49 protein-coding genes and 3 pseudogenes (2 of these 52 only partly in view) are annotated in these 56,511 nt (G+C 72.0%); 24 read left to right on the forward strand and 28 right to left on the reverse strand.

What is annotated here, in order from left to right; genetic code table 11:
- The 3 genes from AB0N16_RS06785 to AB0N16_RS06795 all read right to left on the reverse strand — a co-directional run.
- A protein-coding gene (locus tag AB0N16_RS06785) for an HlyD family efflux transporter periplasmic adaptor subunit (RefSeq protein ID WP_365793771.1) crosses the window boundary here: on the reverse strand, nt 1–68 show its start. Its footprint begins 739 nt before the window's first position; only the first 68 of its 807 coding nucleotides appear in the window; it begins with the start codon at nt 66–68; the stop codon falls past the left edge of the window.
- Nucleotides 69–190: 122 nt separating this feature from the next.
- Nucleotides 191–406: a type A2 lantipeptide gene (locus tag AB0N16_RS06790; RefSeq protein ID WP_351696982.1), complete on the reverse strand. Its 216-nt coding sequence runs from the start codon at nt 404–406 to the stop codon at nt 191–193.
- Nucleotides 407–888: 482 nt separating this feature from the next.
- On the reverse strand, nt 889–1,302 hold the full coding sequence (locus AB0N16_RS06795) for a thioesterase (protein ID WP_365793773.1): 414 nt from the start codon (nt 1,300–1,302) through the stop codon (nt 889–891).
- A 208-nt stretch (nt 1,303–1,510) separates the two neighbouring features.
- Between AB0N16_RS06795 and AB0N16_RS06800 the strand changes: the two genes are divergently transcribed.
- Nucleotides 1,511–2,947, forward strand: coding sequence for a S1 family peptidase (locus AB0N16_RS06800; protein WP_365793775.1), 1,437 nt, complete (start codon nt 1,511–1,513; stop codon nt 2,945–2,947).
- Nucleotides 2,948–3,037: 90 nt separating this feature from the next.
- Here the strand turns inward: AB0N16_RS06800 and AB0N16_RS06805 are convergent, their stop codons facing one another.
- A complete protein-coding gene (locus tag AB0N16_RS06805) occupies nt 3,038–5,200 on the reverse strand; it encodes a GAF domain-containing SpoIIE family protein phosphatase (protein ID WP_365794063.1) in 2,163 nt (720 codons plus the stop codon).
- A 325-nt stretch (nt 5,201–5,525) separates the two neighbouring features.
- Between AB0N16_RS06805 and AB0N16_RS06810 the strand changes: the two genes are divergently transcribed.
- On the forward strand, nt 5,526–6,134 hold the full coding sequence (locus tag AB0N16_RS06810; RefSeq protein WP_365793777.1) for a response regulator transcription factor: 609 nt from the start codon (nt 5,526–5,528) through the stop codon (nt 6,132–6,134).
- Between the two features lie 7 nt (nt 6,135–6,141).
- Here the strand turns inward: AB0N16_RS06810 and AB0N16_RS06815 are convergent, their stop codons facing one another.
- The 4 genes from AB0N16_RS06815 to lanKC all read right to left on the reverse strand — a co-directional run bounded on the left by AB0N16_RS06815 (nt 6,142) and on the right by lanKC (nt 12,749).
- Nucleotides 6,142–8,004, reverse strand: coding sequence for an ABC transporter ATP-binding protein (locus tag AB0N16_RS06815; protein ID WP_365793779.1), 1,863 nt, complete (start codon nt 8,002–8,004; stop codon nt 6,142–6,144).
- A gap of 127 nt (nt 8,005–8,131) precedes the next feature.
- The gene (locus tag AB0N16_RS06820) at nt 8,132–9,883 is read right to left on the reverse strand and encodes an ABC transporter ATP-binding protein (RefSeq protein ID WP_365793781.1); all 1,752 of its coding nucleotides are present in this window, start codon (nt 9,881–9,883) and stop codon (nt 8,132–8,134) included.
- A gap of 100 nt (nt 9,884–9,983) precedes the next feature.
- A complete protein-coding gene (locus tag AB0N16_RS06825) occupies nt 9,984–10,100 on the reverse strand; it encodes a SapB/AmfS family lanthipeptide (RefSeq protein ID WP_351696969.1) in 117 nt (38 codons plus the stop codon).
- 69 nt (nt 10,101–10,169) lie between these two features.
- On the reverse strand, nt 10,170–12,749 hold the full coding sequence (lanKC, locus tag AB0N16_RS06830; RefSeq protein WP_365793783.1) for a class III lanthionine synthetase LanKC: 2,580 nt from the start codon (nt 12,747–12,749) through the stop codon (nt 10,170–10,172).
- A gap of 197 nt (nt 12,750–12,946) precedes the next feature.
- Here lanKC and AB0N16_RS06835 point away from each other — a divergent pair, with 197 nt between their 5' ends.
- From AB0N16_RS06835 to AB0N16_RS06860, 6 genes are all read left to right on the forward strand, one after another.
- Nucleotides 12,947–15,391 carry a SpoIIE family protein phosphatase gene (locus AB0N16_RS06835; protein ID WP_365793785.1) on the forward strand — a complete coding sequence of 815 codons (2,445 nt, stop codon included), beginning with the start codon at nt 12,947–12,949 and terminating at the stop codon, nt 15,389–15,391.
- 69 nt (nt 15,392–15,460) lie between these two features.
- Nucleotides 15,461–15,736 (forward strand): hypothetical protein, encoded by a 276-nt coding sequence (locus AB0N16_RS06840; RefSeq protein WP_365793787.1) that lies wholly within the window; start codon nt 15,461–15,463, stop codon nt 15,734–15,736.
- Between the two features lie 162 nt (nt 15,737–15,898).
- The gene (locus tag AB0N16_RS06845) at nt 15,899–16,966 is read left to right on the forward strand and encodes a glucose-1-phosphate thymidylyltransferase (RefSeq protein WP_365793789.1); all 1,068 of its coding nucleotides are present in this window, start codon (nt 15,899–15,901) and stop codon (nt 16,964–16,966) included.
- Nucleotides 16,963–17,961, forward strand: coding sequence for a dTDP-glucose 4,6-dehydratase (gene rfbB, locus AB0N16_RS06850; protein WP_365793791.1), 999 nt, complete (start codon nt 16,963–16,965; stop codon nt 17,959–17,961). The genes AB0N16_RS06845 and rfbB overlap by 4 nt, the downstream gene beginning before the upstream one ends.
- A complete protein-coding gene (gene rfbD, locus AB0N16_RS06855) occupies nt 17,961–18,842 on the forward strand; it encodes a dTDP-4-dehydrorhamnose reductase (RefSeq protein WP_365793793.1) in 882 nt (293 codons plus the stop codon). The genes rfbB and rfbD overlap by 1 nt, the downstream gene beginning before the upstream one ends.
- 195 nt (nt 18,843–19,037) lie before the next feature.
- Nucleotides 19,038–19,850 (forward strand): class I SAM-dependent methyltransferase, encoded by an 813-nt coding sequence (locus tag AB0N16_RS06860; RefSeq protein ID WP_365793795.1) that lies wholly within the window; start codon nt 19,038–19,040, stop codon nt 19,848–19,850.
- A 54-nt stretch (nt 19,851–19,904) separates the two neighbouring features.
- Here the strand turns inward: AB0N16_RS06860 and rfbC are convergent, their stop codons facing one another.
- From rfbC to AB0N16_RS06890, 6 genes and pseudogenes are all read right to left on the reverse strand, one after another.
- Nucleotides 19,905–20,498 carry a dTDP-4-dehydrorhamnose 3,5-epimerase gene (rfbC, locus tag AB0N16_RS06865; protein WP_365793797.1) on the reverse strand — a complete coding sequence of 198 codons (594 nt, stop codon included), beginning with the start codon at nt 20,496–20,498 and terminating at the stop codon, nt 19,905–19,907.
- A 5-nt stretch (nt 20,499–20,503) separates the two neighbouring features.
- Complete coding sequence (locus tag AB0N16_RS06870; protein WP_365793799.1) at nt 20,504–22,525, reverse strand: glycosyltransferase family A protein; 2,022 nt, start codon at nt 22,523–22,525, stop codon at nt 20,504–20,506.
- 149 nt (nt 22,526–22,674) lie between these two features.
- Nucleotides 22,675–23,259: an isochorismatase family protein gene (locus AB0N16_RS06875; protein ID WP_365794065.1), complete on the reverse strand. Its 585-nt coding sequence runs from the start codon at nt 23,257–23,259 to the stop codon at nt 22,675–22,677.
- An 8-nt stretch (nt 23,260–23,267) separates the two neighbouring features.
- A complete protein-coding gene (locus AB0N16_RS06880) occupies nt 23,268–23,537 on the reverse strand; it encodes a hypothetical protein (protein ID WP_365794075.1) in 270 nt (89 codons plus the stop codon).
- A 1-nt stretch (nt 23,538) separates the two neighbouring features.
- Nucleotides 23,539–23,739 (reverse strand): annotated as a pseudogene (locus AB0N16_RS06885) (MFS transporter); the annotation flags it as partial.
- Nucleotides 23,736–24,173, reverse strand: coding sequence for a MarR family transcriptional regulator (locus tag AB0N16_RS06890; RefSeq protein WP_365793801.1), 438 nt, complete (start codon nt 24,171–24,173; stop codon nt 23,736–23,738). The gene AB0N16_RS06890 and the pseudogene AB0N16_RS06885, both read right to left, overlap by 4 nt.
- A 90-nt stretch (nt 24,174–24,263) precedes the next feature.
- Between AB0N16_RS06890 and AB0N16_RS06895 the strand changes: the two genes are divergently transcribed.
- Nucleotides 24,264–24,776, forward strand: a complete 513-nt coding sequence (locus AB0N16_RS06895; RefSeq protein ID WP_365793803.1) for a metallophosphoesterase — start codon at nt 24,264–24,266, stop codon at nt 24,774–24,776.
- A 349-nt stretch (nt 24,777–25,125) separates the two neighbouring features.
- Here the strand turns inward: AB0N16_RS06895 and AB0N16_RS06900 are convergent, their stop codons facing one another.
- Nucleotides 25,126–26,232 (reverse strand): XdhC/CoxI family protein, encoded by a 1,107-nt coding sequence (locus AB0N16_RS06900; RefSeq protein WP_365793805.1) that lies wholly within the window; start codon nt 26,230–26,232, stop codon nt 25,126–25,128.
- 423 nt (nt 26,233–26,655) lie between these two features.
- Between AB0N16_RS06900 and AB0N16_RS06905 the strand changes: the two genes are divergently transcribed.
- Nucleotides 26,656–28,893, forward strand: coding sequence for a translation factor GTPase family protein (locus AB0N16_RS06905; RefSeq protein WP_365793807.1), 2,238 nt, complete (start codon nt 26,656–26,658; stop codon nt 28,891–28,893).
- Nucleotides 28,894–28,976: 83 nt separating this feature from the next.
- Nucleotides 28,977–30,827, forward strand: coding sequence for a cellulase family glycosylhydrolase (locus tag AB0N16_RS06910; protein WP_365793809.1), 1,851 nt, complete (start codon nt 28,977–28,979; stop codon nt 30,825–30,827).
- Between the two features lie 59 nt (nt 30,828–30,886).
- Here AB0N16_RS06910 and AB0N16_RS06915 read toward each other — a convergent pair whose 3' ends face one another.
- Complete coding sequence (locus tag AB0N16_RS06915) at nt 30,887–32,134, reverse strand: YncE family protein (protein WP_365793811.1); 1,248 nt, start codon at nt 32,132–32,134, stop codon at nt 30,887–30,889.
- Nucleotides 32,135–32,311: 177 nt separating this feature from the next.
- Between AB0N16_RS06915 and AB0N16_RS06920 the strand changes: the two genes are divergently transcribed.
- Both AB0N16_RS06920 and AB0N16_RS06925 read left to right on the forward strand, forming a co-directional pair.
- Nucleotides 32,312–32,977, forward strand: coding sequence for a TetR/AcrR family transcriptional regulator (locus AB0N16_RS06920; protein ID WP_365793813.1), 666 nt, complete (start codon nt 32,312–32,314; stop codon nt 32,975–32,977).
- Between the two features lie 277 nt (nt 32,978–33,254).
- The gene (locus AB0N16_RS06925; RefSeq protein WP_365793815.1) at nt 33,255–35,234 is read left to right on the forward strand and encodes a ricin-type beta-trefoil lectin domain protein; all 1,980 of its coding nucleotides are present in this window, start codon (nt 33,255–33,257) and stop codon (nt 35,232–35,234) included.
- A gap of 130 nt (nt 35,235–35,364) precedes the next feature.
- Here AB0N16_RS06925 and AB0N16_RS06930 read toward each other — a convergent pair whose 3' ends face one another.
- Both AB0N16_RS06930 and ctaD read right to left on the reverse strand, forming a co-directional pair.
- Nucleotides 35,365–35,700 (reverse strand): hypothetical protein, encoded by a 336-nt coding sequence (locus tag AB0N16_RS06930; protein ID WP_365793817.1) that lies wholly within the window; start codon nt 35,698–35,700, stop codon nt 35,365–35,367.
- Complete coding sequence (ctaD, locus tag AB0N16_RS06935; protein ID WP_365793819.1) at nt 35,697–37,292, reverse strand: cytochrome c oxidase subunit I; 1,596 nt, start codon at nt 37,290–37,292, stop codon at nt 35,697–35,699. The genes AB0N16_RS06930 and ctaD overlap by 4 nt, the downstream gene beginning before the upstream one ends.
- A gap of 105 nt (nt 37,293–37,397) precedes the next feature.
- Here ctaD and AB0N16_RS06940 point away from each other — a divergent pair, with 105 nt between their 5' ends.
- Both AB0N16_RS06940 and AB0N16_RS06945 read left to right on the forward strand, forming a co-directional pair.
- A complete protein-coding gene (locus AB0N16_RS06940) occupies nt 37,398–37,940 on the forward strand; it encodes a sigma-70 family RNA polymerase sigma factor (RefSeq protein WP_365793821.1) in 543 nt (180 codons plus the stop codon).
- Nucleotides 37,933–38,910 carry a CU044_5270 family protein gene (locus AB0N16_RS06945; RefSeq protein WP_365793823.1) on the forward strand — a complete coding sequence of 326 codons (978 nt, stop codon included), beginning with the start codon at nt 37,933–37,935 and terminating at the stop codon, nt 38,908–38,910. Before AB0N16_RS06940 ends, AB0N16_RS06945 begins: the two co-directional genes overlap by 8 nt.
- Here the strand turns inward: AB0N16_RS06945 and AB0N16_RS06950 are convergent.
- Nucleotides 38,911–39,042 (reverse strand): annotated as a pseudogene (locus AB0N16_RS06950) (bifunctional 5,10-methylene-tetrahydrofolate dehydrogenase/5,10-methylene-tetrahydrofolate cyclohydrolase); the annotation flags it as partial. It abuts the gene before it with no gap.
- Between the two features lie 189 nt (nt 39,043–39,231).
- Entirely contained in the window at nt 39,232–39,597 is a 366-nt protein-coding gene (locus tag AB0N16_RS06955) for a nuclear transport factor 2 family protein (protein WP_365793825.1), read from the reverse strand.
- A gap of 172 nt (nt 39,598–39,769) precedes the next feature.
- Between AB0N16_RS06955 and AB0N16_RS06960 the strand changes: the two genes are divergently transcribed.
- Nucleotides 39,770–40,066 (forward strand): hypothetical protein, encoded by a 297-nt coding sequence (locus tag AB0N16_RS06960; protein WP_365793827.1) that lies wholly within the window; start codon nt 39,770–39,772, stop codon nt 40,064–40,066.
- Nucleotides 40,067–40,149: 83 nt separating this feature from the next.
- Here the strand turns inward: AB0N16_RS06960 and AB0N16_RS06965 are convergent.
- A pseudogene (locus tag AB0N16_RS06965) lies at nt 40,150–40,632 on the reverse strand (ABC transporter ATP-binding protein); the annotation flags it as partial.
- 133 nt (nt 40,633–40,765) lie between these two features.
- Here AB0N16_RS06965 and AB0N16_RS06970 point away from each other — a divergent pair.
- Nucleotides 40,766–41,854, forward strand: coding sequence for an S-(hydroxymethyl)mycothiol dehydrogenase (locus AB0N16_RS06970; RefSeq protein WP_365793829.1), 1,089 nt, complete (start codon nt 40,766–40,768; stop codon nt 41,852–41,854).
- A complete protein-coding gene (locus AB0N16_RS06975) occupies nt 41,854–42,483 on the forward strand; it encodes an MBL fold metallo-hydrolase (RefSeq protein WP_365793831.1) in 630 nt (209 codons plus the stop codon). The genes AB0N16_RS06970 and AB0N16_RS06975 overlap by 1 nt, the downstream gene beginning before the upstream one ends.
- Before the next feature lie 112 nt (nt 42,484–42,595).
- On the opposite strand, the gene AB0N16_RS06980 is transcribed toward AB0N16_RS06975, so the two are convergent.
- On the reverse strand, nt 42,596–43,123 hold the full coding sequence (locus AB0N16_RS06980) for a hypothetical protein (protein ID WP_365793833.1): 528 nt from the start codon (nt 43,121–43,123) through the stop codon (nt 42,596–42,598).
- Between the two features lie 50 nt (nt 43,124–43,173).
- Between AB0N16_RS06980 and AB0N16_RS06985 the strand changes: the two genes are divergently transcribed.
- Nucleotides 43,174–43,995 carry an SDR family NAD(P)-dependent oxidoreductase gene (locus AB0N16_RS06985; RefSeq protein ID WP_365793835.1) on the forward strand — a complete coding sequence of 274 codons (822 nt, stop codon included), beginning with the start codon at nt 43,174–43,176 and terminating at the stop codon, nt 43,993–43,995.
- On the opposite strand, the gene AB0N16_RS06990 is transcribed toward AB0N16_RS06985, so the two are convergent.
- The gene (locus AB0N16_RS06990) at nt 43,981–45,375 is read right to left on the reverse strand and encodes a pyridoxal-dependent decarboxylase (protein ID WP_365793837.1); all 1,395 of its coding nucleotides are present in this window, start codon (nt 45,373–45,375) and stop codon (nt 43,981–43,983) included. The genes AB0N16_RS06985 and AB0N16_RS06990 overlap by 15 nt on opposite strands.
- A 141-nt stretch (nt 45,376–45,516) precedes the next feature.
- Between AB0N16_RS06990 and AB0N16_RS06995 the strand changes: the two genes are divergently transcribed.
- Nucleotides 45,517–46,212: a L,D-transpeptidase family protein gene (locus AB0N16_RS06995; protein WP_365793839.1), complete on the forward strand. Its 696-nt coding sequence runs from the start codon at nt 45,517–45,519 to the stop codon at nt 46,210–46,212.
- A gap of 41 nt (nt 46,213–46,253) precedes the next feature.
- Here the strand turns inward: AB0N16_RS06995 and AB0N16_RS07000 are convergent, their stop codons facing one another.
- Nucleotides 46,254–47,456 carry a Gfo/Idh/MocA family oxidoreductase gene (locus tag AB0N16_RS07000; protein ID WP_365793841.1) on the reverse strand — a complete coding sequence of 401 codons (1,203 nt, stop codon included), beginning with the start codon at nt 47,454–47,456 and terminating at the stop codon, nt 46,254–46,256.
- A 141-nt stretch (nt 47,457–47,597) separates the two neighbouring features.
- Here AB0N16_RS07000 and AB0N16_RS07005 point away from each other — a divergent pair, with 141 nt between their 5' ends.
- Complete coding sequence (locus tag AB0N16_RS07005; protein WP_365793843.1) at nt 47,598–48,746, forward strand: ROK family transcriptional regulator; 1,149 nt, start codon at nt 47,598–47,600, stop codon at nt 48,744–48,746.
- A gap of 141 nt (nt 48,747–48,887) precedes the next feature.
- Nucleotides 48,888–49,076, forward strand: a complete 189-nt coding sequence (locus AB0N16_RS07010; protein ID WP_352219089.1) for a hypothetical protein — start codon at nt 48,888–48,890, stop codon at nt 49,074–49,076.
- Between the two features lie 80 nt (nt 49,077–49,156).
- Here the strand turns inward: AB0N16_RS07010 and AB0N16_RS07015 are convergent, their stop codons facing one another.
- Entirely contained in the window at nt 49,157–50,530 is a 1,374-nt protein-coding gene (locus AB0N16_RS07015) for a S1 family peptidase (RefSeq protein ID WP_365793845.1), read from the reverse strand.
- 191 nt (nt 50,531–50,721) lie between these two features.
- Between AB0N16_RS07015 and AB0N16_RS07020 the strand changes: the two genes are divergently transcribed.
- Nucleotides 50,722–51,894: an aminotransferase class I/II-fold pyridoxal phosphate-dependent enzyme gene (locus AB0N16_RS07020; RefSeq protein ID WP_365793847.1), complete on the forward strand. Its 1,173-nt coding sequence runs from the start codon at nt 50,722–50,724 to the stop codon at nt 51,892–51,894.
- Nucleotides 51,895–51,930: 36 nt separating this feature from the next.
- Complete coding sequence (locus AB0N16_RS07025) at nt 51,931–52,326, forward strand: PPOX class F420-dependent oxidoreductase (protein WP_365793849.1); 396 nt, start codon at nt 51,931–51,933, stop codon at nt 52,324–52,326.
- Nucleotides 52,327–52,468: 142 nt separating this feature from the next.
- Here the strand turns inward: AB0N16_RS07025 and AB0N16_RS07030 are convergent, their stop codons facing one another.
- From AB0N16_RS07030 to AB0N16_RS07040, 3 genes are all read right to left on the reverse strand, one after another.
- Complete coding sequence (locus AB0N16_RS07030) at nt 52,469–55,234, reverse strand: hypothetical protein (protein ID WP_365793851.1); 2,766 nt, start codon at nt 55,232–55,234, stop codon at nt 52,469–52,471.
- Nucleotides 55,235–55,479: 245 nt separating this feature from the next.
- Complete coding sequence (locus tag AB0N16_RS07035) at nt 55,480–55,917, reverse strand: hypothetical protein (RefSeq protein WP_365793853.1); 438 nt, start codon at nt 55,915–55,917, stop codon at nt 55,480–55,482.
- Nucleotides 55,918–56,106: 189 nt separating this feature from the next.
- Nucleotides 56,107–56,511, reverse strand: partial view of a TetR family transcriptional regulator gene (locus AB0N16_RS07040; protein WP_365793855.1) — the 3' portion only. It continues 339 nt past the right edge of the window; the window shows 405 of its 744 coding nt (coding positions 340–744); its start codon lies off the right edge, out of view — the gene reads right to left on this strand; it ends in the stop codon at nt 56,107–56,109.

Here is a 56,511-nt window from a genome sequence, read left to right on the forward strand (position 1 = left end):
AAACGCACCGGAAGATCGAGCTCCTCCGGCGACTGGAGCTTGGCGAGGGCCTGTTGGCGGAACTGCACGGAACTTCCCTCACCTGTGGGAGAGACGCTGGTGAAAGGGGTGTTTCAGAGGGACGCCTCAAAACACCCGAGAGCCCCGGTGCCGGGGTACGGCTCCGGGACTCAGCGGCAACGAGGTGCGATCAGAGACCGGCGACCAGGTTGGTGACCGGCTGGGTGTTCAGGCCGGTGACACCCTCGACGGTGCCGACAACCGTGTTGACCAGGCCGGAAACCGGGGCAACGCCGTCCACCAGGCCGGTGACGGTGCCGAGGGCGTTCAGGGCCAGACCGCCGGAGACGTTGTCGAGCTCGGCGTCGGAGATCTCGACGGTCTCAACCTGGGGGGTGGAGTTCATGTGGGAACTTCCCTTCATATGGATATTCACAAGGGGGAGAGCGGCCCCCCAACGGCCCTATGGGGACAGTACGGATGGCCGCGACCGCAGGCGCCGGGCGCCCGTCTCCGGGAGCCGTCGGCGACCCTGCGGTGCGATGGATCAAAGCACGCCCGCGGTCCGTGCCTCCAATCAACCATGCGTCTCACCTGGGAACTTGAGCCTCAGGGGGGCTTATCCGTGCAGGCGTGGGCACGTCTTGTCGGCGACTCCTTCACACACCGCACGCCTTCGCCCCGGCCGCACGGCTTGCCCCTCGGGCGGCGAATCCGGCACTCCGCGCCAAAGCCACGGCTGGGGGCGCGCAGTTGTGCAGATCCGCCGCTCCCCGTGGGCTGCTTGGGTAGTGGATGTGCAGATTCCCTGAAGCAAGGATTCCGGTACGTGATCGCGACGGACCGTCAATGAACGATTGCTGACCGTGTCCGTCCGGGGTGCGGATTTCATCCCACGAGTGCGTGGACCGCGCGCGCCCGGGCCGCGAGCGCCCCCGACCGTTCGTCGCTCATCGTGATGTCGGCGAACGCCGCCAGGCGCCCGAGTCCGCTCGGCACCGCTTCGATCAGGACAGCCGAACCGCTCACCGGGCGCCCGAACGGCATCGACCGCCGCCCCGTCGTCATCGGCACGAAGCCGCCACGGGCCGCCGAGACCGCGATCGCGGTCGCCGTGTCGGCCGCCGCCGTCAGCGCCTTTTCCGAAGGCCCGCCGCGCTCCCGGGGCAACCCGTTTGACCAGGGCGGACACGCCAACCCCCGGTCCCCGCCCACCGCCTCGACGGACAGCCCGGGATCGAGCACCCAGGGGGCGAAGCCGGCGGAGACGATCTTGTCGGCTTCGGCGGCGGTCATCGTCATATGGGGGATTTGTTCCCGGGTCCGCGGCACGGCGCCCACCACCGCCCCGAGACCCGCGTGGCGTGGCCGATTCGCCCTCGGTCAAAGGAAGTTAAGAAACGGAACTGAACGCACCACGTGACCCGCCCGTACCTATGGCCATCCAGGCGCCGCTCACGAACGACTGCCCGAACACGGCAGACACTCCGTCCCTTGGAGGTCGAGAAGTTTGAGTCACAAGCGAATTCCGAAGCGCAAGGCCGCTATCGCGGTGGGCGGTGTCGCCGCGCTCGGAGCTGCGGCGTTTCTGCTGCCGATGGCCAACGCGTCTCAGGACAACGCCTCCGGCGCCACCGCCACCGCTCCCAAGACGCTCAAGTCGGCGAGCGACGCCTCGGATCTGTCCGCGCAGCTCCAGGACCTGCTCGGCCAGGCCTTCGCCGGGTCGTACTACGACAGCGGCAAGCAGCAGCTCGTCGTCAACGTCATCAACGGCGACAACAACATAGTCGTCCAGGCGGAGAAGGCCGGCGCGGTCGTCCGTCAGGTGCAGAACAGCAACTCCGAATTGGCGGCGGTCGCCAGCACCCTGAAGACCAAGGCGACCATCCCGGGCACCGCCTGGGCCGTCGACCCGAAGACCAACAAGGTCGTGGTCACCGCCGACAGCACCGTCACCGGCACCAAGTGGGACACACTGGAGTCCACGGTGCAGCGCCTCGGCTCGGACATGGCGACCCTCAAGAAGTCGTCGGGCACCTTCAAGCCCCTGGTCTCCGGCGGCGACGCGATCTTCTCCCAGGTCGCCGACGGCACCGTCCGCTGCTCCCTCGGCTTCAACGTCACCGCCTCGGACGGCAGCCCCGCCTTCCTGACGGCCGGGCACTGCGGTGTGGCCGCCAAGGACTGGTCCGACTCCGAGACCGGCGAGCCGATCGCCACCGTGGACCAGGCCACCTTCCCCGGCGAGGGCGACTTCTCGCTCGTCAAGTACAACGACCCCGCCACCCAGGCGCCGAGCGAGGTCAACGTCGGCAACGGCCAGACCGTCGCCATCAACCAGGCCGTCGACGCCACCGTCGGCGAGACCGTGTTCCGGATGGGTTCCACCACCGGGCTGCACGACGGGCAGGTCACCGGCCTCGACGCCACCGTCAACTTCCAGAGCGAGACCGACCCCAACGGTGTCGACACCGTCACCGGCCTCATCCAGACCAACGTCTGCGCCGAGGCCGGCGACAGCGGCGGCTCGCTGTTCACCCAGGACGGCGGCGCGGTCGGTATGACCTCCGGCGGCAGCGGCGACTGCACCTCCGGCGGCGAGACCTTCTTCCAGCCGGTGACCACCGCCCTCCAGGCGACCGGCGCGACCCTCGGCGACGCGGGCGCGGGCGCCGGTGACGCCGGGGCCACGGCCGACCCGTCCGCCACGGCCGGTGACGAGAACGGTGCCGGTGACCAGGCCGGCGGCGACCAGATCGGCGGCGCCGCCGACCCGTCCGCGACGGCCGGCGACCAGAGCGGCACCGGCGACGAGACCGGCACGGGCGACGAGACGGGCACCGGCGACGAGACCGGGACCGGTGACCAGTCCGGGACCGGTGACCAGTCCGGGACCGGTGTGAACGACGGCTCGTCGGTCGACGACGGTTCGTCGTCCCACTGACCCACCGCCCGCCCTGCCAGCGGTTGCGGCCGGTGGTGGACGGTCCGGCCCTCCGGCGGGAGGGCCGGACCGCATCGCACCCCGCGGCCGTCAGCCGACGGGACATGCTCTGAGCAAGAGCACCGCAACGTCGTCGACACGCTCCTGCGCCGCCGCACTGTGCCGCACGAGCGTGTCGGCGAGCTTGTCCAGCGGCTGGTCGCCGTTCTCCGCGAGCAGTTCGCCCAGATCGACCAGCGCGTCCTCGATGTCCACACCGGGTGACTCGACCAGCCCGTCGGTGTACAGGGCGAGCACCGAGCCCGGCGCCAGCGGCACCTCGGTGGTCGGGTACGTCGCCTCCGCGTCGATGCCGAGCAACGGGCCACCGGCCAGGTCGAGCACCCGCACCCGCCCGTCCGGACGTCTCAGCAACGGCGGCGGATGCCCGGCCCGGGCCATCACCGCCCGCCCCCGCTCCGGATCCAGCCGCAGATACAGGCAGCTCGCGAACAGATCCGACCCGGAGTCGATGAGAAGCCGGTTGGTGCTCCGCATCACCTCCTCCGGCGCCTGCCCGACGGTGGTGAAGGCCCGTACCCCGGTACGGATCTGGCCCATCAGCCCGGCCGCCGTCACGTTGTGCCCCTGGACGTCCCCGATCACCGCCGCCGCCAGCGGCCGGGTGGGCACCAGGTCGTAGAAGTCGCCGCCGATCTCCATGCCGTGCATGGCCGGCAGATAGCGCGCGGCCGCCTCGATGCCGGGCGGCGGGGTCAGCGAGTGCGGCAGCAGGGCCGCCTGCAGACCATGTGCCAGCTGGTTCTTCGCGTCGTAGAGCAGGGCCCGCTCCAGCGCCTGCGCGATGAGCCCGCCGAGACTGGTCAGCACGGCGCGCTCGTCCGCGGGGAAGCCATGCGGCTCGGCGTAGGCCAGGACACAGGTGCCCACCGGCCGGCCCGACGCGATCAGCGGCAGGTACGCCCAGGCGGCGAACCCGTCCGGGGCCTCGATCCGGCCCGGATACAACCGCTCCAGCTGCTGCTTCGACTCGAAGAACGCGGGCACGCCGGTGTTCAGGACATGGGTGCCGGGCGTCCGTTCGGCCAACGGCAGGCCGTCGAAGCGCTCCACGGTCCGTGGATCGTCGTACCCGCGCTGCCCGAGGACGTGCAGCCGCCCGCCCCGGGACCCGAGGACGACCAGCGCCTGGCTGCCGACGGCCGGGGCCACCTCGTCGGCCACCAGCTGCACCACGTCCTGCACACCGACGGCCTCCGTCAGCGCCCCGGCCAGGCTCAGCACCTGCGAGATGGTGACCAGCCGGGAGCCGGGCGCCGCGTCGGCGCGCGGCAGCGCGCCCACCATCTCGGCGACCGCCCGCGCCCGGCTGATCCGGGTGGTCAGCCCGGTCGTGCTCGGATACATCCGGAACGACAGCCAGTCGCCCGGCGGCTTCAGCGCCACGAACGACGTCACATGCTGGCTGATCAGAGCCGCCCGGTAGCGGTCCTCGTACATCGGGTCGTTCAGCCAGGGCACCGACACCCACGGCTGGGTGCCGAGCAGGTCACCGACCTGGACGCCGAGCAGCTCGGCCGCCGCCGCGTTGGCGAAGGCGACCCGCCCGTGCAGATCGAGCGAGAGCAGCCCGTACGGCAGCCGCGCCACCATCCGCGCCGCCTCCACCGTGCCCAGCGTGCCCGCATCCCCGGACGGGGGCGCCGCCAGCAGATCCGGCTCGGCCCGCAGCGCACGGTGCACTCGGCCGGCCCGCTCCAGTCGCTTCGCCAGCCGGTCGGCGGCCGAGGTCAGCTCCGCCCGTTCCCGGTCGGACAGCACCGTCGGATGCGAACCGGGCCAGGTCACGTACAGCGCCCCGTACACGGTGTCCGCGCTCGCCACGGGCACCGCGGCGAGCGCGAACGGATAGGGCAGCACCACCGCGATCCGCGGATACCTGCGCGCCATGTCCTCCTCGCCGCCCACCCACACCAGGCGCCGCTCGCGCACCGCCTCCGCCACCGGGATCGGCGTGCTCAGCCCGACCCGCTCCCAGGGCGCCACGAAGGCCCGCGGCAGTCCCGCCGTCACCGCCATCTCCAGGACCGGCTCGTCGGCGGCGAGCAGATAGATCGCGCCGGAGTGCGCCTGGACCTCCTCCATCAACGAGGCCAGCGCGAACGACAGCAGCAGCGGCGGCCGGCCGGACCGGGTCGCGGCGGCCGCTGTCTCCTCCAGGCCCGGCGTGACCGGCGCGGGAGGAGCCCCCATCCTGTCGGACACGCCCGACCACCTCCTCGTCCGGCCGCAGTCGCGTCCTCGGGGTCAAGACTCCCTCCTGGCGGCGACGGGCGCACGGCGAGAGCACCCCGGCCCCGCACCGGGGCCCCCGCACCGGGCCGCATCCGCCTACCCCGTTCGCCTCGGCACATTCCCCCGCAGCCGAAGCGCGCGGCAGCGTACGGGCGCCGGGCGTGCGCCCCCGCGCGCCTTGATGGCCGGAACTCCGCGCCCATGAACGGTCGCGGACGCCAAGAATGGGGCACGCGTTCAACACCATGAACCGAAGAGCCGAGGTACGGCTGAGGGGGCGGCGGTGATCCGGGTACTTCTGGTGCACGACGCGTGTCTGGTGAGGTCGGTCCTGGCGGAGTGGTTACGCCGGGAACCGGGGCTCCGAGTGGACGACACGCCCTGGCACAGCGCACGGGGGCGGGTCCGGGCGGTACGGCCGGACGTGTGTGCGGCCGACCTCGACAGCTCCGGCACCCACGGCGTGCCACCGCTGGGCGACCTGCGCCCGGTGGAGCCCGGCACCACCCCGCCGCGGCTGGTGGTGCTTGCCGGTGCGAACAGACCCGGATTGCTGAAACGGGCCGCCGACGCGGGGGCGCTCGGCTACGTGGACAAGGAGGGCGCGCCGGAACGACTGGTGGAGGCGATCCGGCGCGCATCCGAGGGGGAACGTTTCGTCGACGACTCGCTGGGCTTCGGATTCCTCAAGGCCGCCGAGATCCCGCTCACCAGACGCGAGTTGAGCGTGCTGGAGCTGGCGGCCGGCGGGGCGTCCATCGCGGAGATAGCCGGGAGCCTGCACCTGTCCCACGGGACGGTCCGCAACTACATGGCGGCGATCACCCGCAAGACCGGTGCCCGCAACCGCGTCGACGCGATCCGGATCTCCCAGGGCGAGGGGTGGCTGTGAACCCTGTTCAGCGGGGCGTGGGTGGTCGGGCCGGCGCCACCAGGTCCTGGTAGAGGGCGCAGGTGCGCAACAGCTCCTCGTGGGTGCCGTACGCGGTGCGCGGGCCGTCCATCACCAGGATCCGCTCGGCGCGGCTGGCGGAGGAGATCCGGTGCGCGACCACCACCAGGCTGCCGCCGGGCCGTCGGGCGAAGGCGTGCTCGGCACGGGCCTCGGCCTCCGGGTCGAGATGGCAGGTGGCCTCGTCGAGCAGGGCGAGCGGCGCGGGGGAGAGATAGGCGCGGGTGAGCGCGATGAGCTGCCGCTCGCCCGCCGACAGCTCCGCCGGATGCACCGGCGCGTCCGGGCCGCCGCACCGCTCCAGGAGCGGGGTGAGCCCGACCGCCTCGGCGGCGGCCAGCAGCTCCGGTTCCGGGACGGGGTCCGGGCGCAGCAGCCCGAGGTTCTCGGCGAGGGTGCCCGTGTGGACGTATGCCTCCTGGGGGATCAGCACCCGCAGCGCGGCGGCCCGGGCCCCCGGCACGCGGTGCCCGCACACCCATATCTCACCGTGGGCCGGGGCCAGCAGCCCGGCGGCCACCGCCGTGAGCGTCGACTTGCCGATCCCGCTCGGCCCCACGACGGCGAGGTGACCACCACGCGGGACACACAGACCCAGCCTGTCGAGCACGGGGGTGCTCGCCGGCCCGTAGGCAAAGGTCACCGCGGAGAGGACGAGCGCCGGGGCACCGGCGCCCGGGGACCCGACGGCCTCGGCGGACGTACCGCCGTCCGGAGCGGCAGGGACTGCGACGGAGGTGGTGTCCGGGGTGCCGGTGCTTTTGGCGGAGCCGGCGGGCTCGGCGGATGCGCGGGCGTCCTGAGTAGCCGGGGCCTCGGTGGATGTGCCGGAGTCCGGGGCGCAGGTGGCCTCGGCGGACGTGCTGGAGTCCGCGGTACCGGTGGCCCTGGCGGGTACGCCGGCGTCCGGGGGCGGGTGGAGTCTGCGCAGCACTACCGTCAGGCGGGATCCGCTGGTGCCCAGGCCGTGCACGAGGTTCTGCAGGGCGGGCAGCAGGGACTGGGTGACGTAGGCGAGCGCGCCCACCAGGGCCCCCGCGGTCACGCCGTGGGCGAGCAGCCAGGGGGCGCCGGCGAGCAGCAGCACCAGGGGCAGCTGGCCGCCGACCGCCAGGGCCGCCACCCGTACGACACTCCAGCGGGCCAGCGCCCGGGCGGCCCGGAACTCGCCGTCGACGTGCTCCCCGACGCGCTCGGCCACGTACTCCTCGGCGCCCGCGGCCGTGACGTCCCGCAGTCCCGGGCACACCTCGCCCAGCTCTGCCGCGAGGGCCTCGTCGGCGACCAGGAAGGCTTCCTGCCGGCGGGCCAGCAGGCGCAGGGTGGCCGCGAACAGTCCCAGGCCCGCGAGGAGCGGGGGCACCACGACCAGCAGCAGCGGCGGCGCGAGGGCGCACAGCCCGGCGAGGGCTCCGGCGACCGTGAACACGAACGAACGGGACACCATCACCAGCCCGGCGAGGGTGTCCCGCGCGATCTCCACCTGCTGGGTCAGCCCGGACAGCGCCCCCCGGTCCCCCTCCCGCACCCCGCGCGCCACCACCGTCGCCACCAGCCGGTCCCGCACCGGCTCCACCAGGTCGGCGACCACCCCGTACACCCGGCGCGTCCCGAACGCCCCGACGCCGACGCCGAGCGCGGCCGCCGAGAGCCACCGCAGCCCGGTCCGGGCGTCCCCGGCCAGGAACCCGGCGTCCACCGCGCGGGCCAGGGCGTACCCGAGGAGGAAGGTCTGCCCGGCCTCCAGCACCGACCAGAACGCGAGGCGCGCCAGTACCGGCCGACGCACCTGAAGCAGCCGCCCGATCACCGCGCGGCCTCCTCGGTCCCGTGCGCCCGAACTCGGCCGGGCGCCCCGGGCGAGCGGCCGGTCACCGGGCCGGTTCCTCGGGCAGTCGGGCCCCGAACACCGCCGGGCGCCCGGACCAGCGAGCTGGTCACCGCGCGGCCTCCTCGGGCAGTCGCGTTGCGAACACCGCCCGGTACTCCGGGTCCCGCCACAGCTCCGCATGCGTCCCCGCCGCCCGCACCCGCCCCCCGTCCAGCCAGGCCACCGTGTCCGCGCGGGCCGCCGTCGCCGCACGGTGGGCGACGATCAGCCGGGTCGGTCCGGGGCCCGGTGCCAGCAGGGACTCGGTGATGTGGTGTTCGGTGACCGTGTCCAGGCTGGAGAGGGCGTCGTCGAGGATCAGCAGCCGCCCGGGGTGTGCGAAGGCCCGGGCGAGGCCCAGGCGCTGGGCCTCGCCGCCGGAGCGGGGCGAGTCGGTGAGACGGGTCGCACAGCCGTCGGGCAGCCGGCGGATGTAGGCCTCGGCCCGGGCCCGGCGGGCAGCGGTGCGGACCTCGGCGGGGGAGGGGGTGGTGAGGCCGAAGGCGATGGTGTCCTCGACGGTCGTGCCGAGGAGAGCCGGGCGGGCGAAGGCGCAGGTGACGGCCCGGCGCAGCTCGTCGTGGGGGAGGGCGGGCAGTGGAACGCGGTCGAGCAGGACCTCTCCGGCGTCCGGGTCGGCGAGCCGGCCCGCGAGAGCGGCCAGCAGGGACTTGCCGGTGCCCGAGCGGCCGACGACCGCGAGGACGGTGCCGCCGGGGACGGTCAGATCGACGCCGTCGAGGACGGCGCGGCCGCCCCGGTGGGCGGTGATCCCGCGCAGTTCCAGGAGGCCGGGGCCCGGCGGGAGCGAGCGGGTGCCGTACGCGGGCGCGGGGAACGCGGTCACCTCGGCGAGGCGCCGCGCGGACGCGCGGGCCCGGGTGAGGGCGGCGAGCTGTCCGACCAGTACGCCGACACCCGTCGCGAGGACCGCGTAGCGGGAGGCGGCGAGGACCTCGCCGACCGAGATCCGGTGCCGGGAGAGCAGGAAGCCCGCCACCGCCACGACGGCGAGCTGGAGCAGCGGGCCCACGGTGACCGCCTGGGCGGCCGCCCGGCCCTGCACCCGCCACATCCGGTGCCCCGCACGACCGAGTGCGGGCAGCGGGCGCAGGATACGGGCCGTCTCCCGGTCCTGGAGGCCGGCCGCCGCGATGGTCCGCCGGCCGTCGACCGCCTCCGCCAGCGCGCTCGCGATCCGGCCCTGCTCCCGCTGGTACTCGGCCACGCACGCCGAGGTGTCCCGGGTGAACGCCCGCAGCAGCAGGGCGAGTACGGGCGCCCCGGCCAGGAACACGGCCGCCAGCCACGGGTCGACGACGCCGAGCGCGACCACGCCCCCGACCGGACCGGCGAGCGCGGCCAGCAGCGCGGCGAAGGCGGCGGGCCCGGTACCGGCCTGCGCGGCGTTCCCGACCAGCCGAGCCACCAGGTCCCCGGCGCCGAACCGGGTCAGCGCGCGCGGCCCGAGGGCCAGCACATGCGCCGTCACCCGGCTGCGCAGCCCGGCCGTGGCGTGGGCGTCGACGGTTCCGGCGAGCACGCTCGCACAGGCGTCGAGCAGGGCGAGCAGCAGCACCAGGGCGGCGGCCCGGGCCACCCAGCCCGCCGCCGGAGCGCCCGCCAGCAGCAGGTCCAGGGCGCGGCCCAGCGCGGCGGGCAGCAGCAGCCCCGCCGCCGTGCCGGTCGTACTCAGCACGCACAGGACGGCGCAGCGCACCCCGGCGTGGCGCAGGGCGGTGCGCGAGAGGTCGTGGGGATGTGAGTCTGAAAGGTCCTGGGGATGTGAGTCTGAAAGGTCCTGGGGAGGTGCTGTCATCTGCCGCGGGCCTCGCCTCGGGGGACGGCTTCGGGCGAAGGCCCCGGACGGGCCCTCTCCCGCAGGAGAGGGCCGCCCGGAGCCGGGTTCGCGGTGCCGGTCAGAGACAGAGCAGAACGCTCGCCGCCGACACGCACGACAGGAGGCTCACCGTGCTGGCGCCGCCGCCGTCGTGACGCTCTTCGGACTCCAGGGTCTGCAGGTCGAGAAGGGCCATAACGTGTCCTTTCCGGGGACCGAGCGGTCCCCCCGGTGTTGTCGGGGACGGGGTTGTGCCACGGCGCCGTCAGTGTGCGGAGCCGCGTGCGGGGGCCGCCGGTGGCGGCGGGAGGAACGGCAGGTGGGCGGAGCGGTCACCGTCGAGGGCGGCCGTCAGCGCCAGCAGACAGCCGGCGGTCCCGGTGCCGAGGTCCATGGAGAGCCGCATCATCTGGTGCCCGGGGAAGGCGAGCTGGCCCTGGTAGGCCATCGCGAACCAGCCGAGCCCGTCGACCTGGGCGGCGAGCCGCTCCGGGTCGGCGCCGGTGCGGGCGAGGTGCAGGATCATCCCGGCGCGGCCCTGGAAGAGGCCGGGCTGGGCGTAGAAGCGTGAGGTGGCGGCGGTCAGGACGGCCGCGCGGGCCCGCTCGAAGACGCCGGTCGCGTCGGTGCCGTGGGCGAGCCAGTCGTCGAGGACCAGCCCGATCCCCGCGCTGCCGTCGCCGAGGTAGGGCAGCGTGCGCCAGCCCTCGTCGACCTCCAGGCCGCCGCCCTTCTGCACCACACAGCGGTCCAGGTCCCGGCGCAGCGCCTCGCCGGCCGCGGCCAACAGGCGCGGTTCGCCGGTCCGTTCGTACCGCCGCAGCAGGAACAGGGCGGGCCCGGTCGCGCCCCGCAGCAGCCCGGCGCGGCGCCCGGGCGCGTCCGGGACCGGTTCGGCGAGCCGTCGTACGAGGATCTCGGCGGCCTCCGCGGCCCGCTCGCGCAGTTCCGGCTCCCCGGCCGAGTCGGCGAGGGCGTCGAGGACCAGGCCCAGACCGGCCAGGCCGCCGTGCAGGTCGGAGGAGAGGTTGCGCCAGTTCTCCCGGAGGATGCCTGCCATGAGGTCCAGGGCGCGCTGCCGGTGGCCGAGCCCCTCCAGGACATGGGCGACGCCCGCGAGACCGTCGTACAGGCCGAGCGGGGTGCCGGGCGGCGGCGGTGCGGTGTGGTCGAGCAGCCAGCGCTCGCCCTCGTCGTAGCGCTCGGCGCCGGCCCGGTCCAGGGCGTACAGCACACCGGCCGCGCCGTGCGCGAGGCCGAGGCCGCCGCCGTCGCCGAACTGGGCGATGTCCCCCGGGAAGAGCCGGTCGTCGCGCTCGGGGGTGGCGGAGGCGAGGATCGCCTTGACCATCGAGTCGCGGCTGTGCGGCCAGTCCGCCGGTACGACGGGCCGCGCGGCCGGGGCGCCCCGGGTGATCTCCGCGACCGCCTCGTCCAGGAAGGCCCGCGGCACGTCCGGGAACTGCCCGGCGATCACGTCCGCGAGATGGGCGGCCTTGCCCCGGTCGACGACGAACAGGGTGGTGACCGGCAGGAACAGGGCGAGCCGCAGACAGGCGAGCGCGTACCGGTCGACCTCGACGCCTCTGCGGTCCGGCGGGGCGAAGAAGCCGGGGTGGGCGACGACCTGACGGCCGTTCTCCTCGACGGGCGCGGCGGCCTCGAAGTCGATGAGGAACACCGACTCCTCGTCGGGCCCGACCATGATGTTGAAGACATGCAGGTCGTTGAAGACGATCCCGCGCGCGTGCACCGCCGCGACGGCCGCCGTCACCCTCCGGTGGATGCGCAGCGCCCACCGCGTGTAGGCGCGCACGGCCGCCGGATCCGGGTCCGGGGTGAGCAGCGGATGCCGTTCGGCGAAGAAGGCGTTGAGCGGACGGCCCTCCAGGAAGTCCATCACCAGGAACCGGTGGTCGCCCAGCGTGAACCAGTCCCGGACCTCGGGCACCACCCCGGTGCCGGCCGCCGCCTCCAGCGCGGCCTTCTCCCGGGCGAGCCGGGCGACGGCGTCGGCGCCGTCGGCCGCGAGCCCCGCGTGCGGACGCCCCTCCTTGAGCACCACCCGCCGCCCGTCCCGCGTGTCGGTCCCGGCGTACACCCCGCCACCGTTGGAGAAGTGCAGCGCCTTCTCGATCCGGTACGGCAGCTCGCCGACCGTGGTGGCGTCCCGCGCCGCGAGCTGCGGCTGCAGGAACTCCGGCAGGGTCACCCACTCAGGCACCTGGAAGGAGGGCGCCCGCCGGTCCGGCACCAGCCTGCCCGCGCCGTCCCGCACCGCCGTCACCAGCGAACCGCGTTCGTCGACGACGTACGTGCGCGCGAACGCGCCGTACCGGACGTATAGCGGCCCCTCGTGCCAGCGCAGGTCGGTCAGGATGTACGGACCCTCGAAACCCTCCAGGAGCGCGCCCAGCTCGCGCAGCACCTCCTGGAGCCGGTCCTCGTCGGCCGGGTAGACCGTCACGAACTTGCCGCTGGTGTCGCGGCCCGCGTACTTGGCGTTGCGCAGATGCAGCAGATGCGGTCCCGGAACGAACTTGAACGGGATGCGGCGCGGCACGCAGTAGTCCCACACGATCGCGGCGATCCGCTCCGCGTTCGCCCGGGTCGCCGAGGAGTGGATCTTCCAGCCCTGGGCAGGCGACGGCAGCGGCGCACCGTCCGGACCCACCGGCGTCATGGTCAGCCAGTCTCCCGAGCGCGCCGCGTGCCAGCCCTCCGGCACCGCGCGACGCGCCGTCGCGAACAGCTGCTCCGTCCGCGGCCCGGCTGTCCCGAGCCGGTCGGGTGTGTCGTAGAAATGCCCGTCGGCGAGCGCGTACACCTCGTACCGCCTGTCCATCCGCCTCCCCCTCCGTGGCCCGGCCCCGACACTCGCAGGCGCCGCACGGTCGCGGAAAGTCATGTCTGTCACGAGCTCACCGTGCGGGACGCACGGGTCAAGACATGTTCGGTGCCTTTCGAGCGCAACGGACCCCCGGCCTCCACGTAACGGTCACAGGGGCTGCGCAGACGCCTCATAAGCGCTGTAATGGCGGCGTGGTCAGTGAGGGCGCCGCGGTACGCGGAATCAGAACGGAGCGCGCCGAAATAGCCCTCGAAACGCTCACGGGCGATCCCGGCGCACCCGACCGGCTCCGGCGTGTGCTCGAACAGGCACTGGTGCTCGCCGGAGCGGCGTTCGCCGGGGTGTACGCGCCCGGCGACGACGGCACCGTGCTGCGGCTGGCCGAGTCGGCCGGACTGCCCCGCACCTTCTTCGGACTGCGTGACGCCTACCCGGCCGTGGGGCGGTCCCCGGTCGCCGAGGCCCACGGCACCGGGCGGCCCGTCTGGCGGGGACCCCAGGAACTGGCCGACTGCCCGGCAGCCCGGCGGACCCCGTCCCAGGAGTTCTCGCTGGCGGTCCTGCCGGTGCCCGGCCGCGCCGGACTCCTGGTCGTGGTCGGCGAACGGGACGGCGGGTTCGGCCCCGAGGACCGCGCCTGTCTGCAACTGATCGCCGACGCGATCGCCCTGCCCGCCCCGCTCCCCACCGTCTTTGACACCGGCGAACTGCCCCGCGACGCGTTCAGCCTCGCCATGGACACCGGCCGGATCGAGGTCGGCGACGGCATCCTCGGTCTCTTCGACATGAGCCCGGACGACTTCGACGGCAAGGTCGAGACCCTGCTGGGCCGTACCGTGCCCGAGGACGTGCCCGCCCTGATGTCCGTGGTCGAGGCCGACCACATGTCCATCGGCGACCGCGAGCTGGAGTTCCGGATCCTGGATCCCTCCGGCTCGCCCAAGTGGCTGCGGCTGCGCGGCCGCATGGTGCCGTCCGCCGAGGGGCGCCCCGCCCGGCTGGCCGGTACCGTCGCCGACGCCTCCACGCTCCGCTCCGACGTCACCGACGTGGCCCGGGTGCAGCGGCTCGCCGCCGCACTGGCCACCGCCGGCACGGTCAAGGACGTCAGCCGGGCCGTCGTCACCGCCCTGCGCGGACCGCTCAAGGCCGACCGCATCGCCCTGGCCGAACTGGAGAACGAGCGCCTGGTCGTCACCGTCCTGGACCCGCCCCACGCCGAGTCCTGGCCCGAGGTGTGGCGCAGCGAATGGCGCACCGAATGGCCGGACGCGCCGGTGCGCGCCATGCCCACCCTGGCCGCGGCCCTGCGCGAGGGCCGCCCACGGATCTGGCCCGTCACGACCGCCCTGGAACCCGCCCTCGCCGAGGTCGGCCCCGGCGGCCTCGCCGTCCTCCCGCTGCCGGCCGGCGGCCGGATGGCCGGCGCCTGTCTGATCGGCTGGGACAGCCCGCACGAATTCGGCCCCGACGAACGCGCCCTGCTCACCGCCGCCGCCGGCCTCGCCGGGCAGGCCCTGATGCGCGCCCACGCCTTCGACGCCGAGCACGAACTGGTCGGCATGCTCCAGCGCGCCCTGCTGCCCCGCCGGCTGCCCCGGCTGCCCGGCGGGATCGCCGTCGCCCGCTATCTGCCCACCACCGAGGGCCTGGAGGTGGGCGGCGACTGGTACGACGTGATCCCGCTGACCGACAACCACGTCGCCCTCGTCATCGGAGACGTCCAGGGCCACAGCGCCGCGGCCGCCACTCTGATGGGCCAGCTGCGCACCGCGCTGCGCGCCTACGCGAGCGAGGGTCACACCCCCGACGTGGTCGTCTCGCACACCAACCGGCTCCTCATGGACATGGAGAGCGACCTCTTCGCCACCTGCTGCTACGTCGACGTCGACATGGAGGCCGGTATCGCCTGGTGCGTGCGCGCCGGCCATCTGCAGCCGGTCCTGCGTCACCCGGACGGCACCACCGAGGTCGCCCGGACCGAGGGCGGCCCCCCGCTCGGCGTGGTGGACCAGGCCGATTTCCCCATGACCCAGCTCAGCCTGCGCCCCGGCACCCTGCTCGCGCTCACCACCGACGGTCTGGTCGAGTCGCCCGGCGCCGACATCGACGAAGGCATGGAGCGCTTCGCCCGCGACCTGGGCGTCTCCGACCCCGGCCACCTCGGGCTGGTCGCCGACGCCCTGCTCGGCAACTCCCACCGCACCGACGACGTCGCCCTGCTGCTGATGCGCTACGACGGCATGGCCGTGCGCCCGCTGCGGGAGAGCTGGACGGTGTGGCGGGTCCCGGAGGCGGCCCGGCACGCCCGCCGCTTCAGCCGCCGCACCCTGCGCTCCTGGGGCGTCACCGACGACGCCATGGACACGGGCCTGCTGGTCGTCTCCGAGCTGGTCACCAACGCCCTGATCCACACCGACGGCCCGGTCCGGCTGGATCTGACCCTGGTCGACCACCGGCTGCGGATCGCCGTCGTCGACGCCTCGCCGCGCAGCCCGGTGAAGCCCGCGAGCATCGGCTGGGAGGCCACCGGCGGGCGCGGGATCCTGCTCGTCGAGGCCGTGTCGACCGCCTGGGGGACCGTGCCGGTCAGTGGCGGCAAACAGGTGTGGGCGGATCTCGTGCTGGAGGGCTGAGGGTCACGGGGGCGGGCACCCGGCCGTCTCGGGAGGCGGGGTGAACCGACCATCCTTAATGTCCTTGATGTGGCACACACCTTCAATGAACTCGTGGCGAAGCACCGCGCGGCAGAGGCGGCCCACGAGAAGGTCCTGGAACTGCGGGACGCCTACGGACCGCCGGCCCTGCAGCAGCCGGGCGGCGCCCAGTCCGAGACCTACGAGACCGCCCTGCGCGCCTGGCGCGACCTCGCCCGCGACGAACTGACCGCGGTGAGCGAGTACGCCCGCGACGAGGGCCGGGTGCGGTCCGAGGTCGAGGCGGAGGTGGAACGCGCCGCCGCCTGGCCGGAGGACTCCTGAGGCGTGCCGGAACGTGCGCCGAAATGACTGTACAAAACAGGCGAGATGCTACTTCGGGGCACCTCGCGGTCACACGGCATCCGCACCGAGGCCATACTGGCGTAACCCGTCAGGAAAGCGGGGGAACGTCTCAACCAGATGTTCACCTATAAGGTGTAGTGAATGAAGGCTTTGGTGCTCTCCGGCGGTGCCGGCACGCGGCTGCGGCCGATCACCCACACATCGGCGAAACAGCTCGTGCCGGTGGCGAACAAACCCGTGCTGTTCTACGGGCTCGAATCCCTTGCCGCCGCCGGCGTCACCCAGGTCGGGATGATCGTCGGTGACACCGCCGCCGAGATCGAGGAAGCGGTCGGCGACGGGTCGAAGTTCGGCCTCGACGTCACCTACATCCCCCAGGAACGCCCGCTGGGCCTGGCCCACGCGGTGCTGATCGCGCGGGACTTCCTCGGCGACGACGACTTCGTCATGTACCTCGGCGACAACTTCATCGTCGGCGGCATCAGCGGACTGGTCGGCGAGTTCCGCGAGACCCGCCCCGACGCGCAGATCCTCCTCACCCATGTGCCCAACCCGCGGGCCTTCGGTGTCGCCGAGCTGGACGCCGACGGTCAGGTGGTCGGCCTGGAGGAGAAGCCGCAGCAGCCCAAGAGCGACCTCGCCCTGGTCGGTGTCTACCTGTTCACGCCGGCCATCCACGACGCCGTGCGCGCCATCAAGCCGTCCTGGCGCGGCGAGCTGGAGATCACCCACGCCATCCAGTACCTCATCGACCGGCGCGCCGACGTGCGCTCCACGGTGATCAAGGGCTACTGGAAGGACACCGGCAACGTCGTCGACATGCTGGAGGTCAACCGGACCGTCCTGGAGGGCATGGAGCCGCGGATCGACGGCGAGGTCGACGACGCCAGCCAGATCGTCGGCCGGGTGGTCGTCGAGGCGGGCGCCCGCGTCACCAACTCGCGGATCGTCGGCCCGGCCGTGATCGGCGCCGGGACCGTCGTCGGCGACTCCTACGTGGGCCCCTTCACGTCGATCGCCGAGAACTGCCGGATCACGGAGAGCGAGCTGGAGTTCTCCATAGTGCTGCGGGACTCCTCCATTGACGGGGTGGCCCGGATCGAGTCCTCGCTGATCGGTCGGCATGTCGAGGTGACCCCCGCAGCCGGCACCCCCAGTGCCCATCGCCTCGTCCTCGGAGACCACAGCAAGGTGCAGATCCGTTCATGAACCTCCTCGTCACCGGCGCCGCCGGCTTCATCGGCTCCACGTACGTCCGCGGACTGCTCGCCGACGGCGGCCCCGACGCGCCGCACCTCACCGTCCTGGACAAGCTCACCTACGCGGGCACCCTCACCAACCTGCCCGCGTCGCATCCCCGCCTGACCTTCGTCCAGGGCGACATATGCGACGCCGAACTGGTCGACAGGCTCATGGCCGAGGCCGACCAGGTCGTGCACTTCGCGGCCGAGTCGCACGTCGACCGCTCCATCGACGGGGCCGGCGCGTTCGTCCGCACCAACGTGGTCGGCACCCAGACCCTGCTCGACGCGGCCCTGCGGCACGGCGTCGGCCCGTTCGTGCACGTCTCCACGGACGAGGTCTACGGCTCCATCGAGTCCGGCTCCTGGCCCGAGACCCACCCGCTCCAGCCGAACTCGCCGTACTCCGCCTCCAAGGCATCCTCGGACCTGCTCGCGCTGGCCTTCCACCGCACCCACGGCCTGGACGTCCGCGTCACCCGCTGCTCCAACAACTACGGGCCGCACCAGTTCCCCGAGAAGGTCATCCCGCTCTTCGTGAGCAACCTCCTCGACGGCAGGAACGTGCCGCTCTACGGCGACGGCAGCAACGTCCGCGACTGGCTGCACGTCGAGGACCACTGCCAGGGCATCGAGCTGGTCCGCACCGGCGGCCGGCCCGGCGAGGTCTACAACATCGGCGGTGGCACCGAGCTCAGCAACAAGGAGCTCACCGGCCTGCTCCTGGAAGCCTGCGGCGCCGACTGGAACCGCGTCGACCGCGTCGCCGACCGCAAGGGCCACGACCAGCGCTACTCCGTCGACTGGAGCAAGATCCACGACGAGCTGGGCTACACCCCCAAGCACGACTTCACCTCCGGCCTCGCCGCCACCGTCGCCTGGTACCGCGACAACCGGGACTGGTGGGAGCCGCTGAAGGAACGCGCCGCTCTCGAATCCCGCAAGGACCAGGAGAAGCACTGATGAAGTGGCTCGTCGCCGGCGCGGGCGGAATGCTCGGCCATGACACGGTCGAGGAACTCATCCGCCGGGGTGCGGAGGTGGTGGCCCTGGGCCGCGCCGACCTCGACGTCACCAGCGCCGACTCGGTGGAGTCGGCGGTCGCCGGGCACCGGCCCGACCTGGTGGTGAACTGCGCCGCGTACACGGCCGTCGACGACGCCGAGACCGACGAGGAGCGGGCCCTGCTGATCAACGGCGAGGGCCCGCGCCTGCTGGCCCGCGCCGCCGCCCGGCACGGTGCCCGTCTCGTCCATGTCTCCACGGACTACGTCTTCGACGGCGAGGCCCGCACCACCCCGTACCCGGAGGACCACCCCACCGACCCGCGCACCGCCTACGGCCGTACCAAGCTCGCCGGTGAGCGGGCCGTCCTGGCCGAGCTCCCGGGCGCGAGCGCGGTGGTCCGCACGGCCTGGCTGTACGGCACGCACGGAAAGAACTTCGTGCGCACGATGATCGAGCTGGAGTCCCGCCGGGACACCCTCGACGTCGTCGACGACCAGCGCGGCCAGCCCACCTGGAGCGCCGACCTGGCCGCCCGGATCGCCGACCTCGGCCCCCGCCTCGGGCGGGACGACCGTGTCCACGGCGTCTTCCACGGCACCAACTCCGGCACGGCCACCTGGTACGAGCTGGCCCGCGAGGTGTTCCGCCTCCTCGACGCCGACCCGGAACGGGTGCGCCCCACCACCAGCGCGGAGTTCGTGCGCCCGGCACCCCGCCCCGCGTACAGCGCCCTCGGCCACGACCGGTGGGCCGAGGTCGGTCTGGAACCACTGCGGGACTGGCGTCAGGCCCTGGCGGAGGGGCTGCCGCACATCCGCAAGGAGATGCCCGCATAAGGCAGTTCGCGCGCGTCTGCCGCAGGGCGGCCGACGGCTCACCGAGCGTGTCGGCCGCCCTGTGGTGCATGGAAATGCCGAGCCCGTCGGGCCTTTTTCACAGGCGGTCGCGTTAGCCCCTTGTGGATGGCCCGGGTTCACTACGATGATGCTTTGAATGTCTGTGGGTCGGGTAGGGAAAGGATTTGCCCCGCGATGTCGATGCGAGCGACCGTAAAGTCCGTACTGGGTGAGAAGAATGTGCGGGTCCTACGACGACTGAAGCGGCGCTTGTCCGCCCAGCCGGCCAAACCGGCCAAACCGACGGGGCTGGACGCGATCTCCGGGGATCTCAACAAACTCGCCCAGCACTTCAAGACGGACAAGTGGGGAATACACCGCTACACCCAGCACTACCAGCGCCATCTCGGGCACCTGAAGAACGAGTCGTTCAATCTGCTGGAAATCGGCATCGGTGGCTACAACAGGCCAGGTCAGGGCGGTGCCTCCCTGCGCATGTGGAAGCAGTTCTTCCCGAAGGCACGGATTTTCGGTATGGACATCCAGGACAAGTCTTTTGTCGACGAGGACCGCATCACGACGTTCATCGGAGACCAGTCCGATCCGTCATCCCTGAACGCAGTCGCCGACAAGATCGGTGAGCTGGACGTCATCATCGACGACGGCAGTCACCGTAGTCCGCATGTGCTCACGACGTTCGCCACGCTCTTCCCCCGGCTCAAGGACGGTGGCATCTACATCGTCGAGGACACGCAGTCCTCGTACTGGCCCGAATGGCAGGGCAGTGAGGATCTCGATGCCGCGCACACCAGTATGGGGATGCTGAAGCGGCTGGTGGACGGACTGAATTACGAGGAATTCGTCGTCGAGAACTATCAGCCGACGTACACCGACCTCAATGTGGTGGCCGTGCACTTCTACCACAACCTGGTGATCATCGAAAAAGGCAGGAATGCCGAGGGCAGCAACAAGCGCAGCGCGCTGAAGCAGCGCTACGCCAAGTCCTGACACCGCTCACCCGAGGGGGGCCCAAGCCACGGCTCGGTCCCCCTCGAGGCGTGTTCAGGCCCGCAACCGCTCGTAGTACGCCAGGCACTCCGCGTACGTCGGGAGCAGCCCGGACGCCTCCGCCTCCGCCAGGGACGGCGCCTTGGCGTCCTTCTCCGACAGCACCGGCTCGAGGCCCTCCGGCCACGCGATGCCCAGCGCGGGGTCGAGCGGGTCGATGCCGTGCTCGCGGCCCGGCGCGTACCCGGCCGAGCACAGGTACACCACGGTGGCGTCGTCGGTCAGCGCCATGAACGCGTGGCCGAGGCCCTCCGAGAGGAACACCGCGCGCCGGTTCTCCTCGTCCAGCCGCACGGCCTCCCAGCGGCCGAACGTGGGGGAGCCGACCCGGATGTCCACGACGACGTCCAGCACGGCGCCGCGCACGCACTTGACGTACTTCGACTGGCTCGGCGGCACGTCGGCGAAGTGGATGCCGCGCAGCACGCCCCGCCGGGAGACCGAGCAGTTGGCCTGGGCGAGGTCGAGGTCGTAGCCGAGGGCCTCGCGGAACTCCGCGGCCCTGAACCACTCGTGGAAGCTGCCCCGGTCGTCGGGGAAGGCCTTGGGCTCCTGGACCCAGGCGCCTTCGATGTCCAGCGGTCGCACGGTTCCTACTTGCCTTCCTGTCGTACGGACTTGCCCCTGCCCAGGGCCCTGACCAGGGCGCGGCGCACCGGCACCGGAAGCCTGCCGGCCAGCTGATGGACGAGGCTCGGCTCCGGCTCGTAAACGGTGCCGGGCGCGGCCAACGGGGGCTTGTTCGGGGCCCTCCTGACCACCTTCAGGCCCTTGGCGGAGCTGCGGACGACGAGCGGCGGCGCGAAGAAGCGCGGCTCGGTGGCGTCCGCGATCAGGCACAGGGCGAGCCGCCAGGTGCCCTTCTGGAGCGACCGCACCGGCAGCGGCGCGTCCAGCACCGCTCCGCCGCCCTCGGCGGGCGACAGCGTGGCCGGCACCTCCAGCACTTCGGCGGCGGCCTTCGGGCCGGTCAGCCGGACCGATGCCTTGACGTCACCGGCGACATGGAACGGCAGCACCGCGCGCAGCCGGTCGCCCGCGACGGTGAAGTCCTCGGGCGTGAACGCGCCGAAGCCCAGCCGCTTGCTCGCCATGTCGACGTCGAGCGCGAAGTTGTCCTTGACGGTCCAGTACGGCAGCACCCGGCGACCGCCGACCACACCCGGGAACGGCATCGCGGGGAACGGCTCCCTGGACACCGGGAACAGCCGGTACTCCCGGGTCCAGCCGCCGATGGTCAGCCGGATGAACGCGTCCCACAGCCCGGCCGGCAGCGGGGTGCCGCTGGCGGCGGTGGCCGGGTCCACGCCGGCCGTGGCCCTGACCACGAGCCGGACACGGCCGGGCTCGCCCTCGACGGGCAGCGTCTCGCGGGTGATCTCGATCGGCTGGAAGAACTGCGCGTGGGTCTCGCGATCCCGCATCATCAGGTCGACCTTGGCCTTCGCGAAGCGGGCGGCGGTGCCACGCTCCAGCCGCGCGACGGCGTCGGCGACGGTCTCCGGCGGGCCGTCGGGCTCGACGACGGCGGTGTCGGCCGGGTAGGTCTTGGGCGTGCCGTGCGCGCTGTACTCGGCAGTGAAGTCGATCTTCAGTGCGCCGCCGTCCCAGGTGACGCTCTCCAGGGCCGTCGAGGGGCCGATGGAGGCCTCCCACTCGGCGAGCGCGAGCACGTCCTCGTAGCGGCCGACGCCGGCCAGCTCGGTGACCACCCGGTGGACCGGCTCGAGGAGGGCGAACACGGAGGGGCCCATGCGCTCGGCGATCACCTTGTGGATCTCGTCGAAGAGTTCCCTGCGGTAGTCGTCCGGCAGCTTGAGGAACCGATTGCCGCGCAGCCGCTCGCCCATCTCGCTGCGCAGCCAGCGGCGGAACATCCGGTCGCGCCTGGGGCCGGGCTCGGTGTAGCGCTCGACGACGTCGAGGGCCTCACGCAGGTTGGCGAAGTAGCCCACCGGGTCGAAGCGCTGGAAGCCGGCGTTGGAGGCGTCCTCGCGCTTGATGTGGTAGTAGCAGACGTAGTCGCTGAGCACGGAGATGTTCGACGCGCGCAGGTACGCCTCGGCCACGAAGACATGGTCCTCAAGGCGCCTCCTGCCCTCGGGGAAGCGCAGCCCGATACGGTCCAGGAAGGACCGGCGCAACATCTTGTGCGGGGTGAGACTGTCCATCAGCGGAGCGTTGTCGACGGTGGCCCGCGGGCGGTTGTGGCGGAACAGCTCCACCGGCACCGGGCGCCCCTTGCCGGCCATCTTGCCGATGATCAGGTCGGCCTCGTTCTCGACGCCGTAGTCGTACATCCGCTCCAGGGCTTCGTCGCCGAGGAAGTCGTCGTTGTCGACGAACATCACGAACTCGCCCTTGGAGGCCGCGATGCCGACGTTGCGGGGCTTGCCGGACCAGCCGGAGGGCTCCTGGTGGATGACGTGGACGTGCGGGTGCTCGGCGGCGAGCGCGTCGAGCCGGGCCGGGGTCCCGTCGCTGGAGCCGTCGTTCACGAAGATCACTTCGTACTCGTCGCGGGGCAGCGACTGCCGCAGCAACGAGGCGATGCAGTCCTCGATATAGGGCCCAGGATTGTAGACAGGGACGACAACGCTGACCTTGACCGGCATCCGGTTTCCTAGCCCCCTGGATAAGCCGTCGGTTTTCCTGGACGGCACGTACACGTGGCCGAATGCTAACCCGGTCCTCACCCCGGGTGTGTCTCACCCTTTGGTCAAGACCGGGTCGTGGAAGGTCAGGCGTGCGTCAAAATGCCTGCTCAGCCGCGGGTCTTGGCGAGCAGCTCCAGGACCTCGGCGGTGCTGCCGGACTCGCCGAGCCGCGGGAAGATCCGCTCCACGCTGCCGCGGTGCGCCTCCGGGTCGGCGTCGGCCATGGCGTCCGTGGCGAGCGTCACGTGGTAGCCGTGGGCATAGGCGTCGCGGGCGGTGGACTCCACGCCGATGCTGGTGGCGATGCCGGTCAGGACGATCTGGGTGACGCCGCGGCGGCGCAGCTGGACGTCCAGGGCGGTGCCGTGGAAGGCGCTCCAGTTGTGCTTCGTGATGTGGATGTCGCCGTCGTGGCCGGAGAGCTCGTCGACGACGATGTCCCAGCCCTCGGGGAAGGCGAGACCGCGTGGCCCACCCTCGGTGCGGCCCGGGACGGCGTCGGAGCCGTCGGCGGCGAAGGACACCCGGACCAGGACGACGGGCAGGTTCTGGGCGCGGAAGGCGTCGGCGAGCTCGACGCTGCGGGCCACGACCTCGGCCCCGGCGTAGGGCTGGGTGGGCATGCCCACGATGCCCCGCTGGAGGTCGATGACGACGAGGGCGGTACGCGGGTCGAGGGTGCTCAGAGACATGGGGTGGATCAGGCCTTTCGAGGGGCTTGACGGGGTTGGGGGGTGAGCCGGGCCAGGGAACGGTCCGGCAGGGTGATCGCCAGCAGCAGTGCGGATCCGGCGAGCATGAACAGGGCCAGGCCGTGCAGCCCGCCCGTGTCGGCGCGGTGCGGGAAGAACGCCGCGGTGGCGGCGGAGGCACCCAGCGCGCCGAGGTACATGAAGGTGCGCAGCAGCCCGGCGCCGATCAGCAGCCCGCCCGGCGTCGGGCCGATCACGGCCACCGTCTGCGCGGACACGGAGCGCGGAGACCAGCCACACCGTCTCGGCGGGCGGGGCCCCGAAGGCGATGCCGATCGGCACCAGGGCCACGGCGATCATCGAGGAGTTGATCGGGTTCCAAACGGAACCCAGAACCATCGGCGCGATCAGTCGCCGGTCGAAACCGTCAGGGGCGGGGCGGGTGCCCTGCGGGATGCGTCCGGTGGGCTTCGGTATCACGGTCGCGAGAGCCGTTCCAGCAGTTCGAACGCGGTGAGCAGGGTCTGGCGCTCCTCCTCGGTGTACCGCTCCTGGAAGGCGCGGGCCAGCCACTCGTCGCGCACCTGGCGGTTGCCCTCGACACGGGCCTGTCCGGCCTCGGTGAGGGTGACCAGCTGGCGGCGGCCGTCCGTGGGGTCGGGACTGCGGCGGATCAGCCCCTGCTGGTCGAGCGCGGCCAGCGTGGCCGCCATCGACTGCGGCCGCACGCCCTCGGCGGAGGCCAGCGCGCTGGCCGTGGCGGCGCCGTGCTTGGAGACCAGGGTGAGCGCCGACTCCTGGGACGGAGTGAGGTCCGTGTCCTGGGCGACCTCTCGGATACGGCGGCGCAGTCTGCTGAACACCACGCGCAGATTGCGCGCCGTGCGGGTCGCGGAGTCCGAGATCTGAACCATGTGGGCCACCCTAGGACCGTCAGCCAAAACTGTCCAGCTGGAACTGTTAAGTTCAGGCTGAAGATCTCGTGCGATCGTTAGGCTGGCCCTGTGCGCCTGCTCCTCACCTCCGACACGCACCTCCCGGTGCGCGCCAAGCGGCTCCCGGACCGGCTCCTCGCCGAACTCCCGCGCGCGGACGTCGTCCTCCACGCCGGCGACTGGGTCGACGAGGCCACCCTCGACCTGCTGGAGAGCCACAGCCGCCGGCTGATCGCGGTGTACGGCAACAACGACGGCCCCGGCCTGCGCGCCCGGCTCCCCGAGGTCGCCTACGCCGACCTGGGCGGCCTGCGCTTCGGCGTGATCCACGAGACCGGTCCCGCCCAGGGCCGCGAGGCCCGCTGCGCCGCCCGCTTCCCGGACCTGGACGTCCTGGTCTTCGGGCACAGCCACATCCCCTGGGACACCACGGCCCCGACCGGCCTGCGCCTCCTCAACCCCGGCTCGCCCACCGACCGCCGGCGCCAGCCGCACTGCACGTACCTCACCGCGACCGTCGCCGACGGCACGTTGACGGAGGTGACCCTCCACCGGCTGCCACCACGCCGGCCGACGCCGTGACAGCACGCGCGGACGTATGAGCGGTGGCGCGCCGAGACGGGCGCGACCTGGGTTGTCGGCCGCCCCGGCGCGCCGGCCTCGGGCTGGCGGGCCGGAACGACGTGGACCTCGTCGGAGGCAGCGCCGGGATCGTCTACCGGGTGCTGCCCGCGGCGCGCGCCGCGGGGATCGTCGGCGAGGCGGTCCAAGGGCTCGGCCGCAGGGCTCTGGACGACCCGGGCCGGTACCGGCTGCGGCTGTGCCACTCGGCCACCGACCCGGCCTGCCGGCCAAGGTCCACGCCCCGTCGGCGTCGAGTCCGCGCGCAGCCCCTGCCACAGCGGCCCAGCAGACAGGGCGGACCTGGCGGTCAGTGCGCGGCGGCCGCGTGGATGGCCCCGGTGGTCGTCGTCAGCGGCGCACCGCTGCCGGCCCAGCGCAGGGCGACGATCTCGGCGGCGACGGACACGGCGACCTCCTCGGGCGTACGGGCGCCGAGATCGAGGCCGAGCGGCGAACGCAGCCGGGACAGCTCGGCCTCGGCGAGCCCGGCCTCGGCGAGCCGGGCATGCCGCTCCTCGTGGGTCCTGCGGCTGCCCATCGCCCCGATGTACGCGGCCGGCCGGCGCAACGCCTCCTCCAGCAGCGGCACATCGAACTTCGGGTCGTGGGTGAGGACGCAGATCACCGTGCGGTCGTCGGTCGCGGTGCCGCGCAGATAGCGGTGCGGCCAGTCCACGACCACCTCGACGGCGGCCGGGAACCGCTTGGGCGTGGCGAAGACCGGGCGGGCGTCGCAGACGGTGACCCGGTAGCCGAGGAAGTCACCGATGCGGGCCACCGCCGCCGCGTAGTCGATCGCGCCGAACACCAGCATCCGCGGCGGCGGCGCGAACGACTCCAGGAACACCGCCACCGCGTCCTCGCGGCGCTGCCCGTGCGGGCCGTAGTGCCGCAAGGCCGAGGCTCCGAGCGCGAGTTCACCGCGCGCGTCCGCGGTGACGGCGACGTCGAGGCCGATCGCGCCGAGCGTGCCCGCCGCCCGGACGGGCCAGACGGCGAGTGTGGCACCGCGCGGTGCGGGGCCGTCCACCACCGTGGCCACGGTCACCGGCTCGCCCGCGGCGACCGATGCGGCGACCGCACCGAACGCCGGGTCCGACGCGGCGGTCACCGGCCGCACCAGCACGGTGATCTCACCGCCGCAGGTCAGCCCCACCGCGAACGCGTCCTCGTCGCTGTACCCGAAGGTCTGCAGCCGCGGCTCGCCGCTCGCCACGACCTCCTGTGCCAGTTCGAACACGGCGCCCTCCACACAGCCCCCGGAGACGCTGCCCACCACCTCGCCGTCCGGCCCCACCCCCATGGCCGCGCCGGGCCCGCGCGGTGCGCTGCGGCTGACCTCGACCACCGTGGCCAGCCCGAACGGGATCCCGGCCGCGTGCCAGCCGGCCAGCGCCGGCAGAATCTCGCGCACGATCCGCTCCTCTCGCCGCCCGCGCCCGCGGCCGCTCCAGCGCCGTCAGGCCGGTGCCCCTCGAAGAAGAAGGCGTCGTGGGCCGGGCGGCGCAGCCGCCGTTCCGGCCGCGGGCGGCGCGGCAGGGCGTGCCTCAGGGGGGGCGCCCACACCACCTGGTGGGCCAGGGCGTGCAGCCGGCGCGTCTGGTGTCCGAGCAGCTCGGACAGCGGACGCAGATCACTCTATGGCCGGGTCCCGGAGGCGGCGAACGCTGCGGCGGGGCTTTCGTTGAACGTTAATCCATTGCCATCGGGTGAGGCGCCCTGCTGCACTTCCCCCTGACCTGCTGACCCGACGGCTCACCGAGAGGACCACCGATGCGCACTGCGTGCATGTCCACCCAGGAAGGAATCCCACCCATGCCGAAGGACATCACACTCAGTGCACCTGCTCAATCTCGGAATTCTCGCGCATGTCGACGCAGGTAAGACCAGTCTGACCGAACGGCTGCTGCACGCGGCCGGGGTCATCGACGAGATCGGCAGTGTCGACGACGGCAGCACCCGGACCGACACTCTCGCCCTGGAGCGGCAGCGCGGCATCACCATCAAGTCCGCGGTCGTGTCGTTCCCTCTCGACGGGGTGACCGTCAACCTCATCGACACCCCGGGCCACCCGGACTTCATCGCCGAGGTGGAACGGGTCCTCGGGGTGCTGGACGGCGCGGTCCTGGTCGTGTCGGCGGTGGAGGGCGTCCAGGCGCAGACCCGCGTGCTCATGCGGACCCTGCGGCGGCTGCGCATCCCCACGCTGATCTTCGTCAACAAGATCGACCGGCGCGGCGCCCGGCACGAGGCCGTCCTCGCCCAGCTCGCCCGCAGGCTCGCCGTCCCGCTCGTCCCGATGGTGCGACCGGTCGCGCTCGGCACCCGTGCCGCCCGCTTCGCCCCCGGCCTCGGCCCGGGTGCGGCGGATGTGCTCGCCGACCACGACGACGCGCTGCTCGCCGCCTACCTGGACGGCGAGGTCTCCGACGGCCGGCTGCGCGCCGCGCTCGCCGACCAGACCCGGCGGACCCTGGTCCACCCGGTCTACTTCGGCTCCGCCGTCACGGGCGCCGGGGTACCCGACCTGATCGCGGGCGTCGAACGGCTGCTCCCCGCCGCCGCCGGCGACCCGGCCGGCCCGCTGTCGGCCACGGTCTTCAAGGTCGAACGAGGTCCGGCGGGCGAGAAGATCGCCTATGCGCGCATCTTCTCCGGCGTTCTCCGGGTCCGCGACCGGATCCCCTTCGGGGGCGGCGGCCGGGAGGGGGCGGAGGACGGTGCGGTCGTAGTCCGTGAGGAGGGCGGGACGGCCGGCGCCGGTGAGCGGAGCCGGGCTGTGGGCGTGCCGGGGGAGGGCCGGGGTGGCGGCGTCCGCCGGGCGAGCCGGGCCGCCGGTGACCGTGAGGAAGGCCAGGCTGTCGGCATCACTGGGGAGAGGCGGGCTGGGAGCGGTCGGTCGGAGGGTCGAGGTGCCGTCCTCCGTGAGGGGGGCCAGGCGGGCGGCGGCGGGGCCCGGGCCGGGCGGCCGGAGGGGCGGGTCACCGCGCTGAGCGTTGCCGAGCGGGGTGCGGAGTCGCGCCAGGACAGTGCCGGTGCCGGACGGATCGTCAAGGTGTGGGGACTCGGAGGTATCCGCATCGGTGATGCGCTCGGCGCGCCGGGACCGGCCCCCGAGCATCACTTCGCGCCCCCGACCCTGGAGACCGTCGTCGTCCCCGGACCGGCCACCGACCGCCGCGCCCTGCATGTCGCGCTCACCCAGCTCGCGGAGCAGGACCCGCTGATCGACGTCCGGCACGACGAGGTACGGCAGGAGACCTCCGTCTCCCTCTACGGCGAGGTGCAGAAGGAGGTCGTCCAGGCGACCCTCGCCGACGAGTACGGCCTCGACGTCACCTTCCGGGAGACGACCACCATCTGTGTCGAACGCCTGACCGGCGTCGGAGCCGCCGTCGAGTTCAACAAGAAGGACGGCAACCCCTTCCTGGCGACGGTCGGGCTGCGGGTGGAGCCGGCCCCGCCCGGCACCGGCGTCGGTTTCCGGCTGGAGGTGGAGCTGGGTTCGATGCCGTACGCCTTCTTCAAGGCCGTCGAGGACAGCGTGCGCGAAACCCTCGGGCAGGGGCTGCACGGCTGGCGGATCCCCGACTGTGCGGTGACCATGACCCACTCCGGTTACTCGCCCCGGCAGAGCCATGCCCACCAGGGCTTCGACAAGAGCATGTCGAGCACCGGCGCCGACTTCCGCGGACTGACCCCGCTGGTGCTGACCGAGGCGCTGCGGCGGGCCGGTACCCGGGTCCACGAGCCGATGCACCGGTTCCGGCTGGAGGCCCCGGCGGACACGCTGGGCGCGCTGCTGCCGGTGCTCACCCGCCTCGGCGCGTTGCCCCAGCAGACCGGGACGGAGGGGTCGCTCTGCCTTCTGGAGGGCGCGGTGCCCGCCGGCCGGGTGCACCGGCTGGAGCAGCTGCTGCCGGGGCTGACCCGGGGCGAGGGCGAGCTGGAGAGCGTGTTCGACCACTACGCGCCCGTCTCGCGCGGAACGGTCCCCGAACGCCCACGGACCGATCACAACCCGCTCAGCCGGAAGGAGTACCTGTTGAACGTGACGGGTCGGGTCGGCGGCTGAGCCACAAGTGCCGCGCAGGTATTCAACTTACTCATGAGTCAGAAGTATTGACGGTGTCCGGAAATCACCAGACTGTAGTGGACATGACTACTATCCGGGCGCGTTTGATCGTTGTCCTGGTTGTCCTCTGTGGATTCCTCGCGGTGGCGGGCGCCCCGTCCGCCACCGCGGCCACCCCGTCCGACTCCCTATGGTTCGACGGCACCTCGCTCACCGTGCAGAACGGCCGTTTCGTCGACGGCCAGGGCCGCGAGGTGGTGCTGCGCGGCTACAACGTCTCCGGCGAGACCAAGCTGGAGGAGAACGGCGGCCTGCCGTTCGCCTCCGTCGCCGACGCGAAGAAGTCCGCCACCGCACTGCGGGCCCTCGGCGGCGGCAACGCCGTGCGCTTCCTGCTCTCCTGGGCGCACGCCGAACCCGCCAAAGGTCAGGTGGACACCGCCTACCTGGCCGCCGTCACCGCGCAGATGCAGGCGTTCCTCGACGCCGGCATCCGCGTCTTCCCCGACTTCCACCAGGACCTGTACTCCCGCTACCTGTTCAACTCGGGCAGCTGGTACACGGGCGACGGCGCTCCTGAGTGGGCGGTGGAGCTGGGGGACTACCCGACCGAGTACTGCGGCATCTGTCTCCTCTGGGGTCAGAACATCACCCAGAACGCGGCCGTCCAGGAAGGCCAGTACGACTTCTGGCACAACAACTACGGCCTCCAGGACGCCTTCCTGGCCACCGCCCAGACCACCATGACCTACCTGGCCCAGCACCTGACGTCCGACGAGTTCGCCGGCGTCGTCGGCTTCGACCCGTACAACGAGCCGTACGCCGGCAGCTACGACTCCGGCGAGACCTCCCGCACCTGGGAGCAGAACCGGCTGTGGCCCTTCTACCAGAAGTTCCGCGCCCGGATGGACGCGGCCGGCTGGAGCAGCAAGCCCGCCCTCGTCGAACCGAACCTCTTCTGGAACGGCAACGTCAGCAAGGAGGAGGGCGGCCTGCTGGACGCGGGCACGCTCGGCTCGCGGTACGTCTTCAACACCCATTTCTACGACCAGAAGGCGATCTCCGGCATCCTGATGTGGGGCAACGCCTCCGACGGGCAGTACAAGACCGACTTCGGCACCGTCCGCGACCGGGCCTCGGCCGCCGGAACCACGGCGATCGTCAGCGAGTTCGGGCATCCGCTGTCAGGTACGACCGCCGGCAAGGCGCCGACCGTCGACAAGGCCATGTACCAGGCCCTCGACTCCCGCCTCCCCGGGTCCACCTGGTGGTCCACCCCGGCGTCCTCCGGCCCGGTGCTCTCCGGCACCCAGTGGCAGTGGGACATCTACAACGGCCGCCATCACGAGCTGATGAACGACAACCCCGACAAGGTCCTCACCTCCGGTGACGCCTGGAACGACGAAGATCTCTCGGCCGTCGCCATGAACGACTCCGGCACGGTGACCCTCCGTCAGGACGCCAGGCTCCTCGACCGTATCTACCCGGGCGCCACCTCCGGCTCCACCCTCGCCTTCACCTACGAGGACCGCTCCCGGGACGGCTCCACCACCCTGACCTGGAACCCGGTGCCCAGTTCGCTGCCGAACCTGGCCGCGCTGGTGGGCTCCGGCCAGTACGCCGTCCAGGTCTGGCGCTCCACCAGTGCCACCGCACCCACCGAACTCCACCTCCCGGCGTCCTTCCCGACCGCGTCCACCACGGTCGTCTCCGACCTGGGAACCGTCTACGCACCCCCGTCGTACACGTCCTCGACCCCGGTCGGTGTGTCGGTCGAACCGGGTGGCACGGGCAGCCGCCGACTGCTGCTCAGCGACTCGGACTCCGGCGTACCGCACTTCGCGCTGGTGACGAACGGGGCGACCGCACCGAGCTCTGCCCTGCTGAACGCGGCCAAGGCGGAACTCGCCGCCTGGGTGGCGGCGAAGTTCTGAGCAGTGCTTCGGCCTCCGGGGTGCCGCGCACCCCGGAGGCCGAAGGTCCTGATGGCCGGTCAACTACCGGACGCACCGGTCCAGTCGGCCTGTACGTGGCCGAGCCGCACGCGCTGCGGGTGGTCGCCGACCGGGACGGAGGTCACCTTCTGGCCGGTGCCGAAGTCGATGGCCGTCACCTGGTCGGCGCCCGCCTCGGAGATGATGCAGTCCTTGCCGTCGCCGCTCACCGTCGCCCAGTACGGGGTGGACGCGGTGACGAGCGGCCCCTCCTGGAGGGTGGCCCGGTCGACGATGGTGGCGTAGTTGTCCATCGTCCCGGCGACGCACAGCTTGGTGCCGTCCGGCTTCATCGAGATGCCGTGGTGGCGCGAGTCGAGAAGCCAGGTGGTGCGGTCGGTGCTGGTGGCCGGGTTCGCCGGCAGCGTCTTCACCCGGGTGATCTTGTCGGTGGCGATGTCGTACTCCAGGAAGCCGTTGAAGAACGACACCTGGAAGTACATCTTGGACCAGTCGGGCGTGAAGGCCGCGGGCCGGACCGCGTCCGAGAAGTCCGTGAGACCGATCGCGTTCAGCCGGTCCCGCATGTCGATGGTCTTGACCTGCTTGTAGGTGGTGGCGTCCGCGACGGTGATGTGCCGGTCGCCCTTCGTCCAGTCCCAGATCGGATCGTCGAGCGAGGTGGTGACCTCGCCGATCGCCATGTTCCAGATGTACTTGCCGTCGGGGCTGAAGACGTTCTCGTGCGGCTTGTCACCGGTGGCGAACTCGCCCAGTTCCTTACCGGTGGCGATGTCCAGCACCTGGACCTTGTTCGCGGTGGACGCCGAGACCGCGACCTTGCTGCCGTCGGGGGAGACGGCCATGTGGTCGGCGCGGTAACCGGCCACCGGGAAGCGCCAGTTGACAGTGTCGGTGGCGAGGTTGATGGAGACGACGTCGGCGAAGCTCGGGCGGGAGACGACCACGGACTTCCCGTCGGGCGTGGAGTACATGTCGTCCGCGTACTGGTCGTGCCCCTGACCGACCTCGTTGCGGATCGACGTGTAGTAGATCCACTTGATGGGGTCGGCGTTGATCTCGGCGATCCGCTGGTCCTTGTCGGGTATGACGTTGATCTGGCCGACCTTGGCGAAGTCGCCGGACGAGTTCAGGACCGTCGCGGTGCCGTCCCAGTTGTTGCCGACGAACAGCACCTCGCGCAGAGACGCGGCGGTGGCGGCGGTGGCGGCGGTCGCGGGTGCGGCGGCGGTCAGCAAGAGGGCGGCGGCCACGGAGCAAAGGTGCCTGGGTCTGAAGGCAGGCATGACTGCTCTCTTCTCTGAGGGGGGTGGGGACGCGCGCGTGTGCGGTCACAGGGTCACGGAATCTGAACACGGGCGCGTTCAAAGCGAACTTACTGAAAAGTAAGGAAGGGGTGGCTGACTCCACAAGAGGCGTACGCGAGAAAATTGGCCATCGGGCGGTCGATGGAGGGGGCAGTCTTGGCGGGCAGGATCAAGGCACCGACGGGTCGCTACGGCGGCCGGTCCGCCGAGGAACGCAAGGCCGAGCGGCGTCGGCGCTTCCTGGACGCGGCGCTTCAGCTCTTCGGCGAGACACCGGGGTTTCGTGCCACCACCGTCGCGGCGCTGAGCCACACGGCTGGCCTGTCGACCCGTCAGTTCTACGAGGAGTTCCAGACCCTGGAGGACGTGCTTGCCGCTTTGCACATGGAGGTCAACGCGTGGGCGGAGGCGGCGGTCGCCGCGGCGTTCGGGGAAGCGAAGCCGCTGCCGCTGGTCGAGCGGGTGACCGTGCTGTTCCGCGCGTACGCCCGGGACGTGACCTCGGATCCGCGCCGGATCCGGATCGCCTTCGTGGAGATCATCGGCGTGAGTCCCCGGCTGGAGGAGCAGCGGCTGGCGCGGCGGGCCCGTTGGGTGGAGCTGATATGCACCGAGGCGAACGCGGCGGCGGCGCGCGGGGATGCGGCGCCGCGGGACTACCGGCTGGCGGCGACGGCGTTCATCGGCAGTGTGAACGGGCTCCTGCACGACTGGAGTGCGGGGTGGGTGGACGCGAGTCTGGACGACGTCGTGGAGGAGCTGGTGCGGTTGCTGGTGGGGATCCTGCGGCCGGAGGGGTGGAGGCCGGGGGACTCGCGGTAGTCCGCTGGAGCCCCGAGTCCGGTGCACGGGGCCACATCGCCCCGTGAGCCCGCCGTCATGATCGCTACGCGCACGACCAGCGGTATGGCGGCACGCGCGCTCTCGTGAGGGTGAACGACTCGAAGGGACAGGCGACTTCACGCCTGTCACAGCCGTTGACTTCACCCTCCGGCGGCTCTACGGTCGGCGCGCGACATGTTCGGGACATCGATCCATGTTCGCGATATCGAACACGATGGAGCCGTACCCCCTTCGTGTACCCCCGTGGAGGAGCCGCATGTATCCCCCGCCCAGTTCGACCGGCAGCGGTCTCGTACGTCGCCTGTGGGCCACCGCCGTACGCGCCCTCGCCCTGGCCCTGACGGCCGCCGCCGCGCTCCTCTTCGCCACCCCCGGACCGGCCCAGGCGGCGACGGCCCCGCAGATCTCCCAGCCCACCGCCCCGATGGGCTGGGCCTCCTGGAACAGCTTCGCGGCGAAGATCGACTACGACGTGATCAAGCAGCAGGTCGACGCGTTCGTCGCGGCCGGGCTGCCGGCCGCCGGTTACAAGTACATCAACATCGACGAGGGCTGGTGGCAGGGCACCCGCGACAGTGCCGGCAACATCACCGTCGACACCGGTGAGTGGCCCGGCGGTATGAGCGCCATCGCCGACTACATCCACAGCAAGGGCCTGAAGGCCGGCATCTACACCGACGCGGGCGCGAACGGCTGCGGCTACTACTACCCGACCGGCCGTCCCGCCGCCGCCAACACCGGCAGCGAGGGGCACTACGCCCAGGACATGCTCCAGTTCTCTGAGTGGGGCTTCGACTTCGTGAAGGTCGACTGGTGCGGCGGCGACGCCGAGGGCCTGGACGCCGCCACCACGTACAAGTCGATCAGCTCGGCCGTCGCCACGGCCGCGGCCACCACCGGCCGCCCGCTGACCCTGTCCATCTGCAACTGGGGCTACCAGAACACCTGGAACTGGGCGACGGGCCTCGCCCCCATGTGGCGGACCAGCACGGACATCTACTACTACGGCGGCACGGCGTCCCAGACGAGCGTGCTCTCCAACTTCGACCAGAGCCTGCACCCGGCCGCCCAGCACACCGGCTACTACAACGACCCCGACATGCTCACGGTCGGCATGACCGGCCTCACGGCGGCCCAGAACCACACCCACATGGCACTCTGGGCGATCTCCGGGGCCCCTCTGCTGGCCGGCAACGACCTCACCACGATGACCAGTGAGACGGCCGCCATCCTCAAGAACTCCGACGTCGTCGGCGTCGACCAGGACCCGCGCGGCCTGCAGGGCGTCAAGGTCGCCGAGGACACCACCGGCCTCCAGGTCTACGGCAAGGTCCTGTCCGGCACCGGCAACCGGGCGGTCGTGCTGCTCAACCGCACCTCCGCCGCGCAGAACATCACCGTCCGCTGGTCCGACCTCGGCCTGACCGGCGCCTCCGCGACGGTCCGCGACCTGTGGGCGCAGTCGAACCTCGGCTCGTACGCCACGAGTTACACCGCCGGAGTCCCGGCCGGCGGTTCGGTGATGCTGAAGGTGAGCGGCGGTACGGAGGCCTCGAGCACCGGCTACAGCGCGTCCTCCACCGGCAAGTACACCGGCGTCAGCGCCGCGAGCACCGGCCTGAACGTGGTGGACGTCGCCTTCACCAACACCGGCTCCACCGCCGTCACCGGCACGCTCCAGGTCAACGGCCAGACCGCCACGACGGTCTCCTTCCCGCCGACCGGGTCCTCACAGGGCACCGTGTCCGTGCAGGTCGACCTGAGCAAGGGATCGAGCAACTCGCTCACTTTCACCGGGAGTTCGCTTCCGACACTCGGTTCGATCACGGTGAGACCGATCCCCGGAACCAGCGGCACGCTCCTCGTGGGCAAGGCCTCCGGCCGCTGTGCCGACGTCTACAACAACACCATCACCAACGGCACCCAGGCCGAGATCTGGGACTGCAACGGCGGCCAGAACCAGGCCTGGACGTACACCTCCCGCAAGGAGTTCGTGGTCTACGGCAACAAGTGCCTGGACGCGTACAACCAGGGCACGACCAACGGCACCAAGGTCGTGATCTGGGACTGCAACGGGCAGAACAACCAGAAGTGGAACGTCAACTCGGACGGGACGATCACGAACGTCAACGCCGGGTTGTGCCTGGACGCGTACAACGCGGCGACCAGTAACGGGACTTCGCTGGTGCTTTGGGCCTGCAACGGGGGGACCAACCAGCAGTGGAGCCAGAGTTGAGCCGGTAGCTCCGGTAGCTCCGGTAGCTCCGGTAGCTCTTCGGGCGCGGGTGGGCTGTGGCTGGTCGGGCACACGCGGCGGTAGCCGCATGTCAGACACAGCCCCGTGCCCCTCCGGGGCGCGTCTACGCTCAGGACGACAGTGAGATCAGGGTCGCTGCCGCCCATAGGGCGCAGGCGAGCAGGAAGCCGGCCATGAGCCGTTGGCGCAAGTTCCGGTACCTCTGCTCGTACTCCTGCCTCAACTCCTCGCCGCGTTCGGCCGTGCGGTGCCATGATGTGCGGCTCAGCGCCAAGTACTCAATCAGGAACTGGCCCTCCAGATCCGCCCGTTGGCTGTCCGTCAGCCACCCCATTCGGTCCGCCGCCCGGGCCGCCGCCCTCCGGCCCTCCTCCCGGGTCGCCGCCAGCAGCAGGTGCCCCTCGATCTGCGTGACCAGTGCCCGTTCCTCCTCCCGGGCCGTCATCGCGCGCTCAACTCCCGTTCCACGGTGTGGTGCAGATCGAACGCCGGTGACTCGCTCCGTATCTGGGGGAGCGACACGAAGTTGTGGCGCGGGGGTGGGCACGACGTCGCCCACTCCAGGGAACGCCCGTACCCCCACGGGTCGTCCACCTCGACCTTCTCGCCGTACTTCGCCGTCTTCCACACGTTGTAGAAGAACGGCAGCAGTGACGAACCCAGCAGGAAGGAGAAGATCGTCGAGACCGTGTTGAGTGTGGCGAAGCCCTCCACCGCCAGATAGTCGGGGATCCGGCGCTGCATGCCCTCCGCGCCCAGCCAGTGCTGGACCAGGAACGTGCCGTGGAAGCCGATGAACAGCGTCCAGAAGGTGATCCTGCCGAGCCGTTCGTCGAGCATCTTGCCGGTGAACTTGGGCCACCAGAAGTGGAAGCCGGCGAACATCGCGAAGACGACCGTGCCGAAGACCACGTAGTGGAAGTGGGCCACCACGAAGTACGAGTCGGAGACGCTGAAGTCAATCGGGGGCGACGCGAGCATCACGCCGGTCAGCCCGCCGAAGACGAACGTCACCAGGAAGCCCAGGGTCCAGAGCATGGGCGTCTCGAACGAGAGCGAACCCTGCCACATCGTGCCGATCCAGTTGAAGAACTTCACTCCCGTCGGGACCGCGATGAGGAAGGTCATGAAGGAGAAGAAGGGGAGGAGCACGCCGCCGGTGACGTACATGTGGTGCGCCCACACGGTCACCGACAGGCCGGCGATGGCGATGGTCGCCCCCACCAGGCCCAGGTAGCCGAACATCGGCTTGCGGGAGAAGACCGGGATGACCTCCGAGATGATCCCGAAGAACGGCAGCGCGATGATGTACACCTCCGGGTGGCCGAAGAACCAGAAGAGGTGCTGCCAGAGCAGTGCTCCGCCGTTGGCCGCGTCGAAGACGTGCGCGCCGAACTTGCGGTCCGCCTCCAGTGCGAACAGGGCCGCCGCCAGGACGGGGAAGGCGAGCAGGACCAGGAGGGCGGTCAGCAGGACGTTCCACACGAAGATCGGCATGCGGAACATGGTCATGCCGGGGGCGCGCATGCAGATGATCGTGGTGATGAAGTTGACCGCGCCGAGGATGGTGCCGAAGCCGGAGAAGGCCAGACCCATGATCCACATGTCGGCGCCGACGCCCGGCGTGCGCACCGCGTCCGAGAGCGGGGTGTAGGCGAACCAGCCGAAGTCGGCCGCGCCCTGCGGGGTGAGGAAGCCGCCGACCGCGATGGTCGAGCCGAGCAGGTAGAGCCAGTAGGCCAGCATGTTCAGGCGCGGGAAGGCGACATCGGGCGCACCGATCTGGAGCGGCATGATCCAGTTCGCGAAGCCGGCGAACAACGGGGTCGCGAACATCAGCAGCATGATCGTGCCGTGCATCGTGAACGCCTGGTTGAACTGCTCGTTCGACATGATCTGCAGGCCCGGCCGGGCCAGTTCCGCACGCATGAACAGGGCCATCACGCCACCGACGCAGAAGAACGAGAACGCTGTGACCAGGTACAGCGTGCCGATCGTCTTGTGATCCGTGGTCGTGAGCCACTTGAGGTTCCTCATGCCCCGCCTGTGTCCGGGCGGTGCGCGCCGGTCACACTCGAGGGATGCGACGAGCGTCACGGAAAGGGGTGTGACGATCGGGAAGGTGCCGGACAACAACGGAGCATGAGCAACGACGAGATCTTCGCCGCTGCCTATCGCGAGCACTACTGGGCGGTCAGCCGTTATGTCGCGCGGCGACTGGACGGGCGGACCAGCGAGGTGGAGGAAGTGGTGGCGGAGGTGTTCACGGTGGCCTGGCGCCGCCGCGCCGACCTGCCGGCGGTCCCGCTGCCCTGGCTGTACGGCGTGGCGCGCAACTGCCTCGCCAACGCGGTACGCGGATACGGGCGCCGGCGCCGGCTGGTGGACCGGCTGGGCAACGACGAGACCGCGCACGGACGGCAGACCGTGGCCGGCCCGGACAGCGAACGCCCCGGCTCCTGGGTGCACGAGGCGCTGGGCCGGCTCTCCCCGGCCGACCAGGAGGTACTGCGGCTGACCGCGTGGGAGGAACTCGGCGTCGACGAGGTCGCGGTCGCCCTGGGCTGCGGCAGCCGGGCGGCGGCGATGCGGCTGCACCGCGCCCGCCGCCGGCTCAGAGCCGAGATAGACCGACTGCGCCCCCCTGCCGCCGAGGCTCTTCCCGAGGAACACCGCCATGGCTGACGAACTCGAACTGCTGCGCGCCGCCGACCCCGTGCCCGCCACCGGCCCGCACTTCGGCGACGGCCCGCTGGACCACACCGCCGAACGGCACCTCGCCCGGTTGCTGCAGGGCGCCCCGCCCCCCGGGCGCCGGACCCGGCCGAGACTGCTGTGGTCGCTCGCCGCGGCCCTCGTCGTCGTGGCCACCGCCCTGACCGTGCTGCTCGGCGGCTCCGCCGGCACCCCCGCGGTCGCCGCACCCCGGCCGCTGACCGTCCGCGTCCACTCCCTCCCCGTACCGCTCGCCGAGGTAGCGAAACTGGCCGCCGTCGCGGCCCAGGACGGGTCCCCGGCGCTGCGCCAGGGCACCCACGTGCAGTCCTGGAGCCTCGGCATGAGCGACGGCAAGCCGCCGGTCACGCTGCCCGAGGAGCGGGTGGTGCGCTGGGCCGCGGACGGCAGCCATACCGAAGTGGTGGTGGCGACCGACCCGGCTCACCCAGGCCGCCCGGTCCTGACCGACGACGGTGACCGGTCGAGGCTGGTCGAGGACGGCCAGGTGCTCAGCCGGCGCACCTTCCCGCCGATGTGGGGGGACGCCCCGCCGCTCGCCACACCCCCGCACGACCCGGCGAAGCTGCGCGCCTACTTGACCGAGCTGATCTACAGCCACAGCCTCACCACGTCGGAACTCCTGGACGCCACCCGTGAGTTGCTCGACAACTGGACGCTCGGCGCGCGGGAGTCGGCCGCCCTGGCCGAACTCCTCGCCGACGCCGAGGGGATGCGCCCGGTCGGCCAGGTCACCGACCGGCTCGGCCGGACCGGGCAGGCGTACGTCCACGACGAGGCCTCGGGCGCCCGGCGGATGCTGATCCTGGACCCGGCCACCGGTGTCGTGCTCGGCCTGGAGACCACGTTCACCCGGGACGACCCCGAGTACGGGGTGCGGGCCGGTGACGTCATGGATTACAGCGCCTGGATGCGCTGATCACACCGCGAGCTGCCGGGCCGCCGCGGTCACCGTCTGCTCCAGCAGCACGGCGATGGTCATCGGGCCGACCCCGCCCGGCACCGGCGTGATCAGCGAGGCCCGTTCGATCGCGGTGTCGAAGTCCACCTCAGCGCCAGTCGCGGCCCGCGCCCAGCGTAACCGAGGCGCTGTGCGATCCCGACGGCGGTGCGCCGCCCGCAGAGCCGTCCGCAGCCGTACGACGGACGCGCGCGGAGGTGTGCGACGGCCGTGCCCGGCCCGGTCCGTGCCGAGAAGGTCCAGGTCAGCCGCTGACCTGGACCCTCGCGGTCCTTCCGGCTACTCGTCCCATGCCTGGATCATGATCTGTTCGGCGATCTTGCCGTCGCGCAGCGTGATCATCGACTCGGCGAGTACCCGGACGCCGTCCGCGTACTCGCAGGACTCGCTGTAGGCGGCCTTGTCGCCCTGCACGATGCACTGGTCCAACTTGTGCGTCATGTCCCGGCTGTAGACGTCGTCCAGCATCGCGGCTATGTCCCTACGGCCGTGCAGGACCTTGGGATGGCTGGGCTGGGCGGTGCGGTCGACGATACGGATCTCCGCGTCGTCCGCGTACAGCGCCAGCAGGGTGTTCCCGGTGTTTCCCTCCACGGCCCGGCGCAGTGTCTCGGTGTCGAACGTGGAGCCTGTCGCGGTGCCCATGGTGACCTCCTGCGGGAGCCCCCGACCCGATGCGGAGCGGGCCGCGACAGCCCCACCTTCGAGCCTCCTCCGCCCCGCCGGGCTCGGCAAGCGCAGGCCGGGCGCTCCGCCTGACGGGTGAGGGGGACCGGCTGCCCGTGTCCGGCCGGGCGCCCGGGCCGTTGCTGGAGACATGATCTCAACACGACGTATCGTCGCCGCCGTCGGCCTCGCGGTCGGCGTCACCGGCCTCGCCGCGCCGCTGGCGAACGCGGCCGACGCGGACGCGCAGCACCCCGGCAAGCTCAGCCCGGTCGGCGTGCTCGACTCGCTGGCCCGCAGTGACATCCCGGCGGAGTACAAGGACGAGGTCCCCACGGTCTCGGAGCAGTTGCAGGGACTGAACGGACTCCACAAGCTGGGCGAACTGCACCAGCTCACCGACCTGGCCGCGCCCGCCATGGGACTGGTGCCGGGCATCGGGTCCTGACCCCCGGCCACACCCCGAGGGCCGTCCCGAAAAGGGGCGGCCCTTCGCCGTAGCCGGTGGGTGGGCGGCCGGGTACCGGGTGCTCAGTGTTCGGCGGCCAGGAACTGCGTCGCCGCCGGCTCCGCGTACAGCGGATCCACCGCCACCAGCTCCCGGTGCGTGCCCACCGCGCGGACCCGGCCCGCGTCCATCACCACGATCCGGTCGGCCGTCGTCACCGTCGACAGGCGGTGCGCGACCACCGGTACCGTGGTCGACCGAGCCACATCGGCGACGGTGTCCCTGAGCGCCGCCTCGTTCACCGCGTCCAGCTGCGAGGTGGCCTCGTCCAGGAGCAGCAGCCGGGGCCGGCGCAGCAACGCCCGTGCGATCGCGACCCGTTGCCGCTCCCCGCCGGACAGCTTGGTCCCACGGTGCCCGGCCAGCGTCTCCAGGCCCTGCGGAAGCCGCGCCACCAGACCGTCCGGCCGGGTCGTCTTGAGCACCCGCGTCACCGCGTCCTCGTCGGCCTCCGGGTTGCCGAGGAGCAGGTTGTCCTGGAGTGACCCCGACAGCACGGGCGCGTTGGCCGCATTACCCCAGGGGGGTATTCGCACCGGAAAGATCCGCAACGTTCGACGTGCTCCGTGCCGTTACCGATCGGTCGCGCGTAGGGTCGGGAGACAGGCACGTCAGCAGAGCGACGAAAGGGTCAGGTCCATGGCGCAGGAAGTACGCGGCGTGATCGCACCGGGCAAGGACGAGCCGGTGCGGGTCGAGACGATCGTGGTGCCGGACCCCGGGCCGGGCGAAGCCGTCGTACAGGTGCAGGCCTGCGGGGTCTGTCACACCGACCTGCACTACAAACAGGGTGGAATCAACGACGAGTTCCCGTTCCTGCTCGGTCACGAGGCCGCCGGAGTGGTGGAGTCGGTCGGCGAGGGTGTCACGGAGGTGGCGCCAGGGGACTTCGTGATCCTCAACTGGCGTGCCGTGTGCGGGAACTGCCGGGCCTGTCTGCGCGGCCGCCCCTGGTACTGCTTCAACACGCACAACGCCAAGCAGAAGATGACCCTCGCCTCGACCGGACAGGAGCTGTCCCCGGCGCTGGGTATCGGCGCCTTCGCGGAGAAGACGCTGGTCGCCGCCGGCCAGTGCACCAAGGTCGACCCGGCCGTCTCCCCGGCGGTCGCCGGACTGCTCGGCTGCGGGGTGATGGCCGGCATCGGCGCCGCGATCAACACGGGTGACGTCGGCCGGGGCGACTCGGTCGCCGTGATCGGCTGCGGTGGGGTCGGCGACGCGGCGATCGCCGGGTCCCGGCTGGCGGGCGCCGCGAAGATCATCGCCGTCGACATCGACGACCGGAAACTGGAGACGGCGCGCACCCTGGGCGCCACCCACACGGTCAACTCGCGCGAGAAGGACCCCGTCGAGGCGATCCGCGAGCTGACCGGCGGCTTCGGCGCCGACGTCGTCATCGAGGCGGTAGGCCGCCCGGAGACCTACCGGCAGGCCTTCTACGCCCGCGACCTCGCCGGGACGGTCGTCCTCGTCGGCGTACCGACCCCCGAGATGAAGCTCGAACTGCCGCTCCTCGACGTCTTCGGCCGCGGTGGTGCGCTCAAGTCCAGCTGGTACGGCGACTGCCTGCCCTCCCGGGACTTCCCCGTGCTGATCGACCTGCACCTGCAGGGCCGGCTGCCGCTGGACGCCTTCGTCACCGAGACCATCCAGCTCGACGAGGTGGAGAAGGCGTTCGACCGGATGCACCAGGGCGACGTGCTGCGTTCGGTGGTGGTGCTGTGATGACCACGCGCATCGAACGCCTCGTCACCTCCGGGCAGTTCACCCTCGACGGCGGCACCTGGGACGTCGAGAACAACGTATGGATCATCGGCGACGAACGCGAAGTGATCGTCATCGACGCCGCCCACGATGCCGAGGCCATCGCGGAGGCGGTCGACGATCGCGTACTGAAGGCGATCGTGTGCACCCACGCCCACAACGATCACATCGACGCCGCGCCCGCCCTCGCGGACCTCACCGGCGCCAAGATCTGGCTGCACCCCGACGACCTGCCGCTGTGGAAGCTCACCCACCCCGACCGCGACCCCGACAACCATCTGACCGACGGGCTCGTCATCGAGACGGCCGGCGCCGACCTGACCGTGCTGCACACACCCGGCCACGCGCCCGGCGCCGTCTGCCTCCACGAGCCCGGCCTGGCCGTCGTCTTCACCGGTGACACCCTCTTCCAGGGCGGCCCCGGCGCGACCGGACGGTCGTACTCCCACTTCCCGACGATCATCGACTCCATCCGGGACAAGCTGCTCACCCTGCCGCCGGAGACGAAGGTGCTGACCGGGCACGGCGAGTCGACCACCATCGGCGCCGAAGCCCCTCACCTGGCGGAGTGGGTCACCCGCGGGCACTGACGCCGGGACAAGGCGACGGAGGAGGTCAGGCTTCCACGCGGCCCTCGGCAAAGACCGCGGCCCATGCGCCGGAGGCCTGACCGGCCGGACCGCTCGACGGACCGCCCGGTGACTACGCCTCCGCCAGCGGCAGGCGTCCCGGGTGACCGGGCGGCAGCGCCAGGTCCTCGCGGACGGCCGCGTAGAAGTCGTCGCGGCCGTCGCGCTGCCGCTCCAGCAGGATCCGCCACGTCTCGGGATCCCGCCGCTCCTCCCGCAGGAACCGCTCCATCGCCATGACCGCGAGCACCCACTCCTGCCCCTTCGCGACCACCGCCGGGCTGCCCAGCATGATGAGCTTCTCGCCGTACGGGTCACGGGCCAACTGGGCGGCGGCCAGCAGGGGTTCGGCCTCCTGTGGGGAGAGCGGGTGGGGATGCGGGTCGTTGCCCAGATGGGCGGCCACCCGGTAGTCGACGGAGACGGTCTTCTTCAACGCCTGCGCCCACTCCGCGTACACGGTCAGCCGGCGCTCGTCCCAGCGCGCCTCCTGTTCCCGCCGGAACCGCACCCGGTCACCCCGCACCACGGCGAGATACGAACCGAGCGCGCCGATCACGACGCCCATGAGGGCCGGGAGTTGCTGCAAGAACGCGGACATGCCCGCACGCTATCTGTCCTGTTGATCCGTCCGCCCGTACGGTCGTTGCCATGACCGGACTCAATCGCTTTGCGGGACACGGGGTTCTCGTCACGGGCGCGGCCCGCGGCATCGGCGCGGCCGTCGCCCGGCGGCTGGCCGAGGAGGGCGCACGGGTGCTGGCGACCGACCGGGACCTGTCCGAGGCCGAGCGGATGGCGGCCGTGCTGCGCGAACAGGGGCTGGCGGTCGAGGCGTTCGGGTGCGACGTGGCCGACGGGGAGTCCGTGGCGGCCGCCATCGACCGTGCCGTCGGCTCCTTCGGCGGCCTCGACGTGCTGGTGAACTGCGCCGCGCACTGCACCCCGGACGTCCCGCTCTTCGAGGACCAGCCGGACGACGGCTGGGACCTCGACCTGGACATCACCCTCACCGGCGTGCACCGCTGCTGCCGGGCCGCCCTGCCGCACCTGGCGGCCTCCGGCCGGGGCGCCGTCGTCAGTATCGGCTCCGTCAACGCCGGGGCAGACTTCGGCAACCACGCCTACAGCGCGGCCAAGGCCGGCCTCGCCTCGCTGACCCGCACCCTCGCCGGACACGCCGCCGCGCGCGGGGTCCGGGTGAACCTGGTGGAGCCGGGCACGGTCCGCACCTCGGCGTGGGCGGGACGGGAGGACGAACTCGACGCCCTCCGGCCGCTCTACCCGCTCGGCCGGGTTGGCGAGCCGGCCGACGTCGCCGCGGCCGTCGCCTTCCTCGCCTCCCGCGACGCCGCCTGGATCACCGGCACCACCCTCCGCGTCGACGGCGGCCTCACCGCCGTCCACAGCGGCTTCCACGCGGCGCTGCGGCCGCACCGGGAGGCCCGGCATGCGCCGTCACAGGGCCGTTGACGCCGCCGCGACCGCGGCCAGCACCCGCCGGGTGTCGTCCTCGGTGGTCCGCCAGTTGCTGAACGCCGCCCGCAGCGCCGGCACCCCGCCGTACACCGTCGGGGTGAGGAACGTCTCCCCGGACGCGGCCAGCGCCCGGCCCAGGGCGTCCAACCGCTCCTGCGTGGGGTTCTCGGCGAGGGTGAAACAGACCACGTTGAGCCGGACCGGCGCCAGCAGGCGCAGGTCCGGGAGAGCGTCGATGCCCGCGCCGAGGCGCCTGGCCTCGGCGACGTTGCGCTCGACGATCTCGCGGTACCCGGCACGGCCGTACGCCGTCAGGGAGAACCAGGCCGGCAGCGCCCGCAGCCGGCGCGAGGTCTCCGGGGTCAGGTGCAGGAAGTCCGGGTCGCCGGTGGGCGGGCCCAGATAGGGGGACTCGTTGTGGAAGACGGCCACCTGGAGGTCGCGGCGGCGGGTGAACTGCACGGCCGCGTCGTAGGGGACGTTCAGCCACTTGTGCAGGTCCACACAGACCGAGTCGGCCGCGTCCAGACCGGCGACCAGCGGGGCGTGCGCGGGGGAGAGGGCGGCGAAGGCGCCGAACGCGGCGTCGACGTGCAGCCAGAAGTCGTGACCCTCCTTGAGCGCGGCGATCGCCCGCAGGTCGTCGAAGTCGACGGTGTTCACCGTGCCGGCGTTGGCGACGACGATCGCCGGCCGCCCGTCCAGCGCGGCCAGCGCCGTGTCGAGCGCGGCCACGTCCACCGCCTCCCGGTTGCCGGGCAGCAGCGGCACCGGCCGCAGCCGGTCCCGCCCGATGCCGAGCACCGACAGCGCCTTGCCGACGCTGGAGTGCGGGCTGCCGGAGAGCACGTCGACCGGGCCGAGGGCGGCCGAACCCGCCCGGGAGACGTCCACCCCGAGCCGCTCGCCGAGCCATTCCCGGGCGATCGCCAGACCGACCGTGTTGGACATCGTCGCCCCGGTCACGAACGCCCCGCTGTGCGCCTCACCGAGCCCGAACAGTTGGGCCAGCCAGGCCACCGTCTCGCGCTCCAGGGCGGTACCCCAGGAGCCGGCGGCCCCGGCCGCGTTCTGGTCGTAGGCCGAGGTCAGCCAGTCGCCGGTCAGGGAGGCGGGCGTCACACCGCCGGTGACGAAACCGAGGTAGCGTGGGCCGGCCGAGGCGGACAGACCCGGCGCCCACCGCTCGGCGAACCGGGCCAGCGCGCCCTCCCCGCCCTCCCCTCGCTCGGGCAGCGCCGCCCGCGCGGGTACGGGGCCGAGCGCGGCCACCGGCCGTTCGTCCAGCCCGGCCAGCACACGCGCGGCCATCTCCCGGGCCGACAGCAGAAGCTCGGGGAACCGGGCGAGATCGTCGGCAAGCATGCGGCGCATGGACGGCAGCCTAGGCCGCCCGCGCCCCCGACACCGAAGTTAACCGTTTCGTCACAGCCTGGCCGGTGCTACAACCAATGCCCTCGATCGGCCGGTCTAGGTCCACGAGATCGCAGGACACAGGAAGGAGACAGACTTCACATGGGGGACATACGCAGACGAGGTGCCGTCGTACTCGGCGTCACCGGGCTCGTGGCGCCGCTCACGATCGCCCTCACCTCCGCCCCGGCACAGGCCGCGAGCTGCACCACGCAGGCGGGGCCGTACCAGAAGCAGGTGGAGAAGTTCCTCGGCCGGCCGGTGGACGGCAAGCAGTCCGCCGCCGACTGCAAGGCGATCAAGGCCTTCCAGGACAAGCACGGCATCACGCCCGACATCGGCTACGCCGGCCCCGTCACCTGGGGCGTGATGGACCTGATGAACAAGCAGAAGGCCGTCGGCGACAAGCCGAACAAGGACGGCAAGTGCCCCACCAACAAGGGGCGCATCGCCTGCGTGAACCTCACGCTCCAGCTGAGCTGGGTCCAGGACGGCAACAAGCTCGTCTACGGCCCGGTGCCGGTCCGTACCGGCCGCAACGGGTACGAGACCCGGACCGGTCTGAAGAAGATCTACTGGCGTGACATCGACCACGTCTCGTCCGTGTACAACGTGCCGATGCCCTACAGCCAGTTCTTCGACGGTGGCCAGGCCTTCCACTCGGTGGGTCTCAGCATGTGGAACCCGCCGGGCTCGCACGGCTGCGTCAACATGACCCCCACCACCGCCAAGAAGTACTGGTCGCTGCTGAAGACCGGCGACGACGTCTACGTTTACGGCCGCAAGCCGGGCACCTGACGGCACCCGGCCCGCCGCCGGCTCCGGCCGGCGGCCGCGGCTCAGCTCTCCGGGGCGTCCCCGAAGTCCGGGATCTCCAGCCTGGCCCCGCCCTGCCGCGCGGACTCGTGCGCGATGATGCCCGGCAGGGTGTAGCGGGCGGCGACCCACGCGTTGACCGTCGGCAGGACGCGCGTGTTGACGGCCGTCACGAAGTCGTCGACCAGGAAGTGGTGGCTGCCCTCGTGCCCGTTGTGCAGCGTGTCGAACTCCCGCGGCAGCCGCGCCCGGTCGTGCACCGGCGCCGACCCGGAGGTGAAGGCCGCCCGCAGCTCCGGCGCGATGTGCTGGAGCGAGGGATCGTCGGGTGACATGGTGGGCTTGGGTTCGAGGAGTTCGCTGATGTCCTTCACGCCCTTCTTGTCCTGCCACAGCGCCACCGTAGCCAGCTGCTCCATGCTGGCCTCGGTCCCGAAGAACCGGAAGCGCGATTCGCGGATGTGCGACGGATAGCCCACCCGCCGGAACTCGTTCGTACGGAACGACCCGCCGCCCGCGACCTCGAAGAGCGCGGTGGCGTTGGACACGTCGTTGCCGAACTGGCTGACGTCCTTGTCGAAGACGCCGTCGCCACGGTCGTCCACCACCCCGATCGCCGACACGCTCACCGCGTGCGTCTGCCAGGCGCCGAGCACCCCGCCCACCGCGTGGGTCGGGTAGAGCAGCGGAGGGTAGCTGGCGGTCGCCTTCCAGTTGTCGCCGCCGGTGTAGCGGTACGCGTCGTAGAAGCCCAGGTCCATGTCGTGGACGTAGTCGCCCTCGGCGTAGAACAGCCGCCCGAAGGCGCCCTCGGCGATCTGGTTGCGGGCGTGCACGGTCGCCGGGTTGTACTGGCTGGTCTCGCCCATCATGTACGTCAGGCCGGTCGCCTTGACCGTGTCGATGATCGCCGCGATCTCCTCGGTGGTGATCGCCATGGGGACCGCCGAGTACACGTGCTTGCCGGCGTTCAGGCCCGCCAGGACCAGCGGGCCGTGGGTCCAGCGCTGGGTGAAGATCGCGACAGCGTCGACCTCCGCCGACTCCAGCATCGCCTCGTACGACGGGAAGGTCCCCGCCAGTCGCTGGGCGGCGGCGAGTCGCTCCGCCCGCTCGGGCAGCAGGTCGGTGACGTACACGTCACCGACGCCGGGATGGGCCTGGAACAGCGTGGCGAACTGGCCGGAGAACTGGCCGGCACCGACGATGCCGAGTGAGAAAGTCATGGTGGTTACTTTTGCTTCGGAAGAATCTCGCCGTCAAGGGGCGGACGGAAGTCGGAAGGATGGCAGAAGGGCGCTTCTGCGGCGCACCCGGCGCACGGTAGGGTGGCGGGGTTACTTCAGTTCCAAAAGGAAAGGGGTGCCGTGTCCGACTGGCTGCCGCTGAGCCCCGCGGAGCGCTCCGTGGCGATCGAGGTGCTCGTGCACGGCCCGCTGTCACGCACCGAGCTGGCCCGCCGGCTGAACCTCTCCCAGGGCAGCCTCACCCGCCTCACCAAGCCGCTCATCGAGTCCGGGCTGCTCGTCGAGGCCCCCTGGGCGGGCGCCCCCGCCGAGGCGCGCCAGGGCCGCCCCTCGCAGCCGCTGGACGTGGTCGCCGAGTCCCGCTCCTTCCTCGGTTTCAAGGTCACCGACGAGACGGTGTACGGCGTCGTCACCACCCTGCGCAGCGACATCATCGCCCGCCTTGAGAGGCCGCTCACCAGCCACGACCCCGAGGAGGTCGCCGACCTGCTGGCCCGGATGGCCGCGGAGCTGGCCGTCCGGCACCCGGCCGTCGCGGGTATCGGCATCGGGGTCGGCGGGTTCGTGCGCGAGCACGCGGTGGTCGGCGAGTCGCCGTACCTGCGCTGGCGTGACGTCCCGCTGGCGGAGCTGGTGCGGCGGCGCACCGGGCTGCCGGTCGTGGTGGAGAACGACGTGGCCGCCCTGGTCGAGGCCGAGACCTGGTTCGGCGCCGGCCGTGGGCTCGACCGTTTCGTCGTCCTGACCATCGGCGCCGGTATCGGCTACGGGCTGGTGCTCGGCGGCCGGCGGGTGCCGTACGCCGAGGAGGACCGGGGCTTCGGCCGGCACTGGATCATCGACCCGCAGGGCCCGCTGACCCCGCAGGGTGAGCGCGGCAGCGCCGTGTCGCTGCTCACCATCCCCAGCATCCGCTACCAGGTCCGGGCGGCCACCGGCCGCGACGCCTCCTACGAGGAGATCCTCGCCGGCGCCGCGGAGGGCGAGCCGATGGCCGCGCGGGTGATCGGCGAGGCCGGCCGGGCGCTGGGCACCCTGCTCGCGCACATCGCCAACTTCGTCGTGCCACAGAAGGTCCTGCTGGCCGGGGAAGGGGTCGGCCTGATGGACGTGGCCGGCGACACGGTGCGGGACACCGTCCGCGCCCACCGGCATCCGCTCGCGGCGCCGATCCACCTGGAGACCAAAGTCTCCGACTTCCACGACTGGGCGCGCGGCGCGGCCGTACTGGCGATCCAGGTACTCGTGCTCGGCGGGGACGGTGCCTGAACTGCTGTTTCCGCCCGGACGTCCGCCGTCGCCCGGTACCTAACTCCCCTTTCTTCCCGACTCATTGACGTGATGATGAACACGGTCCGATATGTCCGTATCGGTCGTACTTACTCACGGCGCCTTCACGTCGAGCGGCATATGCTTCACACCATGTCCACCACTGTTGAAGCCGTCACCGAGCGATCGGCCGACGAGGTCAACGAGGAGATCCGGGCCCTGTGGCTCCGGTCGGGCGGGACACTGAGCACCGAGCAGCGCGAGGAATACCGGCGGCTCGTCCTCGAATGGGCGGCCGCGTCCCCGCACCAGCCGGACCAGGCGGCCTGACCGCCCGTCCCGGGCACCCGTCGGGACGGGCGCCCTTCTCGTAGACCCGTGGGCCCTTCCACAGCCCCCGGCCCCTGCCGTCAGCCCCAAGTAGCCGAGTAGCGGCGCTGGTACGCCTTACGGTCCTGCTCCGCGCGGAAGTAGCGGGTCGCGACCAGGGCGACGAGGCTGCCGCCGATCACCAGCAGCCCCGGGCCGACATTACGGGTGTCCGTGAGCCGGGCGACCAGGCTGGTGTCGTCCGAGGAGCCCACCGGTGCCGACGAACCCGGCGAGGCCGCGCTCGGCGCGATCGCACTGTGGGTGGCCGCCGCGGACGGCGTCGGCGAGGCGCCCTGACCCCCGGCCGCGTTCTGCGTCGACCCGAGCAACTGCACGTTCAGCGCCGCCATCGCCCGGGTCACCGGCTGGAAGAACGTCACCCCGCCCGCGGTGCAGTCACCGCTGCCGCCCGAGGTCACGCCCAGCGCGATGCCCTCCGAGAACAACGGACCGCCGCTGTCGCCCGGTTCGGCGCACACGTTCGTCTGGATGAGTCCGGTGACCGTGCCCTCCGGATAGTTGACGGTGGCGTTGAGGGCGGTCACCGTGCCGTCGTGCAGCCCGCTGGTGGAGCCGCTGCGGAACACCTTCTGGCCGACCGTCGGATCGGCCGCCCCCGTGATCCGCACGCCCTGCCCGTTGCCGATGGCGACCACGTCCGCGTTGTCACCGGCCTTCCCGTCGGCGTACTGGATCAGCGAGAAGTCGCTGCCCGGGAACTGCGTGTTGATCGTCGTGCCCAGCTGCTGGTTGCCCTGGCTGTCGTCGAACCAGATGGTGTTGGCGGGACCGCAGTGACCGGCGGTGAGGATGAAGTCGGTCTGCCCGTTGGTGACGTTGAACCCCGCCGAACAGCGGCCGCCCGTCGACAGGATCGGCTGCGCACCGTTGAGCCGGGTGGAGAACGTGCCCTGAGAGCGCTGCATCTGCACAAAACTGCCGATGCCCGCGGCGACCCGGCTCAGGTCCGACCAGTCGGAGGCGGAGACCGTGCTGTCGGCCTCCACCATCACCCGGTTAGTCCGGTAGTCCACCGCCCACGCGGTGCCGGCCACCCGCGGTGCCCCACGGAGCGTGGCGGTGGCCGCCTTCAGCTCGTTCATGCTGTGCGACACCATCTTGGGCTCGGCACCCGCCCGCTTCACCATCGACGCGGCCTGCTCGTCGGTCACCGCGACCACCGGCTTGCCGTCGGCGCCGATCCAACTGCCCGCCGTACGGGCCGTGCCGAGCTTGGCCACCAGTGCGGCGCCGGTGTCACCGGCCTCCGTCGCGGAGCTGAACGGAACGGCGGACGTACCGGGAGTCTCGCTCGCCATGGCCGTGGTGACCATCGCGCCTCCCAGAAGGAGTCCGCCGACCGCCGCCAGCTGTGTCCCCCGCCGGACGACCCGTCGTCGTGCGTGCCTCATCCATGGCTCCCGAAACCCCGAACGCGCGGTGTCGACACCGCGGGGCCCTCCGGTCGTCGAGCGCCCTGCTCTTCATACGGGGCCGGGCGCGGGGGTGTTCACCACGATGGTGATCTTTGCGATCCCATGGCGGTACGACATGGCCGTCCGAGCGCGTTCCCGGGTACCCTGGGGGCGCCTATCTTGGCCCCATGACCAGCATCCAGCAGGAGAACCCGGACGAACCGAACCCGCTGCGCGCTCTCACCCTCGACCGACTGCGACGCCGTACCAGCATGAAATGGCGCACCTATCCGCAGGACGTGCTCCCGGTATGGGTGGCGGAGATGGACGTGCCGCTCGCCGGCCCGGTCGTCCGCGCGGTCACGGACGCGATGGAACTCGGGGACACCGGCTACCCGGCGGGCACCGGCTACGCCGAGGCGCTCGCCGCGTTCGCCGCCAAACGCTGGGGCTGGCACGAGCTGGACGTGGCGCGCACCGCGATCGTCCCCGACGTGATGCTCGGCGTGGTCGAGATGCTGAGACTGGTCACCGGACCCGGCGATCCGGTGGTGGTCAACTCGCCGGTGTATCCGCCGTTCTACCAGTTCCTCGAGCACATGGACCGACGGGTGGTGGAGGCCCCGCTCGGCGCCGACGGGCGTATCGACCTCGGCGTCCTGGCGGAAGCGTTCCGCGGGCTCGGCGGTGGGCGGGCCGCCCATCTGCTGTGCAGCCCGCACAACCCGACCGGCACCGTGCACACCGCCGAGGAACTCACCGCCGTGACGGAACTCGCCGAGCGGTACGGCGTCCGGGTCGTCGCCGACGAGATCCACGCCCCGCTCACCGCCCCCGGCGTCGACTTCGTGCCGTACCTGAGCGTGCCGGGCGCCGAGCGCGGCCTGTCCCTGATGTCGGCCTCGAAGGCCTGGAACCTGGCGGGCCTCAAGGCCGCGCTCGCCGTCGCCGGACCCGGGGCCGCCGCCGACCTCGCCCGGCTGCCGGAGGAGGTGAGCCACGGCCCCAGCCATGTCGGCGTCATCGCGCACACGGCCGCTCTCAGCGACGGCACCGCCTGGCTGGACGCCCTGCTGGCCGGCCTCGACGAGAACCGGCGCCTGCTCGCCGGCCTCCTCGACCGCCACCTGCCCGCGGTCCGGTACCGGCCCGCCGAGGCCACCTACCTCGCCTGGCTCGACTGCCGCGCCCTCGGACTCGGCGACGACCCGGCCGAGGTCTTCCTGGCGCGCGGCAGGGTCGCCGTCAACTCCGGGATCCCCTTCGGCACGGGCGGCGCCGGGCACGTACGGCTCAACCTGGCCACCTCGCCCGAGGTGATCACGGAAGCGGTACGGCGGATGGCCGCGGCCCTGGTCTGAGGCGCAGTTCAGCGGTGCGACCCCTAGACTTCCGGCATGGACGACACCGCCGGGACCGACATCGACCGGCTCGGGGCCGGCAAGTACCTGCTTGTCACCAGCTACCGCAAGGACGGCAGCCCCGTCCCCACCCCGGTCTGGGTGGTGCGGGACGGAGACACGCTCGGCGTCTGGACGGCCGCCGACACCTGGAAGGTCAAGCGGATCCGCCGTCGCGCCGATGTCCGGGTCGGCCCCTGCGACCTGCGTGGACGCCCGACCGGCGACCCGGTCCCGGCCATCGCCGAGATCGCCGACGAGGCCACCACCGCCCGCTATCGCGACCTCATCGCCCGCAAGTACGGCATCACCGGCCGCCTCACCCTGCTCGGCAGCAGGCTGCGGCGCGGCCGTGAGGGCACCGTCGGCATCCGGGTGACCCTCGCGCCCTGAGGAGGCCGTATCCCCCCAGGGCGCGAGGAGCGCGAGACGCGTCCGGCGCCCGAGGGAGCGCGAGACGCCCGGGCCGCGTGAGGAGCGCGAGACGCGTCCGGCCGGGTGAGGGGCGCGGACGCGTCCGGGCGGGCGAGGAGTGCTACGAGGCGTCCAGCACCGTGCCGTTCAGCGCCAGACCGCCCGGCAGCGGCTCGCCGTCGTCGCCGGTCTGCCGGAAGCCGACCGACTCGGCCGGCTCACTGACCCGGTCCTCGACGGTGGGCACGGTCACGTCGAGGCTGGTCTGCCCGGCCGGGACGTCCAGCCACAGGAAGAGACCGTCCACCGTGGACAGCGGCCGTTCCGGATCCGGTTCGGCGCCGGAGGCGTCGGCCAGCCAGTGCGGGTCGACGTCCTTGGTGGACAGCTCCGGAGCGCCGCCGTCGGGCCGGACCGGGACGAACAGCGAACCGATGTCCGTGTCCGCGGCCTCCGACAGCGAGATCCGCCACTTCAGCGCCGAGCCCTCCGTCACCCGGTCCGCGAGAGGGGTCACGGTGACCGTGGGCGCCGGGTCGTCGTCGTGCACGGTCAGCCCGCCCCGGTAGGAGCCGACGACCGCCCCGTGGACGGCCTTGACCAGTACGTCGTACGGCAGGTCGGCGCCGTAGCGGGTGTTGCCCCGCACCTCGACCGGCACGTCGACCGTGTGACCGCCGGGCCGCACGGTGACCAGGCGGTCCTTCGCGGTGCCGGTCGCCGGGTCCACGACGTACATCCGGACCTGGCCGCCGCCCCGCCCGGACACCCGCACCGGAACGTGGTAGGTGCGGACACCCGAGTCGCCCTCGTCGACCGTGAGACGGCCGACGTCGACGCGCGGCAGTGCCGCCGCCCGTACCACCGGGGTGCCCGGCCGCCAGCCCCAGGCGTCCATCAGCCAGGCCTGCCCCGAGGCCGAACGCGGGGTCAGTTCAAGGGAGTTGACCGAGCGCAGGTCGACCCCGGCGCGGCGGGCGGCGGTCAGTGGTACGCGCAGTTCCCGCGCCCAGTAGGACGCGGTGCGCGCGCTGCCGGGCAGCCCGTCGACCCGGACCCGGCCCAGGGTCGCCCTGCGGCCGTGGGTGTCGGTGACGGCCACGTCGAGTCGGGTGCCCTTGGTGTTCGGGGGCACGAAGACCCGGAGCGCGAGTGCCTGGGCGCCCCGGAGGGAGACCGGCCGCGCCACCTTGACGCGGGTCGCCGCTCCCGCGGACGTCCAGCGCAGCGCGACCGCGTTCCGCGCTGCCTCCCGGGCCGTCTCCCACTGCGCGAAGTGCGGCGAGCCGCCCTCGACGCGCTCGCCCAGGCAGGCCACCGCCGGGTCGGGATCGGCCGCGGCGCACAGCCGGCCACCGGTCACGGTCACCTCGGCGTCCGGCAGGAAACCGGCACCACGGTTGGCGCCGACCGCGTGGCTGAGCACGCGCGCCGGATCCGCCGAAGGTGCCCGCCGCCCCGAACCGTCCAGCAGCGGTCGGACCTTGTCGTCCCCCGCGACGAACAGCCGGGCCGCCGCCGCGATGTACGTAGAACCCGCCCGGTGCTGCTGGTCGGCGGTCAGCCGGGTCGCGGTCCCCTGGGAGCACACGGGGTCCCGCTGGTCGGGGTCGTCGTAGAAGTCGTCCTCCGCCGGGGCCTGCGCCTGTCCCGGCGTCCACTCGGTGTTGAAGAAGTTGTGGTCGGCGCCGATCACGTAGACCGCGCTGTGCAGGGCCCGGCCGGCGCTGACCGCGCGGGTTCCGTCGACGTAGACCTCGCCCTGCAGGTCGGAGACATCGCCGTCACAGCCCGGCAGGACGGTGAGCGACGGCACGTCCGGCACCGGGTTCTGGCCGAAGATGGTGGGACCGATCAGCACGGTGCCGCTGATGTGCCAGCGCACCTTGCCGTGGTAGCCGTCCTGGTCGGCCGGCGGGGGGTAGAGGCTGTCCAGCGCGGCTCGGTTCACGCCCTCGCCGCCCCGCGAGTGGCCGATCAGGAGCACCCGCGACAGGTCGGCGCGCGGTGCCTCGCGGACGATCCGGGGTGCCTGCCGCGGGTCCTGCGCCCAGTCGGCCCAGTGCGCCAGGTGCAGCCGGATCAGCGAGGAACGGGCCTGGGCGCCGCCGTCCTCGGCCTGCCAGTCCTGGCCGTTGATCCCGTTCGCCGAGATCGACACGGTCACATAGCCCTGCGACGCCAGCAGCCGCTGGTCGCGGAGGTAGCCGCGGTGGCTCGGTATCGGGAGTGTCCCGGCCGGGCAGGGCCAGGCGCCGGAGGCCTGCCCGTCGTCTCCCTGCGGGGCGTAGCAGGTGGCGTGGCGGCCGTGCAGGAACAGCGCGAGCGGGCGTGGGCCGGAGATCCCGGTGGGCGCGACCACCACGGCGCTCATCTCGACCGGGACGGAGAACCCGGGCAGGCGCACCGACTTGAGGTGGTACGCGCCGGTGGTCGTGCGGTAGCGGCCGGGCTTTCCCGGGTCCACCGGGCCGGCGGGCAGTGGCGCCGGGGGACGGGCGGCCGGAGCGGGCGCCCGGCCGGCCGTGGACCGGGTGTCCAACCGCCGTCCGCCCGACCAGACCTGAAGGTCCGTCAAGTCATCGGTGCGGGCTCCGTCGAGGCCGAGCCGGAAGGTGTGCCCGTCCCGCTCCGGCCTCGGCACCCCCAACAGCCGTCCGTCCGACCGGAATTCCACCCGTGCGTCGCCCATCGGCACCGGTCTGCCGGACCGCCACACCAGTTGGGGCGCCGAGCGCCCGTCGTCGATACGCCAGCCCGGCGGGAGCTTCCCGTCGGACTCGGCGGCCGTGGGGGCCGGTCGGGCGTGCGCGGTGGTGCCGGACACACCTCCCACGAGCGCGAGCACCGCGGCCGCGGTGACCCATATGTGTCGGGTACGGACCAATGTTCCCTCCTCGGAAGGCGAGTACAGGCGCCCCGGTCGTCCCGAGGAGCCCCTCGCCCCCCGGAGGACGGGGAGCAAAGTCTGTGGGTTGCCTGTGCAGGAAGAGGGATTGGTTACGTACGGGAGGGACGGCATCCGGCGAAGGCGCCGCCGCGCCACTCGACGCCGGGCGGCCTCGAGGGTTCACCGTCCCTGGAGGGTCCCCGCCCCGGACGCCGGCTGCCGACCGACGGGATTCCCGACCGTCAGCTCCAGGCCCGGTACGGCTCGTCGAGCAGTTGGAAGACCGGCTCGCCCCGTACGGGGTCCTTGGCCGTGGAGAGCTTGACCCGGTCGCCGCTGTGGATGCCGATCGGCGGGCCCATGACCCGGCCCCGCACGACGAAACCCTCGGCCATCTCGATCAGGGACACGTTGCGCGCGGCGGGCGTGTTGCGGTGCACCACCGTGGAGTGGCGGACCGTGCCGGTGCCCTCGCTGCGCTCCGTGCGCAGTTCGCTGCCCTGGCAGACCGGACACAGCAGCCGGTGGTACGTGGCGGTGCCGCACCAGGTGCAGCGCTGGAAGACGATGGCGTCCTTGTGATGGTCCGCGTGGCGGTGATCCGCGGGCGCGGGGTCGAGAACGCTCGTCGCGAATCCGACCGCCGACTGCGCGGCGCTGCTCGCTGAGTGGTGGTACACGCTGGTCAACTCCCTGCGCTCGCCCGGAAACCCGAATCCCGCGTGCCCGGACCCGGCCGCGCACGCATGTGCCCGGTTCGCCGTGCCACCGTGCACGTCGTCAGAGTATGGCACTGAGTGTCAACCGTAAAGGCACTGCGTACCCCTAAAATGCGAGGGTTCTGCGGATGGTCACCGGATTCCCGGCAGTCAGGCACGGCCGAACGCGGTCTCGATCTCCTGCACCACCCGCCACAGCGGGGCGTCTCGCCGGGAGACCAGGACGACCACGTCGTCCGGGTGTTCCACCGCGCCGCCGAACAGTGCGGCCGACGCCCCGTCCGGGGCGGGCCCGGCGTCCTCGGTGCCGAACGCGGCCAGTACGTACCCGAGGGCGTGGTCGACCGTCGCCGCCGCGTCGCCCTCTCCGTCCGAACGCAGCCAGGAGCGCAGGGCGTTGTTGTGCGCCGCGACCACGGCCGCCGCGATCACGTCCGCCCGCAGGGTCCCGTCCGGCCGGCCGGCGTACCGGCCGCGCAGATACTCGGCCAGCGCGCGCTCGTAGCGCCACACCACCGACAGTTCGTACGCGCGCAGCCCCGGGACCTTCTTGGT

The sequence above is a fragment of the Streptomyces sp. NPDC051105 genome, from assembly GCF_040682795.1.
Classification (GTDB): Bacteria; Actinomycetota; Actinomycetes; order Streptomycetales; family Streptomycetaceae; genus Streptomyces.

Excerpts from the sequence above, each read along its gene's own strand:
- AB0N16_RS06825 (WP_351696969.1), bottom strand. The coding sequence starts at position 10,100 with ATGGCCCTTCTCGACCTGCAGACCCTGGAGTCCGAAGAGCGTCACGAC.
- AB0N16_RS07010 (WP_352219089.1), top strand. The coding sequence starts at position 48,888 with ATGCTTCACACCATGTCCACCACTGTTGAAGCCGTCACCGAGCGATCG.
- AB0N16_RS07000 (WP_365793841.1), bottom strand. The coding sequence starts at position 47,456 with ATGACTTTCTCACTCGGCATCGTCGGTGCCGGCCAGTTCTCCGGCCAG.
- AB0N16_RS06860 (WP_365793795.1), top strand. The coding sequence starts at position 19,038 with ATGTCGATGCGAGCGACCGTAAAGTCCGTACTGGGTGAGAAGAATGTG.
- AB0N16_RS06890 (WP_365793801.1), bottom strand. The coding sequence starts at position 24,173 with ATGGTTCAGATCTCGGACTCCGCGACCCGCACGGCGCGCAATCTGCGC.
- AB0N16_RS06940 (WP_365793821.1), top strand. The coding sequence starts at position 37,398 with ATGAGCAACGACGAGATCTTCGCCGCTGCCTATCGCGAGCACTACTGG.
- AB0N16_RS06970 (WP_365793829.1), top strand. The coding sequence starts at position 40,766 with ATGGCGCAGGAAGTACGCGGCGTGATCGCACCGGGCAAGGACGAGCCG.
- AB0N16_RS06925 (WP_365793815.1), top strand. The coding sequence starts at position 33,255 with ATGTATCCCCCGCCCAGTTCGACCGGCAGCGGTCTCGTACGTCGCCTG.
- AB0N16_RS07015 (WP_365793845.1), bottom strand. The coding sequence starts at position 50,530 with ATGAGGCACGCACGACGACGGGTCGTCCGGCGGGGGACACAGCTGGCG.
- AB0N16_RS06870 (WP_365793799.1), bottom strand. The coding sequence starts at position 22,525 with ATGCCGGTCAAGGTCAGCGTTGTCGTCCCTGTCTACAATCCTGGGCCC.
- AB0N16_RS06875 (WP_365794065.1), bottom strand. The coding sequence starts at position 23,259 with ATGTCTCTGAGCACCCTCGACCCGCGTACCGCCCTCGTCGTCATCGAC.
- rfbD (WP_365793793.1), top strand. The coding sequence starts at position 17,961 with ATGAAGTGGCTCGTCGCCGGCGCGGGCGGAATGCTCGGCCATGACACG.
- AB0N16_RS06795 (WP_365793773.1), bottom strand. The coding sequence starts at position 1,302 with ATGACGATGACCGCCGCCGAAGCCGACAAGATCGTCTCCGCCGGCTTC.
- AB0N16_RS06960 (WP_365793827.1), top strand. The coding sequence starts at position 39,770 with ATGATCTCAACACGACGTATCGTCGCCGCCGTCGGCCTCGCGGTCGGC.
- AB0N16_RS07020 (WP_365793847.1), top strand. The coding sequence starts at position 50,722 with ATGACCAGCATCCAGCAGGAGAACCCGGACGAACCGAACCCGCTGCGC.
- AB0N16_RS06805 (WP_365794063.1), bottom strand. The coding sequence starts at position 5,200 with ATGGGGGCTCCTCCCGCGCCGGTCACGCCGGGCCTGGAGGAGACAGCG.
- AB0N16_RS07025 (WP_365793849.1), top strand. The coding sequence starts at position 51,931 with ATGGACGACACCGCCGGGACCGACATCGACCGGCTCGGGGCCGGCAAG.
- AB0N16_RS06790 (WP_351696982.1), bottom strand. The coding sequence starts at position 406 with ATGAACTCCACCCCCCAGGTTGAGACCGTCGAGATCTCCGACGCCGAG.
- AB0N16_RS06990 (WP_365793837.1), bottom strand. The coding sequence starts at position 45,375 with ATGCGCCGCATGCTTGCCGACGATCTCGCCCGGTTCCCCGAGCTTCTG.
- AB0N16_RS06915 (WP_365793811.1), bottom strand. The coding sequence starts at position 32,134 with ATGCCTGCCTTCAGACCCAGGCACCTTTGCTCCGTGGCCGCCGCCCTC.
- AB0N16_RS06985 (WP_365793835.1), top strand. The coding sequence starts at position 43,174 with ATGACCGGACTCAATCGCTTTGCGGGACACGGGGTTCTCGTCACGGGC.
- ctaD (WP_365793819.1), bottom strand. The coding sequence starts at position 37,292 with ATGAGGAACCTCAAGTGGCTCACGACCACGGATCACAAGACGATCGGC.
- AB0N16_RS06820 (WP_365793781.1), bottom strand. The coding sequence starts at position 9,883 with ATGACAGCACCTCCCCAGGACCTTTCAGACTCACATCCCCAGGACCTT.
- AB0N16_RS06910 (WP_365793809.1), top strand. The coding sequence starts at position 28,977 with ATGACTACTATCCGGGCGCGTTTGATCGTTGTCCTGGTTGTCCTCTGT.
- lanKC (WP_365793783.1), bottom strand. The coding sequence starts at position 12,749 with ATGGACAGGCGGTACGAGGTGTACGCGCTCGCCGACGGGCATTTCTAC.
- AB0N16_RS06995 (WP_365793839.1), top strand. The coding sequence starts at position 45,517 with ATGGGGGACATACGCAGACGAGGTGCCGTCGTACTCGGCGTCACCGGG.
- AB0N16_RS06955 (WP_365793825.1), bottom strand. The coding sequence starts at position 39,597 with ATGGGCACCGCGACAGGCTCCACGTTCGACACCGAGACACTGCGCCGG.
- AB0N16_RS06930 (WP_365793817.1), bottom strand. The coding sequence starts at position 35,700 with ATGACGGCCCGGGAGGAGGAACGGGCACTGGTCACGCAGATCGAGGGG.
- AB0N16_RS06845 (WP_365793789.1), top strand. The coding sequence starts at position 15,899 with ATGAAGGCTTTGGTGCTCTCCGGCGGTGCCGGCACGCGGCTGCGGCCG.
- rfbB (WP_365793791.1), top strand. The coding sequence starts at position 16,963 with ATGAACCTCCTCGTCACCGGCGCCGCCGGCTTCATCGGCTCCACGTAC.
- AB0N16_RS06945 (WP_365793823.1), top strand. The coding sequence starts at position 37,933 with ATGGCTGACGAACTCGAACTGCTGCGCGCCGCCGACCCCGTGCCCGCC.
- AB0N16_RS06980 (WP_365793833.1), bottom strand. The coding sequence starts at position 43,123 with ATGTCCGCGTTCTTGCAGCAACTCCCGGCCCTCATGGGCGTCGTGATC.
- AB0N16_RS06975 (WP_365793831.1), top strand. The coding sequence starts at position 41,854 with ATGACCACGCGCATCGAACGCCTCGTCACCTCCGGGCAGTTCACCCTC.